The organism is Candidatus Bathyarchaeota archaeon, assembly GCA_026014585.1.
Taxonomy (GTDB): domain Archaea; phylum Thermoproteota; class Bathyarchaeia; order Bathyarchaeales; family Bathycorpusculaceae; genus Bathycorpusculum.
In genome coordinates this window covers 287513-345183 of record JAOZIA010000022.1, presented here as the reverse complement: position 1 = coordinate 345183, position 57671 = coordinate 287513, and the positions used below count along the sequence as shown (strand labels likewise).

Annotated in this window: 60 protein-coding genes and 2 tRNA genes (2 of these 62 running past the window's edge); 32 read left to right on the top strand and 30 right to left on the bottom strand. The window is 42.2% G+C overall.

Translation table 11 applies throughout. From position 1 onward, the window contains the following. A protein-coding gene (locus NWF01_08575; GenBank protein MCW4025073.1) for a hypothetical protein crosses the window boundary here: on the top strand, nucleotides 1-1293 show its 3' portion. It extends 75 nt beyond the left edge of the window; only the last 1293 of its 1368 coding nucleotides appear in the window; its start codon lies beyond the left edge, outside the window; it ends in the stop codon at nucleotides 1291-1293. Nucleotides 1294-1350: 57 nt separating this feature from the next. Here NWF01_08575 and NWF01_08570 read toward each other — a convergent pair whose 3' ends face one another. Beyond that, nucleotides 1351-1902 carry a hypothetical protein gene (locus NWF01_08570; GenBank protein ID MCW4025072.1) on the bottom strand — a complete coding sequence of 184 codons (552 nt, stop codon included), beginning with the start codon at nucleotides 1900-1902 and terminating at the stop codon, nucleotides 1351-1353. A gap of 500 nt (nucleotides 1903-2402) precedes the next feature. Continuing rightward, nucleotides 2403-2490: transfer RNA gene (locus NWF01_08565), tRNA-Leu, on the bottom strand. A gap of 378 nt (nucleotides 2491-2868) precedes the next feature. Here NWF01_08565 and mtnP point away from each other — a divergent pair. From mtnP to NWF01_08550, 3 genes are all read left to right on the top strand, one after another. Further along, nucleotides 2869-3660 (top strand): S-methyl-5'-thioadenosine phosphorylase, encoded by a 792-nt coding sequence (gene mtnP / locus NWF01_08560; protein MCW4025071.1) that lies wholly within the window; start codon nucleotides 2869-2871, stop codon nucleotides 3658-3660. A gap of 12 nt (nucleotides 3661-3672) precedes the next feature. Continuing rightward, a complete protein-coding gene (gene apt / locus NWF01_08555; GenBank protein MCW4025070.1) occupies nucleotides 3673-4218 on the top strand; it encodes an adenine phosphoribosyltransferase in 546 nt (181 codons plus the stop codon). A 271-nt stretch (nucleotides 4219-4489) separates the two neighbouring features. Beyond that, nucleotides 4490-4804 carry an Lrp/AsnC family transcriptional regulator gene (locus tag NWF01_08550; GenBank protein ID MCW4025069.1) on the top strand — a complete coding sequence of 105 codons (315 nt, stop codon included), beginning with the start codon at nucleotides 4490-4492 and terminating at the stop codon, nucleotides 4802-4804. Nucleotides 4805-4818: 14 nt separating this feature from the next. Here NWF01_08550 and NWF01_08545 read toward each other — a convergent pair whose 3' ends face one another. Both NWF01_08545 and NWF01_08540 read right to left on the bottom strand, forming a co-directional pair. After that, complete coding sequence (locus NWF01_08545; GenBank protein ID MCW4025068.1) at nucleotides 4819-5220, bottom strand: PadR family transcriptional regulator; 402 nt, start codon at nucleotides 5218-5220, stop codon at nucleotides 4819-4821. 436 nt (nucleotides 5221-5656) lie between these two features. Continuing rightward, nucleotides 5657-6142, bottom strand: coding sequence for a hypothetical protein (locus tag NWF01_08540; protein ID MCW4025067.1), 486 nt, complete (start codon nucleotides 6140-6142; stop codon nucleotides 5657-5659). 213 nt (nucleotides 6143-6355) lie between these two features. On the opposite strand from NWF01_08540, the gene NWF01_08535 reads away from it, so the two are divergent. Next, nucleotides 6356-6940, top strand: coding sequence for an adenylate kinase family protein (locus NWF01_08535; protein MCW4025066.1), 585 nt, complete (start codon nucleotides 6356-6358; stop codon nucleotides 6938-6940). A 1-nt stretch (nucleotide 6941) separates the two neighbouring features. Here the strand turns inward: NWF01_08535 and NWF01_08530 are convergent, their stop codons facing one another. After that, nucleotides 6942-7301 (bottom strand): hypothetical protein, encoded by a 360-nt coding sequence (locus tag NWF01_08530; GenBank protein ID MCW4025065.1) that lies wholly within the window; start codon nucleotides 7299-7301, stop codon nucleotides 6942-6944. A gap of 48 nt (nucleotides 7302-7349) precedes the next feature. On the opposite strand from NWF01_08530, the gene NWF01_08525 reads away from it, so the two are divergent. Next, nucleotides 7350-7586 (top strand): DUF1922 domain-containing protein, encoded by a 237-nt coding sequence (locus tag NWF01_08525; GenBank protein MCW4025064.1) that lies wholly within the window; start codon nucleotides 7350-7352, stop codon nucleotides 7584-7586. A gap of 67 nt (nucleotides 7587-7653) precedes the next feature. Next, entirely contained in the window at nucleotides 7654-8373 is a 720-nt protein-coding gene (locus NWF01_08520) for a hypothetical protein (GenBank protein ID MCW4025063.1), read from the top strand. A gap of 6 nt (nucleotides 8374-8379) precedes the next feature. Here the strand turns inward: NWF01_08520 and NWF01_08515 are convergent, their stop codons facing one another. Then, nucleotides 8380-9315, bottom strand: coding sequence for a TIGR00269 family protein (locus tag NWF01_08515; protein ID MCW4025062.1), 936 nt, complete (start codon nucleotides 9313-9315; stop codon nucleotides 8380-8382). A gap of 75 nt (nucleotides 9316-9390) precedes the next feature. Between NWF01_08515 and NWF01_08510 the strand changes: the two genes are divergently transcribed. Then, entirely contained in the window at nucleotides 9391-10095 is a 705-nt protein-coding gene (locus NWF01_08510; protein ID MCW4025061.1) for a nucleotidyltransferase domain-containing protein, read from the top strand. 5 nt (nucleotides 10096-10100) lie between these two features. Here NWF01_08510 and NWF01_08505 read toward each other — a convergent pair whose 3' ends face one another. Next, a complete protein-coding gene (locus NWF01_08505; GenBank protein ID MCW4025060.1) occupies nucleotides 10101-10664 on the bottom strand; it encodes a TATA-box-binding protein in 564 nt (187 codons plus the stop codon). Nucleotides 10665-10771: 107 nt separating this feature from the next. Next, complete coding sequence (locus NWF01_08500) at nucleotides 10772-11764, bottom strand: hypothetical protein (protein MCW4025059.1); 993 nt, start codon at nucleotides 11762-11764, stop codon at nucleotides 10772-10774. 126 nt (nucleotides 11765-11890) lie between these two features. Here NWF01_08500 and msrA point away from each other — a divergent pair, with 126 nt between their 5' ends. Further along, nucleotides 11891-12448 carry a peptide-methionine (S)-S-oxide reductase MsrA gene (gene msrA, locus NWF01_08495; protein ID MCW4025058.1) on the top strand — a complete coding sequence of 186 codons (558 nt, stop codon included), beginning with the start codon at nucleotides 11891-11893 and terminating at the stop codon, nucleotides 12446-12448. Nucleotides 12449-12516: 68 nt separating this feature from the next. Here msrA and NWF01_08490 read toward each other — a convergent pair whose 3' ends face one another. Continuing rightward, the gene (locus NWF01_08490; GenBank protein ID MCW4025057.1) at nucleotides 12517-12804 is read right to left on the bottom strand and encodes a 60S ribosomal protein L22; all 288 of its coding nucleotides are present in this window, start codon (nucleotides 12802-12804) and stop codon (nucleotides 12517-12519) included. Nucleotides 12805-12993: 189 nt separating this feature from the next. On the opposite strand from NWF01_08490, the gene NWF01_08485 reads away from it, so the two are divergent. Together NWF01_08485 and NWF01_08480 are read left to right on the top strand one after the other, a co-directional pair. Then, entirely contained in the window at nucleotides 12994-13512 is a 519-nt protein-coding gene (locus tag NWF01_08485; protein MCW4025056.1) for a nitroreductase family protein, read from the top strand. A 225-nt stretch (nucleotides 13513-13737) separates the two neighbouring features. Beyond that, on the top strand, nucleotides 13738-16467 hold the full coding sequence (locus NWF01_08480; GenBank protein MCW4025055.1) for an HAD-IC family P-type ATPase: 2730 nt from the start codon (nucleotides 13738-13740) through the stop codon (nucleotides 16465-16467). 336 nt (nucleotides 16468-16803) lie between these two features. On the opposite strand, the gene NWF01_08475 is transcribed toward NWF01_08480, so the two are convergent. Beyond that, nucleotides 16804-17289, bottom strand: coding sequence for a hypothetical protein (locus NWF01_08475; protein ID MCW4025054.1), 486 nt, complete (start codon nucleotides 17287-17289; stop codon nucleotides 16804-16806). A 63-nt stretch (nucleotides 17290-17352) separates the two neighbouring features. Here NWF01_08475 and NWF01_08470 point away from each other — a divergent pair. From NWF01_08470 to NWF01_08445, 6 genes are all read left to right on the top strand, one after another. Beyond that, nucleotides 17353-17430 (top strand) — tRNA-Asp (locus NWF01_08470). A gap of 177 nt (nucleotides 17431-17607) precedes the next feature. Further along, a complete protein-coding gene (locus NWF01_08465) occupies nucleotides 17608-18354 on the top strand; it encodes an FmdE family protein (protein MCW4025053.1) in 747 nt (248 codons plus the stop codon). 5 nt (nucleotides 18355-18359) lie between these two features. Further along, nucleotides 18360-18899 (top strand): tRNA (N6-threonylcarbamoyladenosine(37)-N6)-methyltransferase TrmO, encoded by a 540-nt coding sequence (gene tsaA / locus NWF01_08460; protein MCW4025052.1) that lies wholly within the window; start codon nucleotides 18360-18362, stop codon nucleotides 18897-18899. After that, nucleotides 18883-19503, top strand: coding sequence for a methyltransferase domain-containing protein (locus NWF01_08455; protein ID MCW4025051.1), 621 nt, complete (start codon nucleotides 18883-18885; stop codon nucleotides 19501-19503). Before tsaA ends, NWF01_08455 begins: the two co-directional genes overlap by 17 nt. Nucleotides 19504-19815: 312 nt before the next feature. After that, nucleotides 19816-20136, top strand: coding sequence for an SHOCT domain-containing protein (locus tag NWF01_08450; protein MCW4025050.1), 321 nt, complete (start codon nucleotides 19816-19818; stop codon nucleotides 20134-20136). Between the two features lie 160 nt (nucleotides 20137-20296). Then, nucleotides 20297-21067, top strand: coding sequence for a YoaP domain-containing protein (locus NWF01_08445; protein MCW4025049.1), 771 nt, complete (start codon nucleotides 20297-20299; stop codon nucleotides 21065-21067). A gap of 45 nt (nucleotides 21068-21112) precedes the next feature. On the opposite strand, the gene NWF01_08440 is transcribed toward NWF01_08445, so the two are convergent. Next, a complete protein-coding gene (locus NWF01_08440) occupies nucleotides 21113-22150 on the bottom strand; it encodes a hypothetical protein (GenBank protein MCW4025048.1) in 1038 nt (345 codons plus the stop codon). A gap of 205 nt (nucleotides 22151-22355) precedes the next feature. Here NWF01_08440 and NWF01_08435 point away from each other — a divergent pair, with 205 nt between their 5' ends. The 5 genes from NWF01_08435 to nikR all read left to right on the top strand — a co-directional run bounded on the left by NWF01_08435 (nucleotide 22356) and on the right by nikR (nucleotide 26939). Continuing rightward, nucleotides 22356-23699 (top strand): Nre family DNA repair protein, encoded by a 1344-nt coding sequence (locus NWF01_08435; protein ID MCW4025047.1) that lies wholly within the window; start codon nucleotides 22356-22358, stop codon nucleotides 23697-23699. 116 nt (nucleotides 23700-23815) lie between these two features. Then, nucleotides 23816-24223: a DUF3795 domain-containing protein gene (locus NWF01_08430; protein ID MCW4025046.1), complete on the top strand. Its 408-nt coding sequence runs from the start codon at nucleotides 23816-23818 to the stop codon at nucleotides 24221-24223. Nucleotides 24224-24336: 113 nt separating this feature from the next. Beyond that, nucleotides 24337-25926 (top strand): hypothetical protein, encoded by a 1590-nt coding sequence (locus NWF01_08425; GenBank protein ID MCW4025045.1) that lies wholly within the window; start codon nucleotides 24337-24339, stop codon nucleotides 25924-25926. A 126-nt stretch (nucleotides 25927-26052) separates the two neighbouring features. Then, complete coding sequence (locus NWF01_08420) at nucleotides 26053-26472, top strand: NUDIX hydrolase (protein ID MCW4025044.1); 420 nt, start codon at nucleotides 26053-26055, stop codon at nucleotides 26470-26472. Between the two features lie 59 nt (nucleotides 26473-26531). Next, a complete protein-coding gene (gene nikR / locus NWF01_08415) occupies nucleotides 26532-26939 on the top strand; it encodes a nickel-responsive transcriptional regulator NikR (GenBank protein MCW4025043.1) in 408 nt (135 codons plus the stop codon). Here the strand turns inward: nikR and nadA are convergent. From nadA to NWF01_08355, 12 genes are all read right to left on the bottom strand, one after another. Further along, the gene (gene nadA / locus NWF01_08410) at nucleotides 26936-27847 is read right to left on the bottom strand and encodes a quinolinate synthase NadA (protein ID MCW4025042.1); all 912 of its coding nucleotides are present in this window, start codon (nucleotides 27845-27847) and stop codon (nucleotides 26936-26938) included. The two genes, nikR and nadA, sit on opposite strands and share 4 nt — an antisense overlap. Nucleotides 27848-27992: 145 nt before the next feature. Then, nucleotides 27993-29081 (bottom strand): acyltransferase family protein, encoded by a 1089-nt coding sequence (locus NWF01_08405; protein MCW4025041.1) that lies wholly within the window; start codon nucleotides 29079-29081, stop codon nucleotides 27993-27995. A gap of 93 nt (nucleotides 29082-29174) precedes the next feature. After that, nucleotides 29175-29939, bottom strand: coding sequence for a class I SAM-dependent methyltransferase (locus NWF01_08400; GenBank protein MCW4025040.1), 765 nt, complete (start codon nucleotides 29937-29939; stop codon nucleotides 29175-29177). 69 nt (nucleotides 29940-30008) lie between these two features. Next, nucleotides 30009-30251 (bottom strand): hypothetical protein, encoded by a 243-nt coding sequence (locus NWF01_08395; GenBank protein ID MCW4025039.1) that lies wholly within the window; start codon nucleotides 30249-30251, stop codon nucleotides 30009-30011. A gap of 85 nt (nucleotides 30252-30336) precedes the next feature. Continuing rightward, on the bottom strand, nucleotides 30337-31230 hold the full coding sequence (locus NWF01_08390; protein ID MCW4025038.1) for a glycosidase: 894 nt from the start codon (nucleotides 31228-31230) through the stop codon (nucleotides 30337-30339). A gap of 9 nt (nucleotides 31231-31239) precedes the next feature. Beyond that, a complete protein-coding gene (locus tag NWF01_08385) occupies nucleotides 31240-31662 on the bottom strand; it encodes a CBS domain-containing protein (protein ID MCW4025037.1) in 423 nt (140 codons plus the stop codon). A 160-nt stretch (nucleotides 31663-31822) separates the two neighbouring features. After that, complete coding sequence (locus NWF01_08380; protein MCW4025036.1) at nucleotides 31823-32971, bottom strand: trypsin-like peptidase domain-containing protein; 1149 nt, start codon at nucleotides 32969-32971, stop codon at nucleotides 31823-31825. Between the two features lie 96 nt (nucleotides 32972-33067). After that, entirely contained in the window at nucleotides 33068-34069 is a 1002-nt protein-coding gene (locus NWF01_08375) for an adenylosuccinate synthetase (GenBank protein ID MCW4025035.1), read from the bottom strand. Between the two features lie 688 nt (nucleotides 34070-34757). Next, the gene (locus tag NWF01_08370; protein MCW4025034.1) at nucleotides 34758-35153 is read right to left on the bottom strand and encodes a YkgJ family cysteine cluster protein; all 396 of its coding nucleotides are present in this window, start codon (nucleotides 35151-35153) and stop codon (nucleotides 34758-34760) included. A 123-nt stretch (nucleotides 35154-35276) separates the two neighbouring features. Beyond that, entirely contained in the window at nucleotides 35277-35516 is a 240-nt protein-coding gene (locus NWF01_08365) for a hypothetical protein (GenBank protein ID MCW4025033.1), read from the bottom strand. Further along, entirely contained in the window at nucleotides 35517-35657 is a 141-nt protein-coding gene (locus NWF01_08360) for a hypothetical protein (GenBank protein MCW4025032.1), read from the bottom strand. A gap of 99 nt (nucleotides 35658-35756) precedes the next feature. Continuing rightward, entirely contained in the window at nucleotides 35757-36719 is a 963-nt protein-coding gene (locus tag NWF01_08355) for a phosphatase PAP2 family protein (GenBank protein ID MCW4025031.1), read from the bottom strand. A gap of 255 nt (nucleotides 36720-36974) precedes the next feature. Here NWF01_08355 and NWF01_08350 point away from each other — a divergent pair, with 255 nt between their 5' ends. The 3 genes from NWF01_08350 (at nucleotide 36975) to NWF01_08340 (ending at nucleotide 39577) form a co-directional block, all read left to right on the top strand. Further along, on the top strand, nucleotides 36975-37340 hold the full coding sequence (locus tag NWF01_08350) for a hypothetical protein (protein MCW4025030.1): 366 nt from the start codon (nucleotides 36975-36977) through the stop codon (nucleotides 37338-37340). A gap of 135 nt (nucleotides 37341-37475) precedes the next feature. Further along, a complete protein-coding gene (locus NWF01_08345; protein ID MCW4025029.1) occupies nucleotides 37476-38513 on the top strand; it encodes a nucleotidyltransferase domain-containing protein in 1038 nt (345 codons plus the stop codon). Beyond that, a complete protein-coding gene (locus NWF01_08340; GenBank protein MCW4025028.1) occupies nucleotides 38501-39577 on the top strand; it encodes a hypothetical protein in 1077 nt (358 codons plus the stop codon). Before NWF01_08345 ends, NWF01_08340 begins: the two co-directional genes overlap by 13 nt. On the opposite strand, the gene NWF01_08335 is transcribed toward NWF01_08340, so the two are convergent. Then, nucleotides 39574-40581 carry a hypothetical protein gene (locus NWF01_08335; GenBank protein ID MCW4025027.1) on the bottom strand — a complete coding sequence of 336 codons (1008 nt, stop codon included), beginning with the start codon at nucleotides 40579-40581 and terminating at the stop codon, nucleotides 39574-39576. The genes NWF01_08340 and NWF01_08335 overlap by 4 nt on opposite strands. Nucleotides 40582-40682: 101 nt before the next feature. On the opposite strand from NWF01_08335, the gene NWF01_08330 reads away from it, so the two are divergent. Beyond that, on the top strand, nucleotides 40683-41630 hold the full coding sequence (locus NWF01_08330) for a triphosphoribosyl-dephospho-CoA synthase (protein ID MCW4025026.1): 948 nt from the start codon (nucleotides 40683-40685) through the stop codon (nucleotides 41628-41630). Between the two features lie 197 nt (nucleotides 41631-41827). On the opposite strand, the gene NWF01_08325 is transcribed toward NWF01_08330, so the two are convergent. Together NWF01_08325 and NWF01_08320 are read right to left on the bottom strand one after the other, a co-directional pair. After that, nucleotides 41828-42100 carry a hypothetical protein gene (locus tag NWF01_08325; GenBank protein ID MCW4025025.1) on the bottom strand — a complete coding sequence of 91 codons (273 nt, stop codon included), beginning with the start codon at nucleotides 42098-42100 and terminating at the stop codon, nucleotides 41828-41830. Nucleotides 42101-42150: 50 nt separating this feature from the next. Further along, nucleotides 42151-43842 (bottom strand): hypothetical protein, encoded by a 1692-nt coding sequence (locus NWF01_08320; protein MCW4025024.1) that lies wholly within the window; start codon nucleotides 43840-43842, stop codon nucleotides 42151-42153. A gap of 138 nt (nucleotides 43843-43980) precedes the next feature. Here NWF01_08320 and NWF01_08315 point away from each other — a divergent pair, with 138 nt between their 5' ends. Beyond that, the gene (locus NWF01_08315) at nucleotides 43981-44940 is read left to right on the top strand and encodes a hypothetical protein (protein MCW4025023.1); all 960 of its coding nucleotides are present in this window, start codon (nucleotides 43981-43983) and stop codon (nucleotides 44938-44940) included. Here the strand turns inward: NWF01_08315 and gpmI are convergent. Then, nucleotides 44937-46484: a 2,3-bisphosphoglycerate-independent phosphoglycerate mutase gene (gene gpmI / locus NWF01_08310; protein MCW4025022.1), complete on the bottom strand. Its 1548-nt coding sequence runs from the start codon at nucleotides 46482-46484 to the stop codon at nucleotides 44937-44939. The two genes, NWF01_08315 and gpmI, sit on opposite strands and share 4 nt — an antisense overlap. A 264-nt stretch (nucleotides 46485-46748) precedes the next feature. Between gpmI and NWF01_08305 the strand changes: the two genes are divergently transcribed. The 4 genes from NWF01_08305 to NWF01_08290 all read left to right on the top strand — a co-directional run bounded on the left by NWF01_08305 (nucleotide 46749) and on the right by NWF01_08290 (nucleotide 53888). Then, nucleotides 46749-48098, top strand: a complete 1350-nt coding sequence (locus tag NWF01_08305) for a C/D box methylation guide ribonucleoprotein complex aNOP56 subunit (protein MCW4025021.1) — start codon at nucleotides 46749-46751, stop codon at nucleotides 48096-48098. Continuing rightward, nucleotides 48058-48789: a fibrillarin-like rRNA/tRNA 2'-O-methyltransferase gene (locus tag NWF01_08300; protein ID MCW4025020.1), complete on the top strand. Its 732-nt coding sequence runs from the start codon at nucleotides 48058-48060 to the stop codon at nucleotides 48787-48789. Before NWF01_08305 ends, NWF01_08300 begins: the two co-directional genes overlap by 41 nt. A gap of 86 nt (nucleotides 48790-48875) precedes the next feature. Then, the gene (gene rnhB, locus NWF01_08295) at nucleotides 48876-49538 is read left to right on the top strand and encodes a ribonuclease HII (GenBank protein ID MCW4025019.1); all 663 of its coding nucleotides are present in this window, start codon (nucleotides 48876-48878) and stop codon (nucleotides 49536-49538) included. 159 nt (nucleotides 49539-49697) lie between these two features. After that, the gene (locus NWF01_08290) at nucleotides 49698-53888 is read left to right on the top strand and encodes a right-handed parallel beta-helix repeat-containing protein (protein MCW4025018.1); all 4191 of its coding nucleotides are present in this window, start codon (nucleotides 49698-49700) and stop codon (nucleotides 53886-53888) included. A gap of 33 nt (nucleotides 53889-53921) precedes the next feature. Here the strand turns inward: NWF01_08290 and NWF01_08285 are convergent, their stop codons facing one another. Next, nucleotides 53922-55820, bottom strand: coding sequence for a PAS domain S-box protein (locus NWF01_08285; protein ID MCW4025017.1), 1899 nt, complete (start codon nucleotides 55818-55820; stop codon nucleotides 53922-53924). A gap of 153 nt (nucleotides 55821-55973) precedes the next feature. On the opposite strand from NWF01_08285, the gene NWF01_08280 reads away from it, so the two are divergent. Beyond that, nucleotides 55974-56609 carry a DUF2284 domain-containing protein gene (locus NWF01_08280; protein ID MCW4025016.1) on the top strand — a complete coding sequence of 212 codons (636 nt, stop codon included), beginning with the start codon at nucleotides 55974-55976 and terminating at the stop codon, nucleotides 56607-56609. A 23-nt stretch (nucleotides 56610-56632) separates the two neighbouring features. On the opposite strand, the gene NWF01_08275 is transcribed toward NWF01_08280, so the two are convergent. Continuing rightward, on the bottom strand, nucleotides 56633-57469 hold the full coding sequence (locus NWF01_08275; protein MCW4025015.1) for an ATP cone domain-containing protein: 837 nt from the start codon (nucleotides 57467-57469) through the stop codon (nucleotides 56633-56635). 36 nt (nucleotides 57470-57505) lie between these two features. Continuing rightward, nucleotides 57506-57671 carry the 3' end of a Ppx/GppA family phosphatase gene (locus NWF01_08270; protein MCW4025014.1) on the bottom strand. The gene runs 1427 nt beyond the window's last position, so the window shows 166 of its 1593 coding nt (coding positions 1428-1593); its start codon lies beyond the right edge, outside the window; the stop codon is at nucleotides 57506-57508.

The following is a 57671-nucleotide window of genomic DNA, read 5'->3' as shown; positions in this document are numbered from 1 at the left end:
GTTCAAGCCCAAGCAGCACCCAAGTCTAAAGTAACCTTTGCTGTATCAGGCTTAACCAATTATGATGATTTAGTCTTCACTATAGATGGTAACACCTATACCTATTGGGATATACCAACAACCTTTAACTGGGATAAAGGTTCAACCCACCAAGTTACTGTTGCAACCCCTGTAACAGGTTGGGATGGGATTGGACACCGATTTAGCAGTTGGACTAATGGTAATGGTTTAGTGACTGAGTCAGGAACATTAACAGTACCCGATTCAGACGTAACCGTAACCGCAAACTATGTCCAAAATACGGTTCACGTGTATTTCAGAACTTCAGGCATAACAAACTTGGATGCTGGACAAACAGTGCTTACAATTGATTATACCGATTATGACTACTGGGAAGTAGCCAACACCAATTTCATATGGGAAATTGATTCAGTCCACAACATAACTGCCGCTTCACCAATCACTGGTTGGGACAGTGTCGTTAACAGTTTCTCAAGCTGGACAAATGGCAACGGATTAACAGGTGTTTCAGGAACGTTTACAACTCCCAGTGAAGACACCACCGTAACAGCAAACTATGGCATCACATCAGTTAATGTAGAATTTGCCGTCAGCGGCATAAGCAACTATGACAATGACGTTATAATCGTTGACGGAACAGGATATAACATTTGGAATCTGCCAACTATGATTTGGTCAATAGGAAGCACCCACTCCGTTGAAGCACCAACACCGATAACAGGATGGGACAGCGTGACACATGTTTTCCAAAGCTGGACCAATGGAAACGGCTTAACCACCGCCACAGGAACCCTTACCACTCCAGATTCCGACGTAACAGTAACAGCAAACTATGGTTTATCAAGTAGCCCCGCAGAAACAGCCTTAAACGTAACCTGTACCCCCAACACAGTTGACCGAACAGTAACCAACAACACCATAATCAGCGGGCAACTAACCAGCAGTTGCGTAGGCGTAGCGGGCAAAACAATCAGCCTTGCATACCTAAACACAACCACATACATTCCAATCGCAACCGTGACCACCCAAAGTGACGGCACATTCAGCTACAACTGGGAAGTGCCAGCATACATCCAAAATGGTGAATATACCATTCAGGCACAATTTGCAGGTGACAGCAACTACGAAGCCTCTTCCGCAAATACAGGATCGGGAAGCAACGGACCAAACCTGTTTGTCCTGCCCGAATATGAATTAGGTACTATAACAGCAATAATCGCTTGCTTTGCAGCGGTTCTATTATTCAAGAAACGAAGCACTTTAAAAAAATAGACAAGTAACCCTATCTAAAACAAACTTCTTTTTTTCATTTAATCTGCTTTTAAAAATTCAATGACGAAGCATACGGCAATAAATCATTGTCAAGTTAACAACTTCTTTATTGTTTCTAAGTGAAGCTAAAGTCAACATGGGTTCTGATTTGAAAACAGAAACCTTGGCAACTTCATCTATTGTGAAAAAACCCGTATCTCTCTTGACTTTTTTGTCTCTTTGAACAGGTTTACTGGGTTTTTTATAATCACAATCTGTTGAATCACAAGAAGCTATGTTGAAAAAGAAAAACAAGCGTTCAGTTGCTCTTCTTTCTTTAGGTGCTTCTAAACGGGGGTCATCATTTATGGGTTGCACATCAGTGAAATGTGCGCATTCGGGGGCGTGTGCTTTTCTTTTAGAGAGTTCAGGTATAGCCTTGGAAAGGAGTGCTTTATCATTAGTGTTGTGTGCTAAAAATTGTTTACTTTTTGGTTTCTGGGTACTATTGGACTTGATTGGAATGAATTTGAATATACCTTCAGAATTAAAAACTGGGCCAACTATATCTAAATTTGAAGTGCCTGCTATTGTATGAAGCAATACTCCTCTCATATTTTCTGCCTTCAATGTTTTACCTCAAAAGTTTTGGTTTGCTTATATCTTTTTTTGATATGCAGGTTGAATAGGTGGTGATTTTTTTTTAAATATCGAACAGAGCCAGTAATGTTCTGGGTGTAATCAGTAAACGCTCTTTCAGGGCTTCATCATGAACCTATTATTGGCTACAAGAATTAGTAGAAATCAGGCATCTGTTAAAAGTCAGATTCCCTAAATTATTATCTTAACTTTACCTTTCTCATAATCGATTTCATTATCGATACCTAACTTTTTTAGGTCTTCTGATATTTTTACGAGAGAATCATTTATGTTTTTTTTCACCTTTATTCCCTTCCCTTTTAATAAAGAAACCTGTTTCCGAATTATAATTTAAAATTTGTGGAAAAAAGCTTGATATTATTAATTATTTTGTGAAATGTTTTATTTTTATTCATTTAAATGACATATTTAAACGCTGCCTCAGCTCACTTGCAAATAAAACCCCGTCAGATAACAGAGGATGCTTGCTTTGGTGCAGAGGGTGGGATTCGAACCCACGAACCCCTGCGGGATAGGCTCCTGAAGCCTACGCCTTTGACCTGGCTCGGCGACCTCTGCCCCGATAAACATGTCGCGCATATCAACAATAACCTTTACTGATAAATACGTTACCGAACACAACAATGTGTTTCATTTTAAGCATTATCCAAGCTTTACCCGGATTTACAGTCAACATTCCTATTTGCTGCCTATTTGGTTCCTATTAGTTATTCATTGCAGAAACGATAGAGGGGTAGGTGTGGTTGCGTTTCTATTTGGAGCCTATTAGCCAACCCATGCACAAACAATAGAGAGAGACCTAAGAAGGAAGTCACTAATGGCGCTTTTCTAGCCGAAAACTGTTCTGAGCCCATATAGGGTTAGGGGATTCTGTTTGGCAAGCAATGTGGTCTGTTGTCGCTATTTTTATAAGCAAAACACTCAACCCTTAGTAGTATGCAAGCAGAAATTGGAGTTATCGGCGGAACAGGGTTAGATGACCCTAAACTATTTTCCAATATCAAAGAAGTAAACGTTGAAACCCCCTATGGCAAACCCTCAGACACCATAACCATCGGCGAGTTAGCTGGAAAATCCGTGGCTTTTCTACCCAGACACGGCAAAAAACACACAATCAGACCAACTGACATTAACGTACGCGCAAACATTTACGCGCTTAAGAGCCTTGGCGTTAAACGGATTTTGGCTCCTTCCACAGTTGGTTCATTACGGGAAGAATACCAGCCTGGCGAAATTGTTTTCACAGACCAATTTATCGACCGCACAACACGGCGGGAACAATCCTTCTACACCGTGGCAGAAGGCAAAGTTTGCCACATCAGCGTTGCAGAACCAATGTGCCCCAACCTGCGTAAAACCCTAATTGACGTTGCCAAAAACTTAAAGATTAACATGCATGAAACAGGAACCTACGTGTGCATTGAAGGTCCCAGATTCTCCACAAAAGCAGAATCCAAAATGTACCGTTTATGGGGTGCTGATGTTATAGGTATGACTATGGTTCCTGAGGTGGTTTTGGCGCGGGAAGCCGAAATCTGCTATGCAAACATTTCAACCGTTACTGATTATGATTGCTGGAAAGAACACAATGTATGCGTTGAAGACATCACTACTACCATGAGAGCCAACATTGACAACGTTAAACGTATACTTGCCGAAACCATTGCGCGACTACCCAGCGAACGCGTCTGTGGATGCAAAGACGCCTTGAAAGGAGCAATCGTTTAGGAGAAAAACAAAATGAGCAAACAAAACAACGAAATTGATTTAAAATCTCAAATCCGACGAATCCCCGAGTTTAAAGGCGTAGTTTTCTGGGACATAACGCCGATTCTAAAAAACAAAGAATGCTTCCACCAATGCATCGAAGCCATAGCACAACACTACAAGAACACGCCAATTGACGTAATCGTATCCAATGAGGCACGCGGATTTATCATCGGAGCGACATTGGCATACGCGCTTGGAGTAGGTTTTGTTCCAATACGCAAAAAAGGCAAACTACCCTACAAATGCGTAGACTTAACCTACAAAAAAGAGTACGAAAGCGACACAATAGAAATCCACGAGGACGCCATTGGCAAAGACCAAAAAGTGCTTTTGATTGACGATTTATTGGCAACAGGAGGAACCGCAAAAGCAAACATTGACCTCGTTGAGCAGCTGGGCGGAAAAGTTGTTGGTTTAGGCTTCATGATTGAGCTTGGCTATTTAGAGGGCAGAAAAGTCATTGGCGACAAATACGACACCTTCTCGCTGATAACATTGAGCACGACCACTGGCTAAAAAAATTATTGTAAGCTTGGCAAACGAAGCACAACTCCAGCAATCGGCTTCCTTTCCTTTCTCCCCGGCGAAAAAACGTGATGCAAACGTTGGCGGTTGCTTTTATTGTGCCTCGAAAAAGCCGCCACTCTTCGCCAAGCCCCAGCTTTTTCCAAGCTGCATATCTCTTTTAGCTTGGGCGCTTTAATATTGATTTGTTGTAGTGTCACTGTTGTAACGCAGCTTTAATACTTAAAACGGCGATAAGAAGTCATAACTGAAGGTTTTTAGAATGGAAAGTTTAATTGATAATCCTTCTTCAGCTGTAATAACAGTTGGCGGAGAAAAAAGTGTTAATTTTAAAAAAATGCCCCTGAATGCTTTCGTTTTTATAAACTGTGAATCCCCTGAATCCCAATTAGCCTGTCAAGACCTGATGCGGGTGGATGGCGTAGATGAAGTTTACCGTTCATTTGGCGTCTATGATATTGTGGCGAAAATAAGCGCTGCATCCTTAGAAGACATGCGGGAACATACTCTTAAAAAAATCAAAAGGGTTGAAAACATCAAGTCAACATTAACTTTGATGATTGTTGATCCAAGATAAGGAAAAATATTGGCTTATTTTGTTATTGCAGTAATCATGATTTTGTTCTTTGTGTTTTCTGATACCTCAGCATCACCAGTTGCAACGATGTCTGCAGTAAGCGAGATTTTCTGGCAGATGAGGTTTAGCGAGTTTTCAGTAAAGTTAAGCATTGTGTTTCCGTCACTGGTTAAATGATAAACTTTCCTGGGGCGTTCATTGCTCATGTCCCATTCGCTTGCGATATACTTTTTCTTTTCTAGACTGGTCAGTAAGGGGTATATTGTGCTTGGACCAAAATAAATGCCAAAGGTTTTACGTATCTTAGTGATTATTTCATAACCATGCATCGGCTGCGATTTCAGAAACTGTAAGATAATGAGATCTAACAGCCCTTTGGCAAGTTTAGTCTGAACCTCTTTTTGTGCGTTTACCATTTTTGCGCTCTCCGGTTGTTAACTTGATTCCTGAATCTTGAATCTTTATACAGTCTATATATTATTTAAATCCTCGCGCATACCCCAGAAATACTATAACATAATAAATCACTGTTTCAGTACTCAAATATCCGTTAAAGTCCATGCTGATTTGAACAATCACTCAAAAAAACACACTTAAACACCCAATAAATAACCTGTACTACAGTTCAACAACAAAAACAGTGCCTAACCAACAAAACCATACTTTATGAGAAAAACTCCCTAAAAAACCACATTAATTGTAAAATAATCACTTATTTTGAAAAAAGACTCAACCAAGCAAACAAAACGTGTAGTTATTCGCGGGCTACATTTCACGTGTTTTATAGCATTTAGCGTGTTTGCCAAGAGCACACCTTATTGTAAATTGTTGATAGTGGCACCTGAAATAAAGTTAGAGCCTATTTAACACTAAACGCCTGATTTGTCTGTGCCGTTTTAGATACGCAATTATTTTGTATGATAAATCTACTATGGGTTTATCTAGAAATCTTGAAAGGAAAAGAGAAACCACAAAAAACAAAATGCCCAGCAAAACAAGTGTAAAAAAGTTGGTTACTGCAAAAATGCTGATTACAGCATACGTTAGCACTCCTGTTATGGCACCCATGATTGAGGAGCGTATTATGAAATATAATCTTTCCACATTTACAGATGCCGATATAACTTTCATGATGGCGGTTTTTCTGCTTAAGCAGGTTTTGTCTTTGAACCTGCGGGCGTTTTCTGTTTTTGGTATGGGTGAGTCATAGATGGCGTCACAGACTTCTTTGGTGACGATTTTATCTATCTCCACTTGAATAGCCAGCATTAGTTTGTCTTTTTTAAAACCTGACTCTTCGTCAGACAAAATTTGCTCATCTATAACTTGTTTTCCCATTTTTTGTCTACCAACTTTTATGGTCTACCCCTTGCAAGTAATGACTAAAAACACAAAATTCATTATAAACTAAAATTATGCTAAACAAAATATTAAAGATTATCAAACAATAACTCCTCCTTTTTAAAAACACAAGAAAAACAAAACCGTTCAATCCACAACACTCAAACACTTGCCCAAACCAATAATTACTCCAGTAGCCAATATCCACACATGGATAAACGGGTCATCTTACTTTCTGGAACGCCTTGCACAGGAAAAACCACGCTGGCAAAACATTTAGCCCAGAAACTTGGCGCTCAATACATAAACCTCACCGAGTATGCAAAAACCAATGACCTAATTTTAGAAGAAGACCCCGAACGCAAAAGCCTCATCGTAAACGAGAAGCGTATGCGGCAAAAACTTACCCAAACAATCCAAGAATCCCCAAACGGCACCATCATCATTGACGGGCACTTTGCGCAGGCAGTTGTCCCAAAAAAACTCGCAACCCACGTGTTTGTTTTGCGCCGAAACCCCAAAGAACTCAAGCAGTTCATGACAAAATGTAGTTTCTCAGAAAAGAAACTGCAGGAGAATCTTTCCGCTGAAATTCTTGACGTCTGCCTAGTTGAAGCAATACGGCTCCAGAAGGGCAAGGTTTGCGAGGTTGATGCTACAGGAAAAACCGTTGAAGCACTTGCAGACGAGGTGATGGATGTTTTGGATGGCAAAAAAAGTTGCGTTTTCGGGTTTGTGGATTGGATTGGTATGCTTGAACAGGAAGGATTAACCGATGAGTACTTACAGGAGTAACTTATCGGAAACTGCCTAGTTTTTGGCGTGTTATAAGCGTGATTTTTCTGCGGTTCGAGTATGATTTAGCATGGTCACTGAATTTTTCTCCAATCATAATTGGGCTGGCTAAACCCACGTCTTCAGATGCAGTATCAAGATTGATTATCACGTTTACGCCGATTGTGCGGTTCCAGTCGCGGACCCAGACACCCTGCTCTTGTCTGCCTTTTTGCACGATTAGATCAAATTTTCGAATTATGCCACTAAACCCATCAAGCTCAGCGTTTTCGTTGTTAATGCGGTAGCCTTCTTTTTTGAAGTATTTCATTGCAAGCTCAACAAGTTTAGACCTTGCATTAGGAGTTTGCTCACTAGACATATCATCCATTTGTACGCTCTCTTCCCAATACTGTTATCTGCCTGTTTGATGAAAAGGTTTTCGGAAGCAAACCTCTTGGGCGTCACAATCATCTGCAAATGTACCAAATGTTCTGGTCTAATTCTGGCTGCGCAAGGTCAAAAAACCAAAACCTGCCCCTATTGTGGCAAAAAAATAAACATTCAATGCGCCAAAAAAATTGCCAAAGCAGAAACCGCGTTTGAAGCTTCGGAAATTTTGAAAGTTCTTAAGGCTAAACTGGCCGCTGATAAAAAAAGTGGTTAACCCTTTTTTTGAGTTATTTTTATAAAATAATTTAATTGTTGTTTAAGTTAGCGTGGAGACTGCTGAAATGATGTCAGGTAAAAAGTGCCTAATTGTCCTATTGACAGTATTGTTGATTAATGTTGCCGGTGTAAGTGCCCAAACAGGTACTGTTAATCAGTTTGGAAACTTGAATTACACTACGAGTTGGAACAGAAATGGCAGTTACATGATTGCAACACAATTCACTTTAGAGGAAACTGTAACAGTAAACAGTATAAGCACTTTTATGAAAGATGAAACGCCCCCCTCGGACTGTTTATACGCAATTTTCAGCGACCTTAACAATCAACCTGACAAATGTTTAGCCTCAACCCCAAAAAGTCCAACACACATAAGTTTTGCATGGTACACAATAGCTCTTTCAGCACAAATAACGCTTCCTCCTGGAAAATACTGGCTTGCAGAGGTAGATACAGGAGCAAGCGTACAAAAGTACGTAGATACTTCAAAAAATGCGCTGACCGTTAGCAGTTTTCTTTACGATTATTCCCCTTTTATCGTTGGCAGGACACTTCCTAAACAATTTACTCAAGAAGTTGGTGAACTTGCAATTGCAGCAAGCCTTGGACCGGTTGAAACAGGTGTGCCTTCGTTAACACAACCTTCCCTAAGTACAGAAACAATAACCCCAACAGATGAAGTCAGTATAGAAGAGTTGATTTTCACTATAGAAGGCATCATTATTGCTATCGTAGTTATAATCAGCCTATCTTTAATGATTTACCGCACTAAACAAAAACAGTAAACATCACTAAATAAATCGTAACATCTCGCACGCTTTGCATAAATCCCCAGTGGCTGGCTCCCCACATTCTCTGCAAGTTTTAAAATCCTGAAGACAAGCAGTTGCCTCAATTGCAGGTCTAAGGCGTTCCATGGCTTTGAAAACGGTGAATTTGGTTCCCGCATGCTTTTCCTCCATACGATTGACCAACGCGCGAACATCATTACGCAAAGCATCCCCCGCATATGGACAAGGCACATCTTGGAAGTCAATTTTTTTAACGTAAGCATACAGTGCGCTCTCGCGTTCAGGAATTTCGCAGAAGGGTTTGATTTTACGCACAAACATTGGGTGAACCTCGTTGGTTAAGGGTTTTTCTTTAGCAAGACGGTTAATGTCGCCGTGGAAAATGTTCATCAGAAACGTTTGAACCTCATCATCAAGCGTGTGTGCTGTAGCAATTTTTGTTGCACCAACTTGCCGTGCACCCGTGTTGATGGCTTTTCGACGCAGAACCCCACAATACGCACAAGCAGTTAATTCAGAGTCTTTTTTCTCTTGCAGGCGCTCCATAATTTCATCTAAAGAAAACCCATAAAGCTCTTTGAAAGAAACTACGTGATTGGGAATGTCTAGCTTTTGGCAGTTTTCTGTTGTGATTTGCAGTGCTTCATCGCGGTAGCCTTTGATGCCTTCATCGACGGTGACAGCGGTTAGGGTTGCTTTGGGGCGGTACTTTTTTAGTTTAGACAGAATATGCAGTAGGGCGAGGCTGTCTTTTCCTCCTGAAACCGCTACGGCTATGTGGTCGTTGTAGTTGAGCATTTGATATTTTGTGATTGTTGCTCTGACCTTGTCTTCGATGGATTGACCAAAGCATTTACGGCACAGAGCTTGACCTGAGTATTGACGATAGAAAAAGGGTTCTCTTTGCTTGCAAGCGGTGCATAAGGTTTTGTTCATTGGGTTCAAGTACTGTTTTATGAATAATTAAAGTAAATAAATAATGCACCATTAAACAATAGAACGGAATGATTCATGACTGCAAAACCTCAAAAGCCAAGCCAACACCAAGAAGTCATCTACAACAGTGCACAGTGGGCTAGGCTGAGGAGTTTGCGGCAAAAAGCAGCTCAAATTATGACTGCACTACAAGCGTTTCATCTTCAGTCAGTTATTCACGGGAGTCTTGCAAGAGGTGATGTACATCCAGACAGCGACATCGATGTATTCATAGCAGAAATCCAAAACAGCTTCCTTGTCGAAACCGCGCTGGAGAAAGCCAAAATCGTTCCTAATAATCGCCTAATCATACAAGCAACGCCAACATACGCCATGAAAGCCTACATCGAAATCGATGAGAAAACCAGCATTTCTTTTCCTTTGATGGAGATGCGTAGAGTGGAACGCGAATTTTACCAATTCGGCGGAGAGATCAACCTCACCCAACTCAATGCGGACGTACGGGTTGCGGGCGTTGATAAGCGGCTTATGCTGATTGAGCCCACAGAGAGGGGTCATGTGGAGAGCAGTGTGGTTGACCGTGAAGTATTTGCTGCTAAAATTTTAGGTATTTCTGCTGAAACGGTTTTGGATAGGGTTCATACGCTTTTGAAAAGAGATCAAGTTGGCAGAACAGGCGTTTTCTTGAAAAGGGAATTGGCTGATGATGAAACGTTTGAGTTGGCGCTAAAAAAGATGGCAGAATCAAATCCTGCCGTACGGCGAAGAATGAAAAAATAGAGGGTTTAGCTGGTGTAGTAGATGAGTTCTTTTTCTTCCAGGAGCTTTTGAATCTTATCCACAGCTTCGTAGACTTGCTCTTCGCGTTTTGCGCCGACACAGACAAGTTTACCTGCAGAGAAAATCAGAAACACTACCTGTGGTTCATCCATGCGGAAAACTGCACCTGGGAACTGCTCAGGTTCATACATTACGCGGCTAAGTTTGTAAACTAGGCTTTCAAGGTCGATTTCGCCGCCTAGCTCTGCGGATGCAACGATGTTTTGGATATTCACAACTGGTTTTTCTGTGATTTGAATGCCTTCACTGCGCAATTCCTTGACGACTTTTTCTACGGCGCTTCGGGATTCTTTTTCGGATTTTGCGCCTGTGCACACCATTTTTCCAGTGCCAAAAATTAGGGTGGCGGTTTTGGGTTTTTTGAGGCGGAAAACAAGGCCAGGAAAAACGCTGGGATTATATTCAGTTTGTGGGAATTTTTCTACTATTTTTTGTAAGTCTATTTTTTGGTTAAGTGAAACGGATGCGACGATGTTTTGGATTGAAATTTTAGGGGTTCGTTTGCTCATTTCAACTCACACGGTCTCTCTATTTAAATAGCATCTTATATATAACGTCACCTCTTTATAAAGAGGCATCCAAACGTTAACTACCCCCTATCTAAAAAAAGACGCGTCTACAGGGGCGGTTTGCTGATTTTCTTTTCATTTAGCGTTTTCATCCACTGCTCAAACTCTTTCGAAGGCGGATTACTGGCAAAAAGCTGTTTACGGTTAGATTCCAAAAAAGTTTCTTTAACACCCAAAAAAGCCGCAGCCGAAACCATGCTATGCCCAAACTTTTTAGCGGTTTCTGCAATAACGGCGGTTTTTTTCTTCCAAAACTCATCCCGCAATGTATGATGCTCAATAATTGTCACTGGAACAGCCTCAACAATTTGCTTCAAATTAGCTACTGCCAAATCCAACTGCGACCATTCCACACGAAAACCCCCCAGATAAAACGGTGGACCCCCCACCAATAACACGTCCGGTTTAGCAGACAAAATAAGCTCAAGCGTTGAAGACACCATTGGTCCTTGAACATCAGGCGCAAACATAAACCGTTCATTCTCAAAACTCACTTTTGCCATGACTACATAGCCAAGCATCGAGTTTTCAGCGCCATGAGCAACCGCCGGCGAAAACTCTAAAGAAGTATTTCCAAAAACAAATGTTCTCCCATCTGCCGCCTCTAACGTTTTGGCATGCTTGGCTCCTGTTTTCTCAAACATCCATGCACGCTGCCGTTGACTAGCGTTTATGTTTTCTTTTGGGTTTTTGGCAAGAACTGTTTTGTCTTGGTAAATCTGCCTTGCCGTCTCATTTTCCTTTGTCCAGTTAACCACCCAATCCTCAAAACTGGGTGTGTGATGGTCAAAATGATAATGACTAATCGTAACTATGTCGGCTTTGTCGGCTGCTTCCGCGATAGTTTTGCGTAGGCGGTTGATGGTTTGGAACTCGATGGGGTGCGGTGGCAGGTTGAACCGATACGGACAAAGTGAGATGCCTGCATCTAAAAGAATCGTGACATCTGGAGTTTCGAATAGGGTGCACATAGAGCGTACACCTAAGCTTTCTGCTGCTATGGGTGTGATTTTTATTTTTGAAAGAGGTTTGGCTGACATTTGTGTGTTTCCTAAAGGGTATTGAGTTTTGCTGGGGTAAATGGGTTACGATAACTTGTTGCTGTGTTGTTGTAGCCACAAAATGTTAAGTTAAGACTTGCATAATCATTCTTGGAAGCGCTAATCATGAACCAAACAAAAAAGCCTCTGGAAACCGCAACTTTAGCCGCGGGTTGTTTTTGGTGCACAGAAGCAGCTTTTAGCATCATAAAGGGTGTGGAAAAAATAGAGCTCGGTTATACAGGGGGTAGTTTGCCTAATCCAACGTATGCGATGGTTTCTAAGGGCATGACAGGGTATGCGGAGGCGGCGCAGATAACTTTTGATCCAGAGGTGATTAGTTTTAGGGATATTTTGCATGTTTTCTTTTCCATGCATGATCCAACTTCGCTGAATAGGCAGGGTGCGGATGTAGGTACTCAGTATCGAAGCGCGATTTTTTACAGCAGTGAAGAGCAGAGGCGGGTGGCGCTTGAGGTTATTAACGAGTTAACCAATGAGAGTATTTGGGATAAGCCAATCGTGACCAGTGTGGAACCCTTAACAATGTTTTACAAAGCAGAAACATACCATAAAGACTACTACAAAAAACATCCCAAAGATTCCTACTGCCAAATCGTTATTGCACCCAAAATCACTAAGCTTCAGCAGAAATTTATTGATAAAATAAAAGCTCCAATCTGATGGGTGTTAACAAGCCAAAGCTGTTAACGATTTTTTTAAAAAACAAAATGATGTGTTAAATTGGGTGGTTAGTCTTCTTCGTATGTTTTGCGTTCTTTAATGTATAATGCGCCGTCTTCTTCTGTGTCAACTACTACTCGGAAAGTGTCGATTAATTCGTGTTTGTGGAGGAATTTTTTGATTGTTACACGGATGTATTTTTTGGCTAGTGCTGGTCCTTCACCTTTCACTGTGATGACTTTGGATTCTGTGGAGACTTCCCCGCCTGTTTTGTCTTTGAGGAAATCGGCTAGTTTTTCAATCATTTTGTCTCCGCTGCCTTTGATTTCTGAAGCATTTATTTTAACTTCAACCATTCAGTTCACCTCACGCCTCAATGCATGTTTTGCATGTTTTCATGTCTGCTCATCAGATAAGTTTTCCGCTTTAGTTTGTCAGTTCGCCCGTCGAGCCCCTTCATCGCTGATGCTCGGCTCTAAGTTCACATCATCCAAAAACAACATTTATCAACAAACATAAGACTCTTACTCTAAGGAGAAACAAACATGGACCTTTCCGAAGCCATAAGCAAAAGACGAAGCATACGAAACTTCAAAGACCAACCCTTGCCCGCGGGTACAGTTGAAAAACTCATTGATGCTGCAAGAAAGGTGCCTTCCGCTGGAAATCTTCAGCCATGGGAATTTGTTGTTGTGTCCAAGGCAGAGCATAAGAAAATGCTGTTTTATGCTGCAAGAGCGCAAACTCAAATGACGCAGGCTTCAGTTGTTATTGTGGTTTGTGTTAATCAGCACGTTGCTCAACAGTATGGTTCACGCGGGATTAACCTTTATTGCATTCAAGATGCGTCAGCAGCGGTTGAAAACCTGATGTTAACTGCGGTATCTCTGGGGTTGGGAGCTTGCTGGATTGGTGCTTTCCAAGAGGACGAAGTTGCAAAAATAGTTAAGGCACCCGAGGGTTTACGTCCTGTGGCTATGGTTACTGTGGGATTTCCAAACGAGATGCCACCAGAACGACCTAAGCGTGCACTAAGTGAAGTAATGCATAAAGAAACTTTCTAGTCAATTGCTGCATGTGTGAGTGCCTGATTTTTGGTTGCGCCTTTTTTGGTTTATGATTTATGGTTAAATTGTTAAATTATTTACGAATATTATAAATAAAACTATTAATCACTTCTTTGTTGGAAATATATAATCAAACAATGTTTAACTTAATGAGAAATCGTAAGTTTTGTTCAATTGTTTGCATTAGTGTAACCTCCGTTTTTAACTAAATTGGTGAAAAATATGTCACAAGAAAATACTTGGCACAGCATAGACGCTGAAGATGCATTCAAAAAAATCAAAACAAGCGAAAATGGCTTATCAACCGCTGAGGCAGAGGCAAGACTAAAAAAATACGGTTTTAATGAACTCCAAGCAGAAAAGAAAACCAGCAGATTAACCTTATTTTTGGAAAAAATCCGAAACCCTATTGTAATAGTGCTAATCTTTGCTGCAATCATTTCATTATTTGTAGAGCATTACTATGATGCCCTTGTTATTTTTGTGGTCATAATTATCGATATGACCGTGGGCTTTATTCAGGAATTTAAAGCGGAAGAAGCAATCAACGCCCTAAAATCAATGAGCGCACCTGAAGCTGAGGTCATTCGTGATGGTACAGAAATCCGAATTAAAGCAAAAGAAATAGTGCCAGGTGACATTTTACTGCTCGATGCAGGGGATAAAATACCTGCTGACGCACGCATTTTTGAATGTTACAATCTTGAAATCAATGAGTCTATGCTTACAGGTGAATCCACTCCTGTGCGTAAAACTTCAGACAGACTCGCTGGTGAATTGCCAATTGAAGAAAGAAAGAACATGGCTTTTGCTGGGACTGTAATTACGCAGGGCAGAGGACAAGCGGTTGTTATTGCAACAGGAATGTTTGGCGAGATTGGCAAAATTGCTACGTTAATGAAAGAAACCAAAAAAGGGAAAACACCCATTGAGAAACGTTCTGCAGATTTAGGTAAAAAAATAAGCTATTTTGCTTTAGCCGCAAGCATCATAACCTTTACAGTTGCAATTCTTCAGGGTATCGGTTTTCTTGAAACGCTTCTGTTTGTTATTGCAGCAGCTGTTTCGGCGATTCCGCAGGGATTACCAATAGTTGTCACAATAACCCTTGCTGTTGGCTTACATCGTATGGCTAAACGTAATGCCATTATTCGAAAACTTCAAGCTGTTGATACTTTAGGTTCTGCAACTGTAATATGTACTGACAAAACAGGTACTCTAACAACTAATCAAATGACGGTACAAAAAATCTTCAGTAACAATCACTTAATTGATGTTACTGGTGTCGGGTATGCTCCAGAAGGCGAATTTGTCGCTGGAAATGTAAAGGTAGATCCTGAAAAGGATGTTGCGTTAAAACAGCTTCTTAAAACGGCAATCTTGTGCAATGACTCAAGATTACGAAAACAAGAAACAAACGGTGCCTTCAGCTGGGATATTTATGGTGACCCAACTGAAGGTGCTTTAGTTGTTGCTGGAGCGAAAACTCAATTACATAAAAACATACTGGATGAAGAGTTTCCAAGAGTTGACGAAATCCCATTTGACTCCAAAGAAAGATACATGGCAACATTTCATGAAGTTAACGGACAAGTTGAAGCACACATCAAGGGTGCACCTGAAAGCATAATTGAGCTTTGCTCTCACATTTTTGAAGATGGCAAAGTTAAAAAACTGACACAACAGAAGAAAGAAGAACTTCTACAAGTTAATACCCAACTGGCAGGTCAAGCATTAAGAGTACTGGCGATGGCTACTCGAACCGTAAAAACTGAAGACCAACTTTCTCTAAAACAAGAAATTGAACGCAAAGCCTCAACGCTGACCTTCTTAGGACTTATGGGAATGATTGACCCGCCAAGACCGGAAGTTAAAAACGCTGTCAAACTCTGTAAAAAAGCAGGCATTAGAGTTGTCATGGCAACTGGCGACCAAAAACTAACAGCCGAAGCCATAGCAAAAGATATCGGTATTTCAGAAAAAGGTTCCTTGGCTATTTCAGGCACTGAACTTGAACAAATGAGTGACGAACAACTTGATGAAGTCATCGAAAAAACGCTGGTTTTTGCTCGCGCATCACCCACTCACAAACACCGCATAGTGGAATCTCTAAAACGTAAGGGTCACATAGTGGCAATGACCGGAGACGGCGTAAATGATGCACCCGCGTTAAAAGCAGCTGGAATTGGCGTTGCAATGGGCATCACCGGTACAGATGTCACTAAAGAAACGGCAGACATGATTTTGACAGATGATAACTTTACAAGTATTGTTAATGCTGTTGAAGAAGGTAGGGTAGTTTTTGAAAATATTCAAAAAACAGTAAAATATTTGATTGCAACAAACGCAGGGGAAATTATTGCGTTTATTGGTGCTTTGTTCCTGTTTCCAGGTAATTTTATTTTTACAGCGGTGCAAATATTGTGGGTTAACCTTGTAACGGATGGTCTTTTAGACAAATTCATTGCAATGGAGCCCAAAGAAGCAGGCGTTATGAATATGCCCCCTAGAAAACCAGACGCTAAAATATTCACTCGGGGTATACTGCTAAATACAATATTTGTAGGAGTATTCATGGGTGTTGGAACACTTCTGGTTTACTCGTTTGCTTTAGGCAGAGGCGATGTTTTAATTGCTACAACTATGGCTTTCATGACAATTTCGATGTTCCAAATATTTAGCGGCATCAACTGCAGATCACGAACGCAATCAGTTTTCAAAATAGGCTTGTTCAGTAACAAATACTTGATTGTTGCAATACTCACTTCAGTTATCCTACAGGTGTTGGCAACTGTTCTTCCACAACTTCAAGTTGCATTAGGAACCACTGCGCTCTCAATTTGGGATTGGTTGATAATCTTTGGGGTATCCAGTTCTGTCTTTGTTGCTGAAGAAATACGCAAGTTTGCTAGACAAAAAATTATTGACAGGAGAACAAAAAAAGAAAAGTGAGCTGGCAGTAACTATTATGATAACAGCTGTAAACAAAGTTTAAAAGGTACATCTGCATAACCATGTAGCTTCACTCAAAACTGCATCTTCATGTGCAGACAGCACTGTTGCATTATGGAATAAACAAGGCAGTTTCAGAAGTTCACAGTTCAGGAGGAAAAGATAAGATATGTTGTCGCGAGATTGCGATGGATGCTCCCAAATGAAAGCATGTAGCAGACGCTTTAGTGTCGCCTATGTTGGCGAGAAAGTCTACTGCCCAGACGGAACAGCTCATCTAGTAGATGGAAACTAAAAACAGCCGCCCTTTTAGGGCAGAAACAAAATTTATTTTTTTTATATCGCTAAGAATTTTTTAATTTCAGAGAGCACATCAGAAAAATCAGCTTCTACCTCAGGTTTCAGGCCCTTTTTTGAAACTTTCAAAACCACATGGTACCCTTTTGGAGTTAACTGTTTTTCCATAGCGTTCATGGTTCTTTTGTTACCAAAAAGCTTGAAGGTACAGAACAGGATAACTTTTTTGCTTTCTACTTGTGGCAGGTTTCCTATGAAAGCTAATATTTCTTTTGTGGGGCTGGCTCCTTCAACGGGTGTTCCCAAAAATAGTGTGTCACATGTTTTGATGATGTCAGGTTGGCTGGAGGTTAAATCATAGATTGGGGCTTCTACAGTGGATGCTATGGCTTGGGCTAACCGTTTAGTGTTTCCCGTTCTTGAAAAATAAACTATGCAGTTGTTCATGCTTAAAAGTACGTGCATTTTGTTAATATAACCTTCTATATAGTAAAGCCATTGCTCAACAGGCATCTTGCCAGTCAAAAACTGCCCTTTTCATCGAGAAAGCTATATTAATTAAAGCATCATGTATTGTTGAGGCGCTGTGTCCAGGTAGTATAGTTCGGTCTAGTATATGCGGCTGTCGCCCGCAGGACCCGGGTCCGAATCCCGGCCTGGGCGCCACTTATCTTTGAGCGGTTTTTTGCCTTCCATTAACGTTTCTCATTGTGACGCTTTTTTTAGTGTTACTTTCTTAAGCTTTAGTCATAACATTTATGTCTGTGTCGTCTTTTTATTTATTGCAAAAGGCAAAGCCCCGAAAAATTATCATCTATATAAGGAATTATTGGTGATGTAGAAATGAATAAAATATGCAAACAAGACGACTTTTTCAATCCCAATCCAAAACAAGAAATATCTGAAGCAATAGCGTCTGAGGACTTACTGAAGCTCTTAAGGATAACTGGAACACTTCATGGTCACTTTTGTCCAGGAAGTGCCCTTGGTGTCATGGCTTCAGTTTATGGTTTAAACATGCTCAAAAGAGATGGCGTAACATTAGACGGTATGGAAGAACTCATAGCCATAGTGGAAACCAATGCATGCTTTTCAGACGGAGTACAAATGGTGTCAGGTTGTACTCTTGGAAATAATGGGTTAATATATCGTGATTTAGGAAAACACGCCGTAACTTTTGCCATACGCGGAAAAGATACCGGGGTTCGTGTTAGGGTTTTGCCCTATTTTCGTACATATCTAAAACAAGAGGTTCCAGAGTTTTTTGCACTTATAGAACAATTAACTAATAATACAGTTTGGACTGCCACCAAACAAAAGACTTATCGCGAAAAAGGATGGGAAGCAGCATGTGCCCTCATAAAGCTTCCTTTTGAAAAAGTTCTTTCAGCCAAAAATGTTCCTGTAATGTTGCCTGATTATGCACCGCTACTAAAAAGCGTAGTCTGTGATGTTTGTGGCGAAGAAGTTATGGCAACAAAAAGCGTTAGTGAAGGAACCCGCAGTCTTTGTTTAACATGTAGCGGAGAACGATACTTCCAAGTGGAAGGTAAGGGAATAGTTGCACAGAACACTCAATCAAAGGTGTAATTGACATGCCAGAAGAGCAAATTCAAATACGACCCGTAGGTGTAATCAAAAACAAAGTCAAAAAGCCTTTTTTGAAGCCAGAAGACAGCGATTTAAAACTGCAAAAAGAAATTGACGCTATCCGAAAAGATTTCCGTAAATCATGCAATCAAATTTCAGAAATAATAATCAATAAAGACATAGCCGATATTCTTGATGGTGTTGAGGCTTATTCTCATCTTGTTGTGCTTTACTGGGCACATCAAGTGCCTAAGGAAAGTCGTAGATTAACAAAAGTGCATCCTATGGGTCGTAAAGAAACGCCCTTATCGGGGATTTTTAGTACGTGTAGTCCAGCTCGCCCTAATCCTTTACTTATGTCTATTGTTAGACTTTGTGCAAAAAAAGAAAACGTTCTGCAGGTAAAAGGACTGGATGCAATAGATGGCAGTCCCGTTATTGACATTAAACCTTACGTAAAAGAATTCTATCCCCAAAAAGATGTTCTGACCCCTGATTGGATGCAAAAACTTTGTCAGGAGATGAACAATGAGTCATATAAATGATTCAGGTGTAGACCAACCTCAATGCAGACACGGTGGACGTAGAGGTCCTAGCAGTTTTTGGATGCATAATCCTGAAGTTGTTTTTGATGAAATCAACCTTAAATCTGGCGAAACCTTCTTGGATTTGGGTAGTGGACATGGAGACTATTCACTTTATGCTGCTAAAATCGTTGGGGCCTCTGGAATCGTATATGCTATAGACAAATGGGTGGAACTTGTTACTAATTTAGTTGCAACTGCAGATTCTCAGGGGTTGGCTAACGTTTTCGGTATTACTTCTGATATAACTGCTCCTTTACCTTTGAAAGATAACTGCGTTGATGTATGCTTCATTTCTACAGTACTTCACATCATAAATACCCGCGATACAAAGGGCTTAATGGATCCGCTATTTAGAGAGGTTCGTCGCGTTTTAAAATCAACAGGTCGTTTGATAATTATTGAATGCAAAAAAGAAGAACTGCCGTTTGGTCCGCCATTTCATATGCGTTTGTCACCGAAAGAAACTGAAGATGTGGCAAAACAATATGGTTTTGAAAAAACACGTATCATTGACCTTGGATATAACTACATGATAACCTTCAAAATCAAAACAAACAGTTAACTTCTAACAACTGAACAATTTTTGTTGGAAATCATTAACAACAAATACTCTACTATATTATATGTGAAGCAAAATGAGCCCACAAAAAATAGCTAACCACTTATGATGACAGATTTGTCGCAGCTCAAGGGGCAATAACGGCAAGCGATAAACCTGAGTTTTCAATTAGATAACTTGATGAAGCGCAGAGACGCATTACTAAAGGCCTAAACGATAATTTTGATGTACAAAACGTAATCACAAGCTCTTAAATCAATATTCTCTCTCAATTACTATGTTGCCAGAGTAACAATATTTTGGAGGTGAACTTGAATGGTTTTAAGACCAGGTGGAATTGGACCCTTAGGTAGAGGAGGTGCACGACGAAGAACCAGACGCAGAATGAGGCGACGAACATCATTAATGATGCTGACTATGCAACAGAAACAGCAAATCCAACAGCAAACTGGAAAACATCCTGACCAAATGAGTGAAGAAGAGTTGAATGCTGCAATGGATAAGACAGGTGTTGAACCAAAAGTAGCAAGCGACTCTGACATCGATCAGCTTGAGAAGCTTGCAGACCTCAAGGATAAGGGGATTTTAACTGAGCAAGAGTTTGAGGCTAAAAAAAATCAAATACTGAAAATCTAAACTGCCTGAAAGACTCTTTTGTTCAAAGTTTGGCTATTTCTCTGCTCTTTTCTATTATCCTCCAATATTTATCGGTGAGCGACTAGAGTTTACTCTGCTTTGCGCACACCATTTTTTAAAGCTTAAAAAACAAAACCGACATCTTTTAGTTGTGGACCAAATGAACCAACCTAAAATCGTCACCCTCACACCCCAAAACTATCGTGAGCTTGGCTGCCCCTGTTTTCTCAACCCTAAACAAGCAGGACACCTCCTAAAACTTGAATGGCTAAAAGAACGCTTCGCTGAAGGCTTCACAGTTAAGCACTTGTTTTTGGAGGGGCAGAAAAAACCTAACGGCTTCATCGAGTACACCAATGGCGAAAATGCTTGGCGCGCGGTAGATGCGGCGGGGTACTTGTTTATCCATTGCATCTGGATGAACCCCAACAATGTTAAAGAAAAGGGTTATGGTTCGTTGCTGGTTAATGATTGTGTGGCTGATGCAGAGCGGCAGGAAAAACTCGGCGTTGCCGTTGTAACCAGTGATGGTCCTCACATGGCGGGTAAGGAGTTGTTTTTGAAGAATGGCTTTGAAGTAGTGGCGCAAGATGACCGCTTTGAACTGCTAGTAAAGCAACTGCAGAAGGGTAATTTGCCCAAGTTTAGGGATTGGCACAAACAGTTAGCCCAGTTCAGCGGGTTAAACATTGTTTATTCAAGGCAGTGTCCGTGGGTTGCCCGCTCCATTGAGGAATTAACATGCATCGCTAAGGAAAAGGGTTTAGAGCTTAAGGTGACCGAGTTGAAAACCCCGCAAGAAGCCCAAAATGCACCTTCAATTTACGCCACGTTTACGCTCATTTATGATGGAAAAATCTATGTTGACCATTACGTGTCAAGTACACGGTTTCAGAACATTCTAAAAAAGGAACTAAAACTGATCAACTAAAATTAAAAAGTTATGCAAAATTTAGCAAGTAAATTGGGAAAGTGCTTAGGAAAGTGAAGAGTTAGTTTTTGCCCAGTTTTTGGGGTGTTTAAACTTTACCCAGACTGCAAAGCCCACACCTGCCGCGCTGATTGCCATGATTGTTCCTATGGGAGATTCAGGTAGCACGTTGATAGTTCCCAAGATGCACAGGTTTGTTGAGACGGTTAGTTGGAAGTTATCTCCGATGCCGATTAGGTCTTGAACTGCAGGGTTTGTTGTGTCGATGTATCTTTGAGACCATATACTTTGGGTTTGAGCCTTAACCGTGATGGATGCGCCGTTTGGTGTATCTGGCGGAACCTGTACGTCAACCTGCACGTTTCCTGCAGTGTCTGTGAACATTTCAGAAGGCGTAACATAGGTTGAGTTTAGTTCAGTGATTGTGCTTCCAACAGTTAGAGTTGCGCTGAGTAGGACTTTGACGTTGGCGCGTGGTGTTCCTGTTGAGCTTGCAAGGTTTGCTTGGAACGTGACTGTTTCACCTGCCTCGGCCATTACAGCGGACATGTTACCGGTTATTGGTGAAGTCCAAGTGAGTTGGTCGCCTTGACGCACAACATCTTTGCCATAAGCCAAAGTTGAAAGCACGTTTCCTGCGCTGTCGATGCTTTGGTCAAGCCATGATTCACGGAAATAGGTTGTTCCTCTGGTCTGGTTTAGGAGCCGCCATATTGCTACTGCTACAACAGCGGCTTCGTTATCGTTGGTTGGGCTATTCCATGAAAGAACATAACTAACAGCCCGCCACTCCGCAGTGTCGGCTGCAGAGGTTATGGTGGCTTGGTAGGTTGTGCCTACGTTGAGGTCGCGGTCAAAATCCATACAGTAACTGTTTGTGTGAAATGTTGAGCCACCACTGATTATGTCGATGGGTATGTCTCCGACCCAGTGACCGTTGCAGTTGATGCCTTGAGCTTCGCTCCCTGCATCAAAAGGATTGTATATGTAGACATTTACAGTTGTGGTTGCACTGACTGAAGCTATTGCGGTTGCGCATATCATCAGTATAAGTGTGATTGCGGTGATTATTTTTTTGTTCAAAGATTCTTCCTTCTTGACGTTTTAATGAAGATGGTTTCTTGTAACTTAATAAGCAAGATTTCGGTGATTGGAATGCTACCAAATCCGATATACCAAAAAACGCTTTATTATTACACAGTACCCAGCCAAAACATGCGCCAACAGCACCAAATTTTGCCGCCAAAATTAACAGAAAACATATCAGCAAGATACAGCCATCAAAACATTGGCGATACATAACCCAACCACTATTCCAAATGCGAAAGCCTCCGAAAACTGGCTCAAAGACCTCCTAAAAAGCAGCGCAAGCCCTACACAAAGTAACCAAATCACCGCCCGAGCACGACAAGATAGCCTCTGTGTAATTTGCAAAGGTTCCAAGATGCTTTGTGGAAAAACCCGTTGCCCAATAATGGTCAAAACCAACAGCTTCCTCAAAAGCGTCCCCCTCATGGCAACCCAAGACATTGACGGTGCCTCACCCCCAAGCGTTTTCATCGGCAGAATCGGCTACCCTTACGTGTATGCGGGACCACTTGTGCCGCCAGTTTATGAAAACACCAGCATGTTTGATTTGCCCGAACAATGGTTTGGAAAAAGCATCGATGAAATCGTTGGCTTCCGAAGTTTACTGATAAGGGGTAAACAGCGTGTTCATGTAACCAAATTCAACGAGGCAGGCAAAATCCTCGACAACACCCGCGAACTCGCTCTGGCAGACAATAGCGTAGACATCGAACTTAACCTCACCAAAAAACCCCAAGGCTCCATCTTCATGGACGATAACGTGCAGCCATTTGGACCCTCAGCACCCATCCGCAACTTACACGTAGGCAACAGCCGCTTTGACCAGCACGTTGAAAAAGCGTACCGGGACACAGATTTGCGGGCAACCAATGCTGTTTTAGAACTCTATGACCGCGGCGTGATTGTATCAAAAATTCAGAAAGCCTTCAGTGTCGGCGCTTTTGGGGTAGAGAAGAATCGTCGGTTGGTGCCTACGCGCTGGAGCATCACGGCAGTGGATGATATTGTCTCTAAAAATCTTGCCAAACAAGTCAAAACCTTTCCCGAAATCAACGAATGGCGAGTGTATGAATCGTTTTATTTGGATAATGTGTTTGAAATTTTGATGATTCCTCAGCAGTGGAGTTATGAATCCATGGAAGCATGGTACCCGGGCACGGTTTGGAACCCACATGGCACAAATACGGCGATTTTTAGTGACTGGGAAGGCAACGACGGCAGAACAACATACGCTGCGATTGGCGGCTGCTACTATTCCGCTCGGCTGGCGGCCTGCGAACAGCTTCTCAAGGAGCGTCGGCAGGCAACGGTGATTGTGTTGCGCGAGGCTAGACCTGGCTATATTATGCCTATTGGGGTTTGGCAGGTTCGCGAGAATGTTCGTAATGCCATGCGTCAGAAGCCGCATCTTTTCAACAGTTTAGCCCAATCATTGCAGTTTATCGCGGGCAGGTTTGAGATTCCTCTTAAACGGTGGATAATACAAAGTGAACTGCTCAAACGCGCACTTTTCCAGCGGCGGATAAGCGACTTTTTCACGTAGTCGGGACTTTATTGCTGTGTTATCAACTTTGGTTAAGCAAGATTTTATATTTTCTAGCGGCTCCCTTTGCTATTCAATCATACGCAATTCAACCAAAATTCTTGGGAAGCGAAAGCATGAGTCAAGATTTCACTGCTAAACTATTCGCCCATTGCGGAATTAACTGCCGAACATGCGTGGGCTTCTTCGGTTACACACTTACCGGCAAGAAGCAAACTCCATGCGGCGGATGCCAAACCCAACAAGCCACCTGTAACTTCTTTGAAAACAACTGCAAACATCCAGAGCAGAAAAACAAAATCCAAAACTGCTACCAATGCGCCGACTTCCCCTGCGAAAACCTCAAAAAAATCGACCAGTACTACAGCCAAAAATATGGTGTCAGCATCATCGAAAACCAACAATACATCAAAACATATGGCATGGATGCTTTTCTAAAACGTGAAAAAGAACAATGGAAATGCCCCAAATGTGGTGGCGTCATTTGTGTGCACACAAAACGTTGTTACACCTGCAATCCTTAACAAGACTACTTGAGAGTTCTTTGTTATAGCAAAAAAACGCTTGATTTCTTTAGGTTACTCCAAATTAAACGGTAAATATAAAAAGCAAACAGCCCCATTCAACAATGAGGGTTATGACAGCAACTTCGGGCAAACAGTTTGTTTTACCGTTCAGTTCCATTCAAAAGGAAAACGGGGCAACCTTCAGTTTTGGGGAAGAATTAGCAACGATTTATGTACTCTCCGAAATGGAGAGAGAAACAGGTGCAGGATTAATCGGCAAACCCGCGGAACAGTATGTTTCTATCTGCAAAGTAGGGTACCCATTGAGGGTTTTTGTCACTGACAAGGTTGGTTTTGTTTTAGATGGATTATCTAGTAAGGCTTTCCAAGTGACTGTTGAAGATTTTAACGTAACAATTTTTGAGAAGAAACTGCAAGCCCGCCAAAGCCTACTTGACACTTACATTGCTTTTCTTTTTGAGCACGCAGATTTTTTCAGAACAAACAGGCACGAAAAACAATTCAGCTTCCATGGTCTGATAGCAAATCAAACTTTTCTTGAAGAGTTTACTCAATATGTGAAAGAAGCAAAAGAACTCCGCCAAGAACCCCACCTCACACTGTTGCCCAAAAAAGAGGCTACACTAACACAAACAATAAAGCAAATAACTGACCTGCAAAAATTTCTTTATGAGCAGGCATCCAAAACCCAGGAGTGCATTAAAAAAATTAATGAGTTAACAAGCGGGTTTATGGAAGAATTGGATTTTGGAGCAGGCGCAATTAAGGATGAATGTAACGCTAAAATTCGAGCATTAGAAGAGTTATCTAAGCCTAAAATCAAAACCATCCAAAAACAGCACAAAAAACAAGAAGATATTATGTTAAATAGTTTTAAGAAAAAGATGGATGAGCTAAAAAAGCAGAAGGCGAAACTCAAAAAAGCACAATTAACCGTGCAAGCAAAGATAAAACGGTTTGAGTCAGCCCGAAGCAAAGCTGAACGTAAGAATCTTAAATCTGAACGACAATGGAAAGACAAAATCAAAACAGCCAAACATCAGCTAGAAGAAACTGATGGCAAACTCTGGTTAGTTGACCGTACAATAAAGTCAACTCAAGAAGAAAAAACGCAACAAATAACTCAGCTAAAAACTCAAGTGGAAGATCAAATTAGCCTAATTCGTAAACCAGTACGCGAGTTGCAAGGCGCTTGTGAAAGCAAGTTTGGTCATTTTGAGGCTAAGAAAGGTTCACTTGATGATGCAAGTAAAGCGATGATTTTTGAGCTGGGTGAAATTGCAAAGCAGGTTGACGAAGAAGTTGCAAAACTTGCTGACTTTAGCTTAAGCGGTGAGGACTGGACAGATACACTGTATTACTTACCCTTTTACATAACAACCTACCAGAGTGAGAAGTCAAAGCGGATAGCTGTTTTTTCGCCTTCAAAAGTTGGTAGTGTGGATTTTTCTGCTAAACTCAAAGGCGCATTGGGTATGGCAAAAATCAGGGATTTGCTGTCGCCACGTTTAAGAGATGATGGTTTTCTTAAGGCGGCGATAGCGGTTGAGGTAGCGGGGTTTGAGGCTTTATTGGTGAAGGGAAATCTTTTGGCGGTACCTGATAATCGTACAGTTATGCTTGGGGGATTACATAGTTTGCTGGATGCGGGTTGGATATCTGAGAAAGGATATGAATTTTTTAAGGCAAAGCTCGCCTGATAGTAGCTAATAATGGTTTGGAAAACATTAATTTTTAGTCTTAACACTGTTTTTGAGGGCATTACCATTTTTGTTGTGGCTATTATTATAAATTGGAGAATGAACTAAACCACTTAGGCAAAGAAGATGAAGCATTATACTGGAATAACCACAACCGCCATCATTCCCTACTCCAACAACCAAATCTTACTCATTAAACGCAACACGCGCCCCTTTGTTGGCTACTGGGCACTTCCTGGAGGCAGAGTTGACCCCGGCGAAACCGTGGAGCAAACAGTCATCCGTGAAGTCAAAGAAGAAACCAGCCTCAACGTAGAAATTGTCCGCAAAGTCGGTGAATACAAAGAGAAAGGCATCAAAGATGACATAGACTACGAATATTATCCCACATGCTTTGAAGTCAGAGTAGTTGGGGGCAAGTTAGCACGGCAGGAAAGCGAAATCCAAGAAATCAAGCTTTTCAGCCTTGACGCGTTGCCATCTCCCTTGGCGTTTGAGCATGACTTAATGCTTCATGATTTCCTGAAAGGCAAAAACAGTCTCTGAGTATGGTTTTTTGTGTAAAAGCTTTTAGGCTTAAAGCGCTAACATAATGGTGATTGACGATGTCAAAAATTGTTCGTGTAGGTGTAACCTTTCCGCCAGACCTTCTCAAGGAGTTCGATGAAATAACCAGCAAAATGGGGTACGAAAGCCGCAGCAAAGCAATCCAAGACGCCGTCCGACTTTATGTTTCTGAACGTAAATGGCTCAAAGAAGAAAACAGTACCCAAACAGGCGTTATCTTAATGATTTATGACCATGACACCAGAGGCTTAGAAAGCGAACTCACTGACTCTCAACATCACCACACGGACCTCATATCATCCACATTACACATTCACCTTGGCGAACATGACTGCCTAGAAGCTATCGCTGTAAAGGGTAAAGGTTCAGAAATCAGGCATCTTAGTGATGAATTAGCCATCCGTAGAGGCGTTAAAATCCTCAAATCCATGATTGTGTCAGTTTAAACCTTCACTTTAAACATACGTTCCAGTGAACCCCGCGCTTTAGCTGCCACATCCGCTGGAACCTTAACCACATACTTTTCCTCTTTAAGTGCAGCATACACCCTGTATAGCGTAGTTAATTTCATGTTTGGGCAGATTGCGCCTTCGTAAGCCATTATGAATATTTTATCTGGGTTTTCTTTACGCAAACGGTGCAATATACCGTCTTCAGTGCCAACAATGAAGATTTTAGCGTTGGATTTTTTTGCGTAATGGCACATTCTTGAGGTGCTGCCTACGTAATCTGCGACCTCACGCATTTCTTTACTGCATTCAGGATGAACCATAACAACCGCGTCAGGATGCTGCATTTTGAGGGCTTTTACATCTTCAGGCTGGAAAAGCACATGCGTCGGGCAAAAACCACGCTCAGGAATTGGAACAATCCTCTTTCCCGTCTGTTCAGCAACATACTCTGCCAAGTTATGGTCGGGACCAAAAAGCACCGTGTCCGCATCAAGAGATTTAACAACCTCAACCGCATTTGCGCTGGTGCAGCAAATATCACATTTAGCTTTCGCCATCGCCAACGTATTCACGTACATGACGACAGGCGCGTTTGGGTACTGTTTTTTTGCTCGATCTATTTCGTCAACTGTGAGCATCTGTGCCATTGGGCAACGCGCGCCAAGGCTGGGTAGCAACACTTTTTTGGTTGGGTTGAGTATCGCTGCGGACTCTGCCATAAAATCAACAGCGCAGAAAACAATAATGTCTGCATCTTTTTCTTGCATGGCTTTGCGGCTGAGTTCGATGCTGTCGCCAACGTAATCTGCGATGTCTTGGATTTCTGGGCGTTGGTAATTATGCGCCAAAATTACTGCTTTTTTTTCTTTTTTGAGTTGAAGGATTTTTTTCGGTAAATCCATGTTTGTTTTTCGCCTGATTTAGTTGACGTGAAAAAGTACATGGGCAACTTTTGAGATATATATTTTTACCCCCATAAACATCTGTTTATCAAGTTAAATACTGAATTTACTAAATCAAACAAGTTTTGGGTTTGACCTTTACTTTTTAGGCTATTATTCTGCGTAGGATTGGGACTTTGCGTGCTGGAATAATTATGGCTATGCATATAAGCATGGTTACTATGCTGATGAGGGGTAGTTCAATTATGGGATTAAGGTTTGTTACGCTGAGTTTTAATTGGAAGTCGCCGATGTGTATTAGTCCCTTCTGCAATATTTCCATTGGAATGTAATGTATTAAGTAAATGCCTAGTGTGCTTGCACTTATCATTCTCAGTATTTTGTTAGCGTTGGGGAATCTTTTGGGTAGGGGAATAGAGTATAAAATTAGAAACAGGCTGATTGTGGCAAATATGATGTTGAAGCTTGTATAGTCATAGAAGAATTGCCAGTATTTTCCTCCAAGGCTTCTAACGATATAGTAGGTTCCGAAAATGGTGATGATGCTTGAGCCGATAAAAGTCAAGTATAAGGTGGGTTTGCGGATTTTGAGTTTTGTGATGTAGGCGCCTAATATGAAGTAGCCGATGAGTCCTGTTTGGGTGAAAATTGTGCTGTCAAACCAGTTTATGGATTCGATAAGGGGCGTGTAAAGTTTGAACATTGGAACAATTGCGGTTCCGATAAACCAGATGACCAGAAAATACTTTATCAATTTTAAATCTGCATGAGCGATCACTACACGGATTAGTGGCGTGAGAAGATACAAGCCGATTAAGAGGTAAATAAACCAAAACTGCTGATATGGACCAGATAATATGCTTTCTGCAACATAGAGTGTGTTTATGGGTTCATTGTTGATGTAGGCATTCCATGCAAAATATACTGCGCCCCAGAAGATGACGGGTAAGCCAATTCGTTTCCAACGTTTTTTAAGGAAAACGCCCAGGGGCTCATCAAGTTTGCTTGGTTGAAGCAAAAGATAACCCGAGACCATAATAAAAAGTGGAACAGATGCCCGCGAGAGAGAATTGTAAACGTTTGTAGCCCACCATAACTCAACGCCCTGGGGGGACATTATGTTGCAGGGGTTGTATTCTGTGGTGGCGTGAATTAAAATAACCATAAAAATGGCTAAGACACGAATTAAATCAATGTTTAAGTTTGTGCTCGTTTGCTTTTCAACCGATGCCAAACTGCCCCGCCTAGCAGGCATATAGGTCTATTTGGTATTTTAAAATTTGCCATAATACACTTTCAGGAAAAAACGTTATTTTGTAAAAGCAGCTTATTTTTTGCCCTTAAGAATACTGATTTTTCCAAGCATAAAAGGCAGCTTTAGCGCAAAGGGAATAAAGGGTTCATTGCGGGTTTGGATAAACTCCACTTTAGTTATCCCCCAACTTTTAACTGTTCCAACAAGCGTCTCAGGGCTGCCATAAATCTGCTTAAGTAAAAACAAGTCCTGAAAAGCAAACACGCCGCCCTTCTTAACTACACGCAAAGCCTCTCGGATTACTGCAACCTTATCCTTAGAGTCAGAAACTTCATGAAAACACAAGTTACTAACTGCAGCATCAAAATAGTCATCTTCAAAGGGCAACTTAGATGCACTGGCTTTCTGAAAAGTCACGCGATTGCTCACGCCCTCAGCTTTAGCATTTAATTCGCAGTCAGTTTTAGAGTATTCCCAACGGTCACCCCAAAAATCAATTCCTTCAACAGTTGCCTCACTAAATTTTTTAGCGAGTTTAATAGTTATGACGCCGTTTCCGCAACCTATATCCAATGCTTTTCCTTTGCCGTCCCATTCAAGACTATCAATTAGCAGGTTCCAGACTTGGTTTTGAACGTTTGCGCCTTTAGGTGAAAATAGGTATCGGGCATAGGCAAAGTATGCTGCCACAGCAAAGCAGACTATTGAGGGAATGGTGAGCACCCAAAATGGGATAGCTACGGGTAAAAGAATAAGCCCCAGCATTGTAAAGATGTAAATGAGTCGTCTTGAAACCCAATTTCCATAATCTGGTTTACTGATAGCGGGATTAGTCATTTAGTCTCCGTAAGGAGAAGTAGTGCTTAGCCTATTAAGGTTTGAGCGCGCCAAAAATGCTGAGCGGTGCTATTTGCTCCACTGAGAATTAGAGAACTCAATAGCATCAAGAATTCTCTGAGAAAAATCCTTGCTGTCACACTGGTCACAATACATCACAAACACATCATACGCAAAAAAGTACATGTTTCTTCTACGGTAGATAATTTTGGGTTTTGCAGTTCGAACAAGCTCCAAAAATTCTTCGCGGTCAAATTTTACGCGGTAACAGCTAGTTTGGCTTGCCGATGCAGCAACCGCACCTGTAAACATTATTTCCTTCAGTCATACCTTTTACCTTACAGTAATTATAGCTAACACCCTTTTAATCAATATCATTGCTTTCTTGGTCTATTCATTATTTTTTTGGTAAAAGTTCAGCTAAATCAAAACTTGCAACCGCCAGCACGCTGTCAGCGCCGCCATAATAAATCAAAATTTTACCATCAACTTGGGCATTTCCACAGCTATAAATCACGTTGGGCACCTTACCAAAGCGTTCATAAGGCATTTCAGGCTTGAGAATCGGTTCTTGGCAACGGTAAATCACGTATTCAGGATAGTTTCGGTCAAGCAACGCGGTTCCGATACTGTAAACTTTGGCGTTGCTGACGCCATGATAAATAAAAAGCCAGCCCTCATTTAGTTCAATTGGCAAGCCTGTAGTGCCTACTTTCCATGAATCCCAGCCAAACTGCCTCGGTCCCATCACAAACTTGAGTCCGTGCCAATCATTAAGATTAACTGATTTAGCTAAACAAATATCTAGTCCCAAGCGGTGAAACATCAAGTATTCCCCCCCAATTTTTTTGGGAAAAACAAGTGCATTCTTGTTTTCGATGCCGGGAAAAGCCAGTTTTCGCACGCTGTCCTGCCAGTGATTTTTGAAGAATTCATCAATTGTCGTTACTGCTATGCCAATTTGGTAGACTTGTTCGTAGGCATATTTTCCAAATGCTGTGTACGCCATGATTAAGACATTGTCAATTAGGGTTATTCTTGGGTCCTCGCAACCGTCGCGTTCTTCTCGGCTCTCTGGACTGAAAATAGGTTCAGGAGAGCGATAGTCAATGGTATATCCATCAAAGGAAACAGCATAGCCTAAGCGGGATATATTGTCGGCACCCATTGCACGGTAAAGCATGTGGATTTTGCCGTTAGACTGAAAGATGCCTGCGTTGAAGACGGCTCTTGATTCCCAAGGGTGTGATCCGATTGGTTCCAGAATGGGGTTACCTTCAAAACGTTTCATAAAATAACCTTACATGTCAAAAAAATCATCAAAAAGTTGCCTAATAGAGAGCAGCCCAACCAACCGGTTTTCAGTGTCCACCACAGGCAGATGCCTTATTTTACGTTCCCGAAATATTCTTTTTGCATCCTCAAACGTTGCATATTCGGGTATAGTGATAACATTTTTGGTCATTACTTCTTCGAGCGGCAAATCCAAAGATAAGCCTTGAGCAATAAACCGTAAAATGTCCCGTTCAGAAACAAGCCCATTACAACTCTTCTTTTCATCAACAATAACAATAGAACCCACATGCATCTTAAACATAAGCGCAACGCTGTCTTTGATAGTTTCTTCTTTTTTTGCAGTTACAATATCTTTTATCATTAAATGACGAATCAACAAAACAAAAACCTCAACACAAAGCTCTGTGCCGTTTGGACGTAAAGCCATGTTTTTACTCTTTTTAGTTAAAATAAGATTATGTGGTTGATTTGGTACAGCAACACGTCACCGATAACCCTTTCAACATGCCTATTTGCCGTCTATTAGGCTCCAAATAGAAACTCATTGCAGAAACCATAGAGGGGTCTATCATTGAAGGATAAGTGGTTTAGGTTGATATGGGTGGTCTTGTGCCTAAAGTCATTGTGACATCTTGGCTTTGATTATCTCGAATTATGGTCAAAATCAAACTTTGCCCGGGCAATGTGTTGGCTTCAAGGTAACTGGCTAAGTCATCGCTGCTAAGGATAGTGTGGTGGTTCATTGCAACTATTATGTCATTGTGCTGCAAAACCCCTGATGATGGACCACCTGTGAAAACGGTTTCGACATAGTAGCCATAAGTTATGCTTGAACCTATCTGTTGGGCTTTTTCATAGGTCATGTCGCCGCCTGTAACACCCAGATAGCTGTGACCTGAGTATGAGCCAGTATTCACCAGCGCGTAAATTTCCCTAAGAATTGTGTCGGATGGAATGGCAAATCCCAGTCCTTGTGATTCAGAGACAATCGCGGTGGTTATGCCCACGACCTTGCCGTCTGCGTTTAGCAGGGGACCTCCTGAGTTGCCGGGGTTGATTGGTGTTGTTGTTTGGATGATGTTTGGGATTGCGAAGTTGCTTTTTGAGGTGTCTTCCGTTATGGAGCGTCCTGTGGCGCTGACTATGCCTGTGGTTAAGGAACCAACTAGTCCGTATGGGTTGCCAACTGCTATGACTTGTTCGCCGACTTGAAGTCCAGATGAGCTTACGATTTGAATGGGTTTGTAATCGGTTGGTTTTGCGTTAACATTTAGAATTGCGAGGTCAGCATAGGGGTCGCTGCCTAGAACAGTTGCGGCATAGCCGTTGCCGTTGGTGAAGGTTACGCTTATGCTGGTTGTGTCTTCAACAACATGGTAATTTGTGATGATGACCATTCTGCCTGAAAAATCATACACGAACCCTGAACCTTGAATGCTTGAGCCATCATTTTCAATTCCTTTAATCAGAACAACTGAATCCTTAACAGTCTCAAACAGGTTTGCAAGTGAGGTTTGGTTCTGATAAATTGTGATGTACTGAACCGTAGTGTTTTGGGTGCCCTGTAAGGCGGATATTTGGCTTAATAACCCATTAATTTTGTCACTGTTGCCTCCTGAATTGTAAAAAATAAAGTACCCAGCTAAGCCGCTGACAAGGGCTCCAGCAACAAAAATCAGAACCAGAATACCTGCTGTTATTTTCTGTGTGTCCTTTGGTGGAGGTGGAATCTGCATTTGTGTTCACCGCTTATATTATTGACAGAATTAGTTGGCTCGTTTAAGTCTTTTCCATAATTAAGAATCCGAAAAAGAGCACAAAATTTTAGATGATCAACGCCTGTCAATTATGTCTAAAGCTTCTGGACCAGTACCGATAATCGTCACAGGAACCCCAGTTTTAACCTCAACTTCTTTTACAAACGCTTTAGCATCAGCAGGCAAATCATCAAATTTGCGTGCGCCCTTACAGCTAGGATAAATGCAGTCAAGTTTTGTGAGTGCGGCTTGTGTTGCACCGTTGATTTTGGCAGTTTTCTTTGCCAATTCAAAATTGAAGGGTGCACTTCTGCGTTCTCTTCCTGTTCCAGCGGCAACTTCAAACCATCCTCTTGATAGGGCTTCTTCTTTGGTCATTTCTCCAGGTAAGGGTCCAGCTCCGACGCGGGTTATGAAAGATTTGTAAACTATCATGACATCGTCCACACGGGTAGGTCCAACACCTGCTTCAGAAGCAATTGCGGACGCTCCTGTATCTCTGCTTGTTACATAGGGGTAGCCGCCGCTGAGGAAAAGTGACAGCATAAACCCTTGTGTGCCTTCTAAAACAACACTTTTGCCCGCATCTAAGCCGTCGTTAACTTCTTGAATTTGGTCTGCAATGTACTCTTTAATTTCAGGTGCATCCTTTGCCAACAGTGCTGTGCGCCTGACGCGTTCTTCGATTGCGGGTCCAACACCGCGACCAGTGGTTCCGATGCCCTTGTTGACAGCAGATGCCTTGTCTATGTCGGCGTGTTTTTGTTCGATTATGGAGGCGTTTTGATCGATGCCGATTCGGTTTTTGGGGACTTGGGTTTGTTCCATTTCTGAGAAGAATGTTGGAATGTGCACGTTTGCTCCTGCAGCAATCAGTAGCCTTGTTTTTGGGTTAATGAAAGCCGCGGGAACCATGTGGAGTGCATATTTTTTTCCTTCATACCAGATGGTGTGGGCTGCGTTAACTGAGCCTGTTCGTACACAAAAATCTAAATTATCTTTCAAAGCAAGATATGATATGATTTTTCCTTTGCCTTCGTCTCCCCAGAAAGCACCAACAATCACTGTGCAGGGCATAATTTTTCACCGTTCAAGAAAAGAGGTTAGGGTTATTTAAAGCTGTAGCATTTAGCTGGTTGTTTTCTTATTTTTTGGGTTGTTTTTCTTGTCTTCAGCTATTAGTTCGGCAAGTTTGTAGGTCACGTAGGCTGAGAAGCTTCGGATGCCTTTATTGATTGTATATTCTTCCTTGACATTTAGCCATTCTTTGAAAAAGTAATCGTAAACTTCAGCTTTTACAGTAATGGTTTTATAGCCTTTTTTTGGCGTGTAGTTCCCCTCTTAAACGTATTACCGAACGTACGTTTATTTAAGTTTTAACATTGCTAACTTACCGATAATTATATATTTAGTTTAGTACCGTACTGTACGGGAGAATGGATTGGTTTATGCCAAGAAAAGGGTATAAGTGCATAACAGTTACTGAACGCATTCACCAAGAAATATGCAAAAGAGCGCAAGAAAACAACTGCACAATTAGACTGTATATTGAAAATTTGCTGAACGCTGACAAAAAGAGAAAGGGAATCTCGGATTATGCCGATTGTGATAGTTCAACAAAATGAAAAAGTCGCTGAAGTAAAATTCATCTGTGACTGCTGCGGCAGATTGATAAAAACTAGTGTAATGCCCAAAAAAGAAGTTGACGAGCAAAAGAACAAAATCTTAACTTGTTATAAGTGCCACAAAAAGAAGGTTTAATTTATTATTTTCTATTGGAAAGCCGCCTAACTTCTGCCTCACAATCGATAACTTGAAGGAGCTTTACAACTTTTTTCCCTTGCAATTCTTTCTCTCGTGCGCCAATTGAACCTGTGCAATGGCAAATCTCATCTAAAATTATGCCTTCTCCCTCATCCAAAATCACAGGATAGACCCTGCAACCTGAAGGGCGATCAAAGTAAATCCTGCATCTACGCTTATCTAAATCATAAAAAACGCAGTAGCCCTCTTCCGAATTTTTAAGCAAAGCATAACCCTCCTTGTCATATCGAACAAAAAAGTCCAGAGTAAAACCTTTTTTTCGTAAGCGAGCAATATCTTTTTTTGACAAAAGCATTTCAGTTTCAGAGCAGCAGATTCCACAATGAGAACAATGCATACAATAATCCTAGTATGCTGGTATATTCAGGTTTTGCTCTATACCACAAAAAATCAGGGCTCAGCCACGCTGAAAACCACCAGATGCGAGTTGTGGATGATTACTTCAGGTATCTGTTTCCACTTATGCGGCAGTTTGCATGAGGTTTATGTTAAGCATTTCTGCCCATGCAACGTTCCTGACGGGTATGCTCACCGTTTTGTTGTTTCCGTATGGCGTGTATTCGAGTATACTGTTTTTTCCGTAATCACTTTTCTTGATGCATTCCAGATGAACGTTGATTATGACCGAGCCATCTTTTAGGTGCAGGTTCACGTTTTTTCCAATGAAGGATTTGGCGCTGTTTAGACTGAAATTCTCCATTTAGCACCACTCCACTTCTTGGTCTGCGATGTGACCCCAGCATTCTTCGCATATTGGTAGTTTTTCGCCATTTATTTGGATGTAGAGTTTTATGTTTTCTCTGTTACAATGGCTTTCCCAGGGGTTTTTACAATGTTCCATTTGTTATTCCTCTGGAAGATGCATTCTGCGTTTTTTCCTTTTAAGCCAAGTGACCAAAGGAGTACTGCAGACGGGGGAGAGGTAAGTTAAAGTAACCTCTTATTTTTGGCGTTTAATCTCCAAATGGTCTGCTTTAGTTAATAATGCTGGGGGTACATGTTTTCTTAGGAATTTGCTATGTCTTGCTAGACACGGCAAACCATATTCAATCATCAAAAACGCGGTTGCCGCATAAATTATTCCACCAAAAATATCTACTATAAAATGTTCTCCAAGGTAAACCACGCTAAACCAGACGCCAACGGGCAAAATCAAACTTGGAATGCCCTTTTTGCCCCAGACACGTATGGCAAACAGTGAAATCAGGAAGGGCAGTGCAGAGTGTAGGCTTGGAAATGCTGCGTATTCGTTGGAGCCTAAAAAGTCAAAAAGTGTTCGGTATACTGGGAAGCCTATACTGGGGTCAATTTGTGTTGTTAGGGCACGTGCAACTTGGTCTTTTATGTGGAAGTCTAGCCATGGTGGTGCGACAGGATAGAATAAGAATGTGATGAGTGCGCCATAGGTGCAAAGTGCAAAGGCGATTGTGTATTTCCAGTAGTTTTTGGGGCTTTCTCTCCATAGCATGAATGCGAATATTGTTGGGGCAAAGAAGTGTGTGGAGTAGAACGCGGCGGTGGCGATGTCTATGATGGGTGATTTGATTGTTTGGATTGTGATGCTTGGGGCTGTGTTGAAAAGCCACATTTCAAGATTGTAGGGTCCACTGTGAAGGTTTGAAGCTGCATACACGCCAGTAAAACCATATAGTAACTCGTAGGAAATGAAAATTGTTAGAAAAGGCATCCAGTCTCTGATGAATCGTCCCGTGCGTTTGTTGACAGCAGCGTACACGAGAAAAACCAGTATCAGGAATTCGGGTCCTGGGATGATATGGTATGTTACGCAGCAGATGAGAATTGCAATTAGAAATATTGCTGGAAAGAGAATGGAGAAGAACAGTGTTTGTTTGTAGTTGAATGTGTCTTCACTGTTTTGTTTCTCTTCCGTTTTATCCCCCAATTCCGCAAGCTCCTTTCACTATGGACGTGCACAGCTAATTTAAATTATTTCCCTAAATTCACCCTTAAAAAAGAAAAACCCTTAAAGTGTGGAGGTTCATGAAGCCTGTTTTCATTTTTATGTAATATGTAGCTGCCCTTATCTCGGAAGGTTTCTTGGTGTGTTTTAAATCAGTTTTTTGATACCCAAACAGTGTATCTTTAATCCATATTACTTTAAATATCTTATTTCAAAAATTATAATGAAGAGATTTTTATGGCATATGATATTGCTTACATAACTACAGTTTTAATTAGCATCGTAATAACCGTTGTAATCAATAGCTTGATTGTTTGGATTGCTGGAAGACTTCTCGTCGGAAAAGAAAAAGCAAAATTCACCGACGCACTATGGATAGTACTTCTAAACGCTGTTGTCATCTACGTTGTTGGCATTTTTATATCTGGACTAATAGGTGCAATAATAACCTTCATATTATATTTGCTATTGATCAAACATTTCTTTGATTGCGGCTGGATAAAGGCACTGCTTATTGATATTGTTGCAGTAATAATTCAGATAGTCGTAGCATTTATTTTGGCTCTAATATTTGGCGTGGTTATAACTACCTTTACTATTTAGCTGTTCACATTGCTGCTCTGCTAACCTCTCCCCTTTTTTGTGTATAAGGCATTTGCTATTGAATTTCAGTGTAGAATCTTTTGGGTGTTTATGCAATAACTTTTTTAACAGATGGGCTTATTTTTGTAGTGCTCGGTGGCGTTAGAAACGGCAATTCAAAATTGGAAGCCCATGGATGGAGACACGTTCGTAACCAAAGACGGGTTCATAATGAACACTTTCGGCTACGAGCATCCAGAAGACAGAGTTTTTGCATTCCTAAAATACATACCCGCACAGTTCAAGGAATTATTTAACGTAGAAATGCTTGAACGCACATGGCAATATGGCGATTTGCAGCTTTTCCGAGCAGAAAAACTCTACACCGCCAAAAATTATAAAACATTTATTGAAGCTTTCCGCAAAAACTTTCCCGATTACATCTATTATGACCCAAGCAGAGACAAAGAACTAATAACCGCACCCCTGAACCGTATCGAGCGGGCGTATGTGCCGCGGGAATGCTTGGTTTGGTTACAAAATCTTCCAAAAAGAGACATGCTGCAGGAAAAAGCATTAGACGTAATCCAGTTAGTTGCTAAAGAAGCAAATGTTCCAATGAAAGATATGGGCGTTCACGGTTCAATAGCGCTTAACATGCACTCACCTGAATCTGACATGGATTTTGTTGTTTACGGTTCCGAAAACTTCCGCCGGGTAGAATCCGCTATTGAACGTCTTGTAAACACTGGAGTGCTCACTTACATCGCGGGCAACCGTATAGAAGCTGCAAGAAGATTCGTTGGCAGATATCAAGGTAAAATTTGGATGTACAATGCTACACGTCAACCTGAAGAAATAACCGTGAAGTATGGGCAGTACCGCTTTATTCCACTTGACCCTGTACGCTTCACCTGCACAGTAAGCAGTGACAAAGAAACCATGTATCGACCCGCAACCTACAAAATCTCAAGCTTCAAACCCACAGACGCACAATCCGAGTTGTCAATTGACAAAATCCCAATGCAAGTAGTTTCAAACATTGGTTGCTACCGCAATGTTGCCAAGGTTGGGCAGCAAATCAAGGTTGTAGGCAAACTGGAACGTGTAGAATCTACTACGGGCAATGAAGTGTTTTATCAAGTAGTTGTAGGAACTGCAACATCTGAAGAGGAATATATTTGGCCAGTATAAAACTGCAAGACCGCGACGGTATCCTAACCAAGGAAGGTCTAGTTTTTCGAGTTTTCGGCTCCAGCCACCCCCAAGACATCTACATCTGCGACGCCGAATACGCTTCAAGCAAGATTTTCCAATCCAAAGACCCACGTGCGCCAAGAGAAGGCAAAGACGGGCTATTCTACAAATTCTACAATGACGAGGGCATGAAACTTATCGCTAAAAACTATCCGCAGTACCTGTTTTTCCATCAAATGCTCGCGCACCGAATTGTAGGCGTAAACCAACGCGACATTTTGGAGGTGCGAAAGCCGCAGCCTCGACTGCAGGAAATCCTCAAGGCAGGACCAACCGACCTGTTGATTGCTGCATCTTTGCGTGTGCTGGATGTTGTCACAAATAAGTCAGGGTTAAAAACGTCTGATTTTGGCGTTTTCGGCTCCATGCTTCACAAGTTCCACCATCCCAAGTATTCGGATATTGACTTCACAATTTATGGCATAGAACAAAATCAGCAAATGTACAAAACCCTACAGGCGCTCTATGAAGATAAAAACTCAGGCTTCCGCAACGAGTTTGAATCCGAAGCGTGTATGGCGGGGAAGCGGTGGCTTTTCAAAAACTTCACTGTTGAGGATTTTGTTTGGCATCAGCGGCGTAAAATGATTTATGGCTTATACGATGACACTGCCCACAGTGGACGCGTAATCAAAGCAGAGTTTGAACCTGTCAAGGCGATTGGTGAAATCGTGAATGAGTATGACCCTAACTCCCGCATTATCCAGTTAGGATGGACAAGGATACGAGCAAAAGTTACCAGTGATGCGGATGCCCCGTTTATTCCCTCAATTTACGGCATAGAACCCTTGGAGGTTCTGTCAGGTTTGCCTGAAGCCATGAAAGCAACACGGGTGTTCAGTTACATGGAAGAGTTCCGTTCACAAGCCCGCACAGGCGAAGAAGTAATTGTGGAGGGCACGCTGGAGCAGGTTCTCAAACCCCACGGCGAAACCATGTACCAAATTACTTTGACGTATTGTCCTCTGTATTGGGAACAAGTCCTAAAAGTAATTCACTAAGACAGAACCATATAATCTTCAGGTTTATTACCCAAAATCAAACGCACATGACTACCCTGTTTGCCTGTGACGGTTTCAGCTTTACCTTGTGCAATGATTTGCTCGCCGACTTGGGTTTGCATACAGAATCTTCCGCGGAACGAAGCAATTTCTGATATGCTCTCAAGTTCGGGTCCGTCTAGAACTTTGACGTTTTTGAGCGTATAACTGCAAGGTGTAAACAGTGCTTCTTTGTCGTCGGCGATTTCGGCTTGGATTTTTATGTACCCTGCATTTTTGAAGGTCACGTCGCCGTAGGATTCGCCGATTTCATCCCATTCTTTGAGGAAACGAACAAAATAGTCTGTGCCCATAAACTTGCCCTGAAATGCCTTACGCACCTCAACTTTGTAGAAGTCCTCAAAGCTCATGCGGGTGTCTTTGAATCTGAAAGCGTATAAATCCGCCAATTCCGCCTCCGTGTACCGCTTAAACCCTGTGGTGCCACGCTCAAGTAGCCGTTGCATGGCGGCGTAGGCTTTGCGGCAGTTTTCTTCGCCGTACACGATGGGGTCTAAGTCGGAAGTGGATGTGGTTAATTCTGTTAAGATACTACCCGAGATGCCAAGGCTGCTCCATGGAATATCTGCTTCTGCCTGCAAGGTTTCTGCAAACCTGAATGCTTTTTCTTCGAGTTCACTGCGGGTTTGTGTGGTTTTGAGTTGGGTAAGTTTCTCTGCTGGTTTGTAATGTTCAACTATTTCTGTGACGGGAACTTCGCAAAGGGTTGCTCCGAAAACGTCATCAAAAACTATTAGGTGGGGCAGGTTTTGTTGCAGGTACGCGAAGCGCTCATCAAGGCTGTAGATTTTGCCGTATAGGTTGTTTTTGCCTTGTCGGGTTCCTGTACTGCTGGGGATGAAACGTGGGAACGCAATGACTTTGTCTGCTGGGTGCACTAAGCCTTTAACGTCGAAAACCACGTTGCTGACGGTTTTTATTAGGTCGCCTTCTCTTGCCCTCATGCTCTTTGCCTTCTTGTTGTATTTTACTTCAATTGCTTGTAGTTTTTTACAGAATATTAATAAAGTTTTTTTGTCAAGCAGTACACGAAGGTAACATAAACGTGACCAAGCTCGACAAAGCCAAACACATCAGCCAATGTCTACAATTGGCAATACTGCTTGAAGTCAGCGCCGAAAAACCGGGTAATGTCAACTTGGTCTCAGGCTTTGAAGGCACAAGAGTTGAACACTTCTTTGCCTCCAGCATCGCGGCGGGACCCTCCTTCCAAGAAGCAGCCAACCGTGGAATCGCCATTTCCCAAAAAACCCTTGAACCAAGCAGGGCAGGTTTAGGCGAGCTTATCCGCTGGGGCGTTGCAGATATTGATGTTTGGCAGCATGGTGGCAACACGCTTTTGGGTACGATTATGTTGTTTGAGCCGTTGGCTGTGGCTGCGGGTATGACCCCAATGAAGGTAGATGGAACGTTTGATTTAACGGTGCTCCGCAAAAATTTGGATATAGCTGTTAGAGCAACAACTGCGGAGGATTCGGTGTATCTTTACGAAGCCATTGATATTGCGAACCCCAGTGGGCTTAACGGCGCACCAGATTTGAGCGTGAAAGATGAAGACAGTAAACAGCGTTTAATCAAAGAAAACGTGTCCTTATTCAAAGTTTTTGACATCGCCAAAAGCTACGACGACATCTGTAGCGAATGGGTAAACAATTTCCCAATCACCTTCGACTTGGCATACCCCTACTTGATGGAGCAACTTAAAACCAAACCACTCAAAACAGCCATCGTACACACATTCCTCAAAATCCTATCTGAAAAACCCGATACATTCATCGCAAGAAAAGTTGGCAAAGAAAAAACCAAAATTTTCTCTCTGGGCGCCAAAGCAGTTTTGGATGCAGGTGGTGTAGATACTGATGACGGCAGAAAAGCCCTCGCTGAATTTGACTGCCAACTGCGGGAAGGCGGAAACAACTACACTCCCGGAACCACCGCAGACATGACAGCTGCAACATTGGCACTGGCAACTCTGGCTGGTTACCGACCTTAACCCTGTTTTTGACCTAAAATTCAGCCGTTAGGTCCGCTTATCTTAGGGATTTTTTAGACCCTCTCTATCTTTTGTGCATAGTTTGGCTATTAGGCTCCTAATAGAAACGCAGTCACCCTACCCCTCTATAGAAACTGCATTGTATTTCTAATAGGCACCAAATAGACAGCAAATAGGACTGTTGTAGATGACTCATGCTACTTTGTTTTTTCGTATTCCTCAACCATTTTTTTAACCTTTTTTTCGAGTTTAAGCTCGTAGGTATGTTCAGGAATTGGTGGCGGTAGTGTTTTGCGTTTGTGTAGGTCTGTTGGTTTTACGATGCGTATTTCGCCTGTTTTCACTGCTACTTTTTTGCAGTTCACGGTATCTTGAAAGTCTTCTTGTGCTTCTACCACCCAGTAGCCTTGACTTTGGGTTACAACTTTAACCTTGTATAATCCCTTGTAATAGTAGAAGTTTTGACTCATAAAAAACCACAAATAAATTATTGTTTTAAGAGTAAATAAACACTGGGTAACTATGTTTTCTGGGTGGTTTTTTCGCAAGTAAGCGCTATTGCCGTGATAATTGATGGCATGGTAAAAATGCTAAAGACTCTTTTGTATTTGGGGTCAGCCACTTTTTTAACATCCTCCACGTTTCCCCCTCCCCTCACGTATCCATCGATGAAGGCTTGTGCTAAAGCCTCTGGTTTACCATTATTATTTAGGGGTGAAAGAAAATGTCCTGCGTAATAGAGGAACTCGGCGATGTCCCAGGTTTTGTCCCCGCCAAGCGTTGCCTGCTCAAAATCCAGCATGTAAATGCTGCCGTCAGCAACCGAAATCATGTTTTCAGGTTTGCTATCGCCCAGCGTCATGTTGGTAGCGTGCACTTTAGCCATAAGTTCCCCAGCCGAACACATAATTGACAACTCAGGTTTTGCGTCACTTATTCTTTTGGCTAATGCTAACCGCTTGATTGACTCGCTTAAATCTTCGCCTTCCACGAACTCCATGAAAACTAAGCGTTCCGCATTGTTAATCTGGTAAATCTTGGGCACTTTAAAACCGTGTTCCAACAGGTACTCGCTAGTTGCGCATTCCTTGGCTAAGCGTGCTTGCGCAGGAACAGCAAACGAGCGGGCACCTCGTGACCACACAGTAAGAGGGAACCATTTAAACCCTGACCATTCCTTGAAACGCTTAACCAGAACCCGTCGTTCTACCCCCTTAACCACTGCGCTAATCAGATAAACGTCATTTAAAACTCCACCCAACGATTTAATTTCACAGTCAACTGCCCCTTCGGAATAGAACAGTTTTTCCACGTACTGCCTGATGTTGACGCGTTCAGCCAAAGAAACCAGCCCGCCTGAGGTTGGGACAAACAGGAATGCGTGTGAATCAATAAAGAGTGGTTCTTGTAGTAGGTTGCGCCAGTTGACTTGTTGGGTTCTGAAAAGCATGTTGGCGTTTTGGCTTACTTGGTTTAGGATTTGTGGGAAGGATCCAAAAAATGAGGAGAATAGGGTTCGCTGGACGTTTCGGGTTATGTTGCGAAGGCTTCCGGTGGCTTTTTGTTTTTGGTGTATGAACTCTTTGGAGATTGTCACGTAACCATCAGTGATGCTGATTACTCCTTCACTTGATAGCCGCTGCAAAATCGTCTGGTAAATTTTCAAGCTTTCCGACTCATTGCGTAACCGCACACCTTTAAGGAAACCTGAAAACTCATAGGATAACAGGGGAAAAACTCGTAGGCGGTTAAGTATTGTTTCGTAGAGGAAATATTGGGGCTTGATTTTCATGCGATAAACCAGTTCAGGATATGTTAGTGTGATGTTTTCAAGTTCCTCAAGAACCAGCCGCCGTTTCAGATTGAACTCTTTATCATCTAAGTAGTCTTTACCATAGAGTGCCAAGTAGGGAAAAACCAGTTTACCTGCAAATACCTCACCTACAAAGCCTCTACGTACGTCGCTTTCAAAAACCCGCTGGTCTACAACCAAAAATAACACGATATTGTCGTTAATGTTTTTGAAGTAACTCATAATTTTTGGCTGAAAACCTTTAACGACCACTAAGGCTTCACGCAGAGGGTTTCCACCTATCGATTCTGAGGAATAATTATCAACTAAACTGACTGCTAATATTTTGCCTGAGCCAGAGACACGACTGCTGAAATCCAAAATTTGACTGTTTAAACTTGATTCAACCGTGCTCTGCATTGTGTCTTTTTCCCTTTCCCTATAGAATGATGAGGGAGCTTTTAATATTTAAAATCAAATTCTTTAATTTTCAGGTCTAGAAAGCCTTATTCCTTACTTAACCCCATTTTACCTTAAACACTTTTGGAGAACAAGTCTTTGAGTTACCAAATTCAGCTAATAGACCAAGAAGAAAAAAACGCACTCTTCGAAAAATACACCCCTCAACTACTTTACACTTCAAAAGCTGAAATTTATGGTTGCTGCATCAAACTTTTAACCGAAAGCCAGAGAACCAAAGACAACTGGGAAGACAATTTTTACACCATGAGCGAAAACACCCGCTCACACGGACGCCTAATCGTAGTCAACGAGGAAGGCTTACCCCTCACCGTTAAATATGAGCCCTACACCAAAACCGCATTTCTAATCAACGTGGACTATTACGGCTGGATAAAAAGCATCGCACTCGCAGTTGCAGGCGACGTCTTGGAGGATGAGCACCACATCTACAGTGTGCATGGAGCAGCAATCGACATAGACTGCATGGGCGTATCAATTATTGCGCCTTCAGGAACGGGCAAAACCACACATTCTTGGGGGCTACTGCGGATTCCCACAGCTCGCCTAATCAGCGACGACTGGTACTTTGTGCGCCTCAGCACCCGCGAACCCTTGGCGTTTGGTAGCGAAAAAAACACGTATATCCAAGCGGATATTGGCAAAATCTGGAACGAGTACGAGCGCCTCGTGGATAAGGCTAAGCTTGACTCGCGGGGACGTGCGGTGGTGAATGTGCGTTGGATTGTGGGGGCAGGTGGCGTGATTCCCATGGGTACAATAAAAAAGGTTATTTTGCTCAAACGTGACTCCGCCGACAAACGTGTTGTTACGCCGTTAACCGTTGATGAGGCATTAGCGTATTTGTTGGAGCATAACTTTTGTAATCCTCACCAGCTTGTCCGTGACCAACGTAAACTTGAGTTGCGCACCAACTTCTTTAAGCGGTTTCTGCGGCAGACTGATTGTTATCTTGTAAACACTACGGGCACGCCTCAGGAAACCCAAAACCAGATACGAGAAATACTAAAAAAGGCAGATGCCACCTTGCCATCTTAGGGGCCGATTAGTGAGCAGCCCGTCATTTCTTTTGGCTGCTTAATATTCATCAACTGCAGGACAGTAGGTGCAATGTCGCCTAATCTGCCATGATGCAACTTAATTTTTTTGTCCGTTACAACTATGAAAGGCACGGGATTGAGCGTGTGTGCTGTCCATGGACCACCCGTTTCATAATCAATTAACTGTTCAGCATGCCCATGATCAGAGGTTACAATGCCTAAGCCGTTGGCTTCTTTGATGGCTAAAAGCACCCTTGCCAAACACTCATCAACAAAACTTATCGCCTTAATCGTTGCGGGCAAAACTGCAGTGTGCGCAACCATGTCTGGATTGGCATAGTTGACAAGGATAAAATCGTAAATCTGCGCCCGAATTTTCTCAACTAACATGTCCGTGACTTCTTGTGCACTCATTTCAGGCTTTAAATCGTACGTGGCAACTTTGGGCGAATTTATAAGAATCCTATCTTCGCCCTTGTTGGGGGTTTCTTCGCCTCCATTAAAAAAGAAGGTCACATGCGCATACTTTTCAGTTTCAGCAATACGAAGCTGCCGCAAACCCAGACTGCTGATTACTTGGCCCAGATTGTTTTTTAGGCAAACGGGCGGGAAAACTGTTGGTAACTTGTAGTCTTTGTCATATTCTGTCATGCAGATAACTTGGGTTTTGTGGAAGCCTTTTCGGTTAAAGGCGCTAAAGTTTTTGTCATAAAGGCTTTCAACAAGCTGCCGTGGTCTATCGGAGCGGAAATTGAAAAAGACAATTACGTCGCCATCTTCAAAACCCTGATAATCCGCATTTTTAATTACTGTGGGCTGAACAAACTCGTCAGTTTCATTGCGCAGATAAGCTTCTTGGAGGACGTGCTCGGCAGATGTGTCTTCTAATCCTTGACCTAAAGCGATTGCGTAGTATGCCTTTGCGGTTCGGTCCCAGCGGTGGTCTCTATCCATCGAGTAGTAGCGACCCATAAGAGTCGCAATTTTACCCACCGCTAAATCACGGATTTTTTCTTCTAGGGCTTGGATGTATTTTTGGGCGCTTTTGGGTGGTGTGTCTCGTCCGTCAAGAAACGGGTGAACCCAAACTTTTTTGCAACCCAACTTTTTGGCAAGTTCCAGCAGGGCGTAGAGGTGGGTTATGTCGCTGTGAACGCCGCCATCTGAGAGCAGCCCCATTAAATGGACGTTTTTGTTATTGTTTTTTGCTTCTTGCAGGTACTTGTTTAGGGTCTGGTTTTGGAAGAACTCGCCGGTTTGGATTGACTTGTTTATTCTGACTAAGTCCTGAAGAACTACTCTTCCGGCGCCAATGTTTAAGTGTCCAACTTCCGAGTTACCCATAATACCGTTGGGGAGACCTACTGCTTCTGATGAGGCATCAAGAGTGGTGTGCGGGCATTCCTTCCATAATCGCGCCATTTCTTTGGGGTGCGCCTGCGCTATGGCGTTCCCTAACTCTTTGGGTTGTATTCCCCAACCATCTAAAATTATCAGCACAAGCGGTCGTACGCCACCAGTACCTTGCTTAGGTTTGTCCAACAGGCTGTTCCTCGGATGAAGTGACAATTAACCGCGAATAGACCTAATAACCTTTTGTAAAGGCAAGACGACATAAAACCTCTTAAAAAGAAATTTTCCTATCTTTTACAATCCGAAGTTTGGATACCTATATGAGTGGCTATTTTTGGGTATGACCGATTTTTTGGTTTTTTATGTGTTGAAAGTGGCTTTTTGGGGGTGTGATAACAATACTCTTTATTAGGTTATGGCTTGACATATCTGCTTGAATAGAAGGCAATTGGCATGAAAGCGTTCATCGTTCAGTATCCGTTCGGAGTTGCAGGTTTCGACGACAAAAACAGTCTAATCGAAAAAGCACTGTTTAAAAAGAAGCCACAGGCAGCAGCAAAAAGCCTGCTAAAAGTGGAAGCCGGCAAACTCTCAGACGAAATGTTCTCACTAATCAGCCTGCTAAAAACCGCAGGATATGACATATTTGTTTTTGAAAACGGCAACATCGCAGAAGAAGCCCGCCGCAAAATGGACCTAACCATAGAAGTAACAACTCCCGCACAAGCTGAGGTTCTTCGGGGACGCATGAACCAAGTCGCAATTGAATCTGGTTTTGTCTCTGATGAGCAGGAACTTAGCATCTGGAACCGCAACGTCAGCATGGACCTAGCCAAGCTCCGTATCAAAGGCGCATCAGAAAAACGTGACCTCATAATCGCGCAAGCAATCCAGACTCTTGATGACCTTGACCGCACCGTGAACCTGTTCATGGGCAGGCTGCGTGAATGGTACGGCGTTTACTTCCCCGAACTTGACCGCTTAATCGAAAAACACGAAACCTACGCGCGTTTAGCCCAAAACGTAGGCGACAAAGAAAACTATGTTCCCGAGGTTTTGGAAGCAGAAAACATTCCCAAAGAACGCGCCCAAATCCTTATGCAAGCTGCTCAAGCATCCATGGGTGCCGACGTTTCCGAATCAGACCTGACTCAGATTCAAGCCTTAGCCAAAGACGTACTGGCAATGTATGAGTTGCGCAAAAGCATGGAAGCTTACGTGGACAAAACCATGGAGGAACTCGCACCTAACGTGCGCACCGTCGCAGGCGCTCTCCTTGGCGCACGACTAATTGCTCTTGCAGGTAGTTTACAAAACCTTGCAATGCGCCCCGCCAGCACCATCCAAGTTTTGGGTGCAGAAAAAGCATTGTTCCGCAGCCTAAAAACAGGCGCGCGACCTCCAAAGCACGGCTTAATTTTCCAGCATAATCTTTTACATGACGCTAAACGGTGGCAACGTGGAAAAATCGCCCGTGTCATCGCAGGTAAACTAAGCATTGCAGCCCGCGCAGACGCGTTTGGCGGAAACTACATCGCCGATAAACTACGCGCAGAAATCGACCAACGCATCGCAGAAATCATGGAGAAATACAAGGAAGCTCCACCACCAAAAGAAAAGAAGCCCGAGACAGAACGCAGAGACCGCGACAGAGGCGGTGACCGCAGAGACAGAGGCGACCGTGATTTCCGACCCAGACGAGACTTTAACCGTGATAACCGTGGCCCCAGACGTTTCGGCGGCGGCAAATATGGCGGAGGGCATGGTGGAAAGAACCGAGGAAGAGACAAGCGTGCACGTTAAAGTCCGACCTCACCCTCAATTCAAAGAAATCTACCAAGCCACCCTTGACGACGGCTCCCAACGCTTAGCAACCAAAAACCTCGCCCCAAAACGCACCGTTTACGGCGAACGCCTACTCCATTTCAAAGGCGAAGAATACCGTGTATGGGACGCTTTTCGCAGCAAACTCGCAGGCGCAATCATTAAAGGCTTAAAAAATGTGCCCATTGAACCCTGCAGCAAAGTCCTCTACTTAGGCGCAGCATCAGGAACCACACCCAGCCACGTCTCCGACATCGTGGGCGACTGTGGACACGTTTACTGTATTGAGTTTGCGTCCCGTTCAATGCGTGACTTAGTTAACAACGTTGCGTCTTTTCGAGGTAACATCTCACCCTTCCTAGACGATGCACGGTTCCCTGAGCATTATGCCATGTTTATTTCGGGAAAAGTTGATGTGGTTTATTGTGATGTGGCTCAGCCCGAGCAAGCAAAACTTCTCGCAGACAACGCGGACGCGCTGCTTAAGACGGGTGGCTGGGTGATGTTGGCATGCAAATCCCAAAGCATCGACGTTACACTTGCGCCTGAAGTGGTTTACCGTATGGAAGCAGAAGTCCTACGCAAACGCGGCTACAACGTGACGGAAATTGTGGATTTAGAACCCTACGACAAGGCACACGCAATGATTGTTGCCCAAAAAACAAAGTAAGCTGCCCCATTATTTTCTTGTTTTGTGTTTTATGGGAATCGTTATAAGTTCTAAGTAAAGTGTACTTTCAAGTTTGAGGTATAATCATGTTGGTTGCGGGTGTTGATGAGGCTGGGCGCGGATGCGTTATTGGACCCTTAGTTGTCGCAGGCATAGCAGTTCAAGCCGAAAACATGGCGGCGCTGGAAGGGATGGGTGTTAAGGATTCTAAGTTGTTGACGCCTAAAAAACGTGAAACCCTCTACGATCAAATCCTGCAAATAATTCACGTTCACCATGTTGAAAAGGTTGCACCCTGCATAATTGACCTCGCCGTAGAATGCACCATTAAAAACCAAAAACTCAACCGCCTCGAAGCCCAAACCATGGCAAAAATCATCGAACACCTAAAACCTGACCAAGCATACGTGGACGCAGCCGACATTGTGGAAGAAAAATTTGGGTTATACATCAAAGAATGCCTAAAATGCAGTCCCCAAATAATCTCCAAACACAAAGCCGACATGCTCTTCCCAGTAGTTTCCGCCGCATCCATTATTGCTAAGGTTGAGCGTGATCGCGAAATCGAGGCGTTGCGGGTTGAATTTGGGGATTTTGGTTCAGGGTACATGCATGATAAGAAGACATTGGCTTTTCTGAAAAGCTGGGTTGCAGATAATGATGATTATCCTGCTTGTGTGCGTAAGTCTTGGAAACCTGCAAAGCGGGTTCTTAGCGAGAAGGGGACAGTGCAAAAAACCCTCAATTAACCCGTTTTTATGAGCTTTTGGTCAATTTTTGCTTGATTTTTAGGGGACTACGTATTGGTGCAAAGTAACTCTTATATATTGTATATTGCGAAATTAGCAACAGAGCGACTGCTATATCTTACAGGATATACCTGCCGCTTTAATTGAGGTACAATCCACATGCATAAAAATAACATTTATACTTCAAAAATGAAAAAATTATGTGTTTTCTCCCTAATCTTTCTGCTCTCATTCATAACCGTGGCTGAAGTGGTTAGTCCAGCCCAAGCAATTGACGCATGGACTGACATTACCTTGCCATACACTATCACGCAGGCTGGCAACTACCGAATAATTGCGCCCTACAGTGGAACCACTGAATATGGATTAATGATTAACGCCAGTAACGTCGTGGTTGACGGCCAAGACTTTGCGCTATCGTTTGAAGCAAACCAAACCATGGTTATATCCGAAGGTCAAACCAACATTTTGTTGCAAAACATCAATGTTACCTCTTCAGCTAATGGTTACAGTTGGGCTGGTTTTGGTTTTTTGGCTTGCACAGATTTCACTGTTCAAAACTGTAATGTATCTAAACCAGCGTATGTGGGATTAGTACTTGAAAATTGCAGTGACTTTAACATTTTGGACTGCAACATGGTTGATGGTGCTGGTTCGGGTGTGGTCGCGGTTTATTGTGATGAGTTTGATTTGAAGGACTTATATGTGGACAACTGTGAAGAGTACGGTTTATTCCCGCATTTTTGCAACAATTTCAACATTGAAAACTGCACCCTAAACGATAATTATGAAGGACTCCGCCTAACAAACTCGACAAATTTCCACATAGTCAACTGTGATGCAATATCAAACTATGACTGCAACTTTGAAATTTGGGGGTCAAGTAATTTTGATATTTCATCCTGTAACGTGTGCCTCACTGAATATAATAACGGAATCTTTGTTGTTCAATGCGAAAACTTTACCGTAACTAACTCTGCCTTCAACGGCAACTCTTGGAACGGTTTTAGCGAGTACCTCTGCAACAATTTCGCCCTACAAAACATCCAAAGCAACGATAACGACCAATTAGGCATGTGGGGCGGCGTCGGAAGCAACATACTGGTTGAAAACTGCGATTTTAGCAACAACCTGCAAGGACTATTTGTTGGTGAACTCAACAATGCCCGATTCACACATAACAACATAACCAATAATGGAATGGCTGTGGAAGACGATTATTATGGCGGTTTTCAAGGATACAACATTAACGCCACCATAGACAACAGCCTCTTCAAAAACAACTATGACGCAATCATGATAGAATCGGATAATGACACCGTTTCGGCAAGTACACAAATATTTAGAAATAACGTATTCCAAAATAACGCTTACACGTTCTTTTTTGACCAAGAAGTCCCGACAGGCGACAGCAACGTAACAGTAATTTTCACCAACAACCTCGTTAACGATACCCAATACGTTGACCCACTGAGCTTCCACGGCAACTTTTCAGGCACCTACATACCTTTCAATGAGTCCTTCCTAAGTCTAAACGGAACTATTGCACTTGGAATAAGACCATACAGCAACGGACCCTTGGTAAGCGGAAACTTCTGGGCACACCCTGACGGTACAGGATTTAGCCAAACAGGTACCGATGCCGACCAAGACGGCTTTATTGATGCCCCCTTCGAACTATTTGGTAATGCAGTTATCGGAGTGGCTTATGACTATCACCCCTACAGCTTAGATTTTGATGTGAACAGTTGGGTACCCATAACTCTGCCCGCCATAATTACGCAACCAGGCAACTACAAAGTGGCTGCTCCATATAGCGGCGAAGAGACCGCCATAGTTGTTGCTTCAGATAACGTTAACATTGACGGTCAAAACTACCTGATAGAAACATATGCAAGTGGTTCATCTAGGGCGGTTTTGCTTGATATAGTTTCTAACATTACTATACGAAATCTGCATGTTGAAAACAGTATGGTGGGCATATTTGGAATTGCTAATAACTTTACTTTGACCGATTCAAATTTGAGCAATAATAGTTTTTCAGGTGTGTACACTTTCGGGGGTGGCAACGTTACTTTCAGCAACGTGTTTTTGAATAATAACTCATATTTAGGTGCTTTTATTGAAGCTGCTGATGGAGTAAGCGCGAGAAACTGCACATTTAACAACAATGGGCTGATCGGATTTTACGGTGCAGAAGTACTCAATACCCAAATTCAAAACTGCACAGCAAATAACAATCAAGAAAGATCAGGAATACAGCTCATAGAATGCCTAAACTCAACAATTCAAGACTGCATACTAAACAACAACAGCATAGATGGAGTAACAATAGCTGAATGCTTCAACTTTGAGCTTTCAAACCTTAACATGAGTGGTGATGGTTGGGGCACAGAAATTTTCACAGCAGCAAACGGTACAATTCACAACTGCATAATGACTGACAATAGTCAAGCAATCTACAGTGAACTATTAAATAACGTAAACATCACAGACAATATCTTCAGAAATAACGGATTAGTTCAAGCAGCTTACTGCGGTGGTGTAGAAGCCCAAAATTCAAACTGCACAATAGCCAACAACCTATTTGAAAACAACTATGATGCATTAATGTGGGATATAACAAACAATGACACAGCAACAACTCTTGTGCACGACAACATATTCCGTGACAACATTTACACGTTCTTTTTCATCGTCAATCAAGTTCCCGACGATTTTACAGGTCAAAAACTCTACTTCTACAACAACATGATAAACGACACAGCATACGTTGACCCCATCTGCTTCAACAACACCTACTCAGGCTTAAACCTGCCTTTCAACAATGTAATCCTTAACCTAAACACAACCCTGCAGAACGGCAACCGCATCTTCGGTAACCCAAGCAGGATCGGAGGCAACTTTTGGGCTTACCCCAACGGAACAGGTCCAAGCCAAACAGGAACCGACGCAAACTATGACGGTTTCATCGATTCCACTTTTGACTTGTTGGGCAGCTTCAACAATGCCACCCTTGGGACACTTTATGATTATTTGCCATATAGCGAAAGTTACAGTACATATTTGGTTTTCGCTGTTGGAGGCGAACAGCCATTGGCTGTTAATCAAATGTCCTCAGTGATTACTTTGGAGTTGCAGGATGCTTATGGTGCTGTAACTTCAGGTGTAACCGTGGACTTGGCATCAAGCTCGACAACAGGCGCATTTTACAGTGACGCAGCAGGCACAAACCAGGTAACTTTCTTAACAATTCCTGAAGGCGAAAGCACCGTAAACTTGTACTATAGAGACACTGCTGCTGGAACACCCGAACTCACCGCTACAAGCACAGACGTGCTCCCAGCATCAACAACCTTTACAATCAATGCTCACGCAGAAGCTGTAGACCACATAACCCTTAGCCCACAAGAAACCAGTGTCCAATCGGGTAACTCAGTAAATTATGTCACGCTTGCCTTTGATGTATTTGGCAACAGCTGGGACGTTTCCAGTGGTTCAGAGTACGCGGTGGATGGTGAATTAATTAACGGAAACACTGTGGTTGCAGGTTTAATAGGAAACTATAACGTTTCAACAACATACGCAGAAAAAACAGTGTCTACAATGCTCACCGTAACCGCGGGTGATGTCTATAATTTCAACGTGGATGCTCCAAGCAGTTGTGTCTCAGGTATACCTTTTGAAATAACCTTAACTGCCAAGGACGTTGCAGGAAACACTGCAACCAACTTCAACGGCACCGTAACGTTAAGCACAAGCCAAGGCACAATCAGCCCTGCAAATGGCACATTCTCAAACGGTGTTTTGACGCTTCAAGTTACTCTTAGAGGAAACGGTTCAACAACTATAACTGTTGATGATGGAAACGGTCACACTGGAACAAGCACCCTGAACATAGCACCAAGCTCAATTCAAACAATACACGGCACAAACGACAATGAAGAAACAGTAACCTTGACAATAAATGGTAACATAACAGCGGCGCAGTTCTCAGGAATAACCTTAACCACAAACCAATCCAACTCTCAAATAACCCTCTCCTTTACATTGCAGGGTGAAACTGGAACCTCAGGCTACACCAACATAACCATATCTAAAAGCCAAATTCCAAACGGCGTTAACCCAGTTGTCAATATTGATGGTGTAGCAGCACCAAACCAAAGCTTCACAGAGGACAGCCAAAACTACTACGTCTACTTTACAGTCAGCTTTAGCACGCACCAGCTAGATATAACCTTCACGGTCCAGCCAGCAGCCGACTTTACCATGTGGATCATCTTGGTAGTTGTTGCTGTTTTGATAATTGCAGGAGCGTTTGTTGTCTTAAAAAGACAGCGCAAACATTAAGGTCCACACGACCTCCCCTCTCTTTTAATTGCACTAAGTTATTGGATAGTTAATCGTGAATTTTGTTCCTTTTCCAAATTGGCTTTCAAAAGTTATGGCGCCACCCTGAGCTTCGATTACGCGTTTACAAACTGCCAAACCAAATCCCTGCCCTTTGGATTTTGTTGTGAAAAGTGGCGTGAAAAGTTTAGGTTTTATATCGTCAGGTACACCTATGCCTGAATCCTGAACAATAATTTTTATTTGTTTCTCGTTTGTTTTGTGTGCTTTTAGGGTTAATTCGCCGCCTTCGGGCATTGCTTGAAAGGCGTTTGTAACAAGATTTATCAGTACACGTTTTAGCAGTTGAGGGTCTGTTTCTAAAGTTAAGGTTTCACTGCCTAAATCAATGTTTACATTAACATTTCTGGGAATGCTAACTTGAGCAAATACAGCTTCAACGAACTGGTTTAAATTAATGAGCTTTTTATGAAGCTCTACAGGCTTCACAAAGGTCTGTAGGTCACTGACGATTTTATCCATATAATCAATTTGGTCAGCTATAGCATCCAAGTTTTCTTTAAGACAAAGTTTTTGCTGGCATTCAGGCAAAGTTTCAATTTCAGTTTTTGCTAAATAAACCTCCCCCACAATTGACTGCAAAGGATTACGCAAATCATGCCCAACCATACCTGCGGTTTGTCCAATCGCCGCCAAACGCTCAGCATCTTTAAGCTGCTTTAACCGCTCAGCAGCAAGGGCTTCCATGTGAGTTGCATACTTTTCTACTTCCCCCGTTTTCTTTCTAAGTTCATCCTCAGCTTTTTTGCGTTGAGTTATATCCTGCCCTTGAGCAATTGTTGCAACTATTTTCTTTTTTTGGTCATAAATGTTCGCTGAGTTCCAAAGGGCAAGTCTTTTAGTGCCATCCCTTCTCAAAATTGGGATTTCCACGGATTCCAAAGATTCCCCTTTGATGGCACGTTCAATTTGGTTTCTGGCTTTCTCTTTTTCATCTACAGGAAACAGACTGTCTAAAGGTTTCCCTAACACTTCGCTTGCCTTAAACCCCGTCATAAACTCGAAGGCACGATTGAAAAGCGTGATTTTCAGGTTAGAATTCCATACAATTATTGGGGCATTAGCACAGTTTAGAAGGTTTTCTAAGTAATTTCGGGTTTTTCTTAGCTCATCCTCAGCGCTTTTGCGTTGGGTGATGTCAGTCCAGAAAATGGCAATGCCTGATGTTGTAGGATACACTTTTTCCTCATATCGTCTGTTTGTTAGTGCATCTTTAACTTCAAAGGTGATGCTTACATTCCAATCCATAACTTTTCGATAATTCTGCTCCACCTTAGTTCCAACAAATTTTGGAAATGTCTCCCAAATGTTTTTGCCGATTAACTGATATGGTTCAAAACCGCCATTGTGTGCTGCGCGACTGTTAAGATAGTTAAATTTCCATTCCTTGTCAAGTGATATAAAACCATTGTCGATGTTTTCTAAAATTGCAGTCATTTGCTCTTGAACTTGTAGTAGTTTTTCTTCTTTTTCTTTGAGTTCTTCTTCAATCTTTATGACATCGGTGATGTCTCGACCTATGCAAAGAATACTATTTTCTTTGACAAGTCCAGTTTGTTTCCACGAAATAACCTTATATGAACCATCTTTGCATTGGAAGCGGCTTTTATAATGGTCCAGACTTTTTCCTTTAATAAATGACCAGCCTTCCTTGTTTACTCTTTGAATATCCTCAGGGTGAACAAATGCAGACCAATATTTTCCTTTCACTTCTTGGGCTTTCCAACCCAGAGATTTTTCAAAATATGGGTTAACACTCTTAAAGATGCCATTAAACCCCACAACTACCAGTAAATCTGAAGAATGCTGGAAAAATACTCCGAGTTCCAACGCCGTTTTCTGCTCAGCGCTGGGTTTATGGTTTTCTAGCAAGAAAGCGTCCGTCCTACTATCATGGAATAAGTAACTGGGAAATAAAAATTTGGGTTAATCCAAAAGTTAAGACGCACTAAATGCATAAATTCAATTTTTTCTTGGATAACTTTAAATCAAGAGAAGCATTTAGGCAGAAACGGTCAGAAAGATATGCCCAAAAAACAAGTCACAGAAAACTATGATTTCCTAATAAAATTGGCACTTGAAAAAGGCGCGGTAGACGCAAAAATTCTTCCAGCAAAAAAAGTCGTCGTAGAAAATCGTGTAGTACTCAAATGCAAGGTCGGATGCAACAACTATGGAAAAACTCTTGCTTGTCCACCCTACACGCCATCCGCTGATGAATTTCGCAAAATCGTTGCCGAATACAAAACTGCAATGTTCATAAAATTTGTTTCAAAAGCCACTGCAACACCTGAGGTCAAGGCAAAACTGATGACTGCTGAATCTGACCCAACAGTGCCCAAAGAAATCAAGGAGAAAGCCGCCAAATTCTGGCAGGACTGGAAAGATGACAAACTCAGTATGCTAAAAACGGTGGTTGATGTGGAAAAGGCTGCAATCAATCAAGGTTACTCGTTGGCCGTCTCGTTTGTTTCGGGGTCATGCCAACTATGCGATAAATGTAATACGGACACGGGAATCTGCAGGCACCCTGAACTTGCGCGTTGGTCTGAGGATGCAGTTGGAGTTAACGTGAAAAAAACTGCTGCGAACGCTGGTATAGAAGTTAGTTTTCCCTTCGGCAAAAACGCTGAATCCTACGCGTTGCTGCTTATAGACTAACCTTTTTTTCCTTTTCTGGCTTGTTATAGAACGTTTACTGTTTCTCTTGCTTTTTCCACAATTTTCCACGCGGCATCTTTGTGCAAACCTGTTTTGTCTGCCATTTCATCCCCGCCCAGCCTTGCTAACTGTTTAATGAGGACGATGCCGCTGTCAACCAATTTTAGCCTTGCAGTTTCAGGTAAACTTTTGAGGCAGCTTGCAGGGTAAAGTTTTGCCTCTAAAATCATGTCTTTTAATCCCTTGTGCACGGGTGATGTCCAGCCGATTTGAAGAATATTTTTGCAGGTGCCGTACTGTGTTGCGTGTGTGGAGTACCTTGTGTTGGTTACTATCATGGCGTGGTCAATTCTAAGCCTTGATAAATCAAGGCTGAAGGCATCGTTTACGTCTTCAAGCACAGCTTGGGCGATTCTGCTCTCATCCAGCCCCGTTAATGTATGGTAGCTGAAGTGATGTTTTGCCTCAACAAAAAATGTCACGCCATCTTTCCTTGCTATCCCGTCAACTTCGTGCTCAACACATTTGCCTCTTAGAATCTGGCTGGGTTCAACTTGGTAACCATTGTTTGCCAGAAGTAACTGCACAAAAATTTCAAATTCGGGTTTTGGGTTCATCAGGCTTAAGCCTTTTTTAAGGTCATAAATGTTCTTGATGGCTGGTTTGTGTTTGCGCATATAGCGGAAAATCATTCTCAGAATCTGCTGTGTGGATATGCCTTCATAGATGTTTTTTTCAATCCGCTCTGCGATTTGGCGAGCATTTTCTGGTGTTGCACCCATTCGTAGACAGGTATCAATAATTTTGAGTTTGCTGAAGGGCTGTTTGGCGCCGTTTGCTTTAGTAACCAAAACGGTCAAGACAATACACCAAGCTAACTATGTGTTGCCATTGTTTTAATCGTTTTTTGCGCTGGACGTTACGGTGCAGCTGACTTCTATTTCTCGGTTGAATGTTTCGTAGAATGCCTGTTTGTTTTGGATTATGCTCCATTCTTCAAAGCTGCAGTCAGTATCCGAGTAAAATGAAAGCAAAATTTTGCCATTATCTTCTTCAATAAAC

Bases quoted from the DNA above. Each gene is read 5' to 3' on its own strand.
- NWF01_08385 (MCW4025037.1), bottom strand. From the start codon at position 31,662: ATGGCTTTACGTCCAAACGGCACAGAGCTTTGTGTTGAGGTTTTTGTT.
- NWF01_08360 (MCW4025032.1), bottom strand. From the start codon at position 35,657: ATGGAACATTGTAAAAACCCCTGGGAAAGCCATTGTAACAGAGAAAAC.
- NWF01_08300 (MCW4025020.1), top strand. From the start codon at position 48,058: ATGGTGGAAAGAACCGAGGAAGAGACAAGCGTGCACGTTAAAGTCCGA.
- NWF01_08545 (MCW4025068.1), bottom strand. From the start codon at position 5,220: ATGGTAAACGCACAAAAAGAGGTTCAGACTAAACTTGCCAAAGGGCTG.
- NWF01_08290 (MCW4025018.1), top strand. From the start codon at position 49,698: ATGCATAAAAATAACATTTATACTTCAAAAATGAAAAAATTATGTGTT.
- NWF01_08445 (MCW4025049.1), top strand. From the start codon at position 20,297: ATGAACCAACCTAAAATCGTCACCCTCACACCCCAAAACTATCGTGAG.
- tsaA (MCW4025052.1), top strand. From the start codon at position 18,360: ATGCCAGAAGAGCAAATTCAAATACGACCCGTAGGTGTAATCAAAAAC.
- NWF01_08485 (MCW4025056.1), top strand. From the start codon at position 12,994: ATGGACCTTTCCGAAGCCATAAGCAAAAGACGAAGCATACGAAACTTC.
- NWF01_08430 (MCW4025046.1), top strand. From the start codon at position 23,816: ATGAGTCAAGATTTCACTGCTAAACTATTCGCCCATTGCGGAATTAAC.
- nadA (MCW4025042.1), bottom strand. From the start codon at position 27,847: ATGGATTTACCGAAAAAAATCCTTCAACTCAAAAAAGAAAAAAAAGCA.
- NWF01_08530 (MCW4025065.1), bottom strand. From the start codon at position 7,301: ATGTCTAGTGAGCAAACTCCTAATGCAAGGTCTAAACTTGTTGAGCTT.
- NWF01_08490 (MCW4025057.1), bottom strand. From the start codon at position 12,804: ATGGTTGAAGTTAAAATAAATGCTTCAGAAATCAAAGGCAGCGGAGAC.
- nikR (MCW4025043.1), top strand. From the start codon at position 26,532: ATGTCAAAAATTGTTCGTGTAGGTGTAACCTTTCCGCCAGACCTTCTC.
- NWF01_08425 (MCW4025045.1), top strand. From the start codon at position 24,337: ATGACAGCAACTTCGGGCAAACAGTTTGTTTTACCGTTCAGTTCCATT.
- NWF01_08350 (MCW4025030.1), top strand. From the start codon at position 36,975: ATGGCATATGATATTGCTTACATAACTACAGTTTTAATTAGCATCGTA.
- NWF01_08535 (MCW4025066.1), top strand. From the start codon at position 6,356: ATGGATAAACGGGTCATCTTACTTTCTGGAACGCCTTGCACAGGAAAA.
- NWF01_08375 (MCW4025035.1), bottom strand. From the start codon at position 34,069: ATGCCCTGCACAGTGATTGTTGGTGCTTTCTGGGGAGACGAAGGCAAA.
- NWF01_08510 (MCW4025061.1), top strand. From the start codon at position 9,391: ATGACTGCAAAACCTCAAAAGCCAAGCCAACACCAAGAAGTCATCTAC.
- NWF01_08480 (MCW4025055.1), top strand. From the start codon at position 13,738: ATGTCACAAGAAAATACTTGGCACAGCATAGACGCTGAAGATGCATTC.
- NWF01_08505 (MCW4025060.1), bottom strand. From the start codon at position 10,664: ATGAGCAAACGAACCCCTAAAATTTCAATCCAAAACATCGTCGCATCC.
- NWF01_08335 (MCW4025027.1), bottom strand. From the start codon at position 40,581: ATGAGGGCAAGAGAAGGCGACCTAATAAAAACCGTCAGCAACGTGGTT.
- mtnP (MCW4025071.1), top strand. From the start codon at position 2,869: ATGCAAGCAGAAATTGGAGTTATCGGCGGAACAGGGTTAGATGACCCT.
- NWF01_08400 (MCW4025040.1), bottom strand. From the start codon at position 29,939: ATGACTAATCCCGCTATCAGTAAACCAGATTATGGAAATTGGGTTTCA.
- NWF01_08380 (MCW4025036.1), bottom strand. From the start codon at position 32,971: ATGCAGATTCCACCTCCACCAAAGGACACACAGAAAATAACAGCAGGT.
- NWF01_08520 (MCW4025063.1), top strand. From the start codon at position 7,654: ATGATGTCAGGTAAAAAGTGCCTAATTGTCCTATTGACAGTATTGTTG.
- rnhB (MCW4025019.1), top strand. From the start codon at position 48,876: ATGTTGGTTGCGGGTGTTGATGAGGCTGGGCGCGGATGCGTTATTGGA.
- NWF01_08370 (MCW4025034.1), bottom strand. From the start codon at position 35,153: ATGCATTGTTCTCATTGTGGAATCTGCTGCTCTGAAACTGAAATGCTT.
- NWF01_08525 (MCW4025064.1), top strand. From the start codon at position 7,350: ATGAAAAGGTTTTCGGAAGCAAACCTCTTGGGCGTCACAATCATCTGC.
- NWF01_08500 (MCW4025059.1), bottom strand. From the start codon at position 11,764: ATGTCAGCCAAACCTCTTTCAAAAATAAAAATCACACCCATAGCAGCA.
- NWF01_08305 (MCW4025021.1), top strand. From the start codon at position 46,749: ATGAAAGCGTTCATCGTTCAGTATCCGTTCGGAGTTGCAGGTTTCGAC.
- NWF01_08540 (MCW4025067.1), bottom strand. From the start codon at position 6,142: ATGGGAAAACAAGTTATAGATGAGCAAATTTTGTCTGACGAAGAGTCA.
- NWF01_08390 (MCW4025038.1), bottom strand. From the start codon at position 31,230: ATGAAACGTTTTGAAGGTAACCCCATTCTGGAACCAATCGGATCACAC.
- NWF01_08365 (MCW4025033.1), bottom strand. From the start codon at position 35,516: ATGGAGAATTTCAGTCTAAACAGCGCCAAATCCTTCATTGGAAAAAAC.
- NWF01_08550 (MCW4025069.1), top strand. From the start codon at position 4,490: ATGGAAAGTTTAATTGATAATCCTTCTTCAGCTGTAATAACAGTTGGC.
- NWF01_08420 (MCW4025044.1), top strand. From the start codon at position 26,053: ATGAAGCATTATACTGGAATAACCACAACCGCCATCATTCCCTACTCC.
- NWF01_08465 (MCW4025053.1), top strand. From the start codon at position 17,608: ATGAATAAAATATGCAAACAAGACGACTTTTTCAATCCCAATCCAAAA.
- NWF01_08395 (MCW4025039.1), bottom strand. From the start codon at position 30,251: ATGTTTACAGGTGCGGTTGCTGCATCGGCAAGCCAAACTAGCTGTTAC.
- apt (MCW4025070.1), top strand. From the start codon at position 3,673: ATGAGCAAACAAAACAACGAAATTGATTTAAAATCTCAAATCCGACGA.
- NWF01_08320 (MCW4025024.1), bottom strand. From the start codon at position 43,842: ATGCAGAGCACGGTTGAATCAAGTTTAAACAGTCAAATTTTGGATTTC.
- NWF01_08325 (MCW4025025.1), bottom strand. From the start codon at position 42,100: ATGAGTCAAAACTTCTACTATTACAAGGGATTATACAAGGTTAAAGTT.
- NWF01_08450 (MCW4025050.1), top strand. From the start codon at position 19,816: ATGGTTTTAAGACCAGGTGGAATTGGACCCTTAGGTAGAGGAGGTGCA.
- msrA (MCW4025058.1), top strand. From the start codon at position 11,891: ATGAACCAAACAAAAAAGCCTCTGGAAACCGCAACTTTAGCCGCGGGT.
- NWF01_08455 (MCW4025051.1), top strand. From the start codon at position 18,883: ATGAGTCATATAAATGATTCAGGTGTAGACCAACCTCAATGCAGACAC.
- NWF01_08515 (MCW4025062.1), bottom strand. From the start codon at position 9,315: ATGAACAAAACCTTATGCACCGCTTGCAAGCAAAGAGAACCCTTTTTC.
- NWF01_08280 (MCW4025016.1), top strand. From the start codon at position 55,974: ATGCCCAAAAAACAAGTCACAGAAAACTATGATTTCCTAATAAAATTG.